At 71.1% G+C, this 55,844-nt stretch carries 50 protein-coding genes and 1 rRNA gene (1 of these 51 running past the window's edge); 22 read left to right on the top strand and 29 right to left on the bottom strand.

Features of this window, described 5'->3' with window-relative positions:
* The 3 genes from rrf to ACFXJ8_RS36795 all read left to right on the top strand — a co-directional run.
* Window positions 1-88: ribosomal RNA gene (gene rrf, locus ACFXJ8_RS36785) — 5S ribosomal RNA — on the top strand; the annotation flags it as partial.
* A 340-nt stretch (window positions 89-428) separates the two neighbouring features.
* Window positions 429-1,313 carry a TIGR03619 family F420-dependent LLM class oxidoreductase gene (locus tag ACFXJ8_RS36790; RefSeq protein WP_379649020.1) on the top strand — a complete coding sequence of 295 codons (885 nt, stop codon included), beginning with the start codon at window positions 429-431 and terminating at the stop codon, window positions 1,311-1,313.
* 485 nt (window positions 1,314-1,798) lie between these two features.
* The gene (locus tag ACFXJ8_RS36795; protein ID WP_379649021.1) at window positions 1,799-2,023 is read left to right on the top strand and encodes a hypothetical protein; all 225 of its coding nucleotides are present in this window, start codon (window positions 1,799-1,801) and stop codon (window positions 2,021-2,023) included.
* 41 nt (window positions 2,024-2,064) lie between these two features.
* Here the strand turns inward: ACFXJ8_RS36795 and ACFXJ8_RS36800 are convergent, their stop codons facing one another.
* Genes ACFXJ8_RS36800 through murQ form a run of 3 tightly spaced genes read right to left on the bottom strand, consistent with a single transcriptional unit; the run spans window position 2,065 to window position 5,949 of the window.
* Complete coding sequence (locus tag ACFXJ8_RS36800; RefSeq protein ID WP_379649023.1) at window positions 2,065-3,972, bottom strand: S9 family peptidase; 1,908 nt, start codon at window positions 3,970-3,972, stop codon at window positions 2,065-2,067.
* Window positions 3,969-5,057 (bottom strand): serine hydrolase domain-containing protein, encoded by a 1,089-nt coding sequence (locus ACFXJ8_RS36805; protein WP_379649025.1) that lies wholly within the window; start codon window positions 5,055-5,057, stop codon window positions 3,969-3,971. Before ACFXJ8_RS36805 ends, ACFXJ8_RS36800 begins: the two co-directional genes overlap by 4 nt.
* Entirely contained in the window at window positions 5,047-5,949 is a 903-nt protein-coding gene (murQ, locus tag ACFXJ8_RS36810; protein WP_379649027.1) for an N-acetylmuramic acid 6-phosphate etherase, read from the bottom strand. Before murQ ends, ACFXJ8_RS36805 begins: the two co-directional genes overlap by 11 nt.
* Before the next feature lie 48 nt (window positions 5,950-5,997).
* Between murQ and ACFXJ8_RS36815 the strand changes: the two genes are divergently transcribed.
* Entirely contained in the window at window positions 5,998-7,077 is a 1,080-nt protein-coding gene (locus ACFXJ8_RS36815) for an exo-beta-N-acetylmuramidase NamZ domain-containing protein (RefSeq protein WP_379649029.1), read from the top strand.
* 2 nt (window positions 7,078-7,079) lie between these two features.
* Here ACFXJ8_RS36815 and ACFXJ8_RS36820 read toward each other — a convergent pair whose 3' ends face one another.
* From ACFXJ8_RS36820 to ACFXJ8_RS36860, 9 genes are all read right to left on the bottom strand, one after another.
* Window positions 7,080-7,895: a GNAT family N-acetyltransferase gene (locus ACFXJ8_RS36820; protein WP_379649031.1), complete on the bottom strand. Its 816-nt coding sequence runs from the start codon at window positions 7,893-7,895 to the stop codon at window positions 7,080-7,082.
* The gene (locus ACFXJ8_RS36825; RefSeq protein WP_379649033.1) at window positions 7,895-8,905 is read right to left on the bottom strand and encodes an ABC transporter ATP-binding protein; all 1,011 of its coding nucleotides are present in this window, start codon (window positions 8,903-8,905) and stop codon (window positions 7,895-7,897) included. Before ACFXJ8_RS36825 ends, ACFXJ8_RS36820 begins: the two co-directional genes overlap by 1 nt.
* On the bottom strand, window positions 8,902-9,888 hold the full coding sequence (locus ACFXJ8_RS36830) for an ABC transporter ATP-binding protein (RefSeq protein ID WP_379649035.1): 987 nt from the start codon (window positions 9,886-9,888) through the stop codon (window positions 8,902-8,904). The genes ACFXJ8_RS36825 and ACFXJ8_RS36830 overlap by 4 nt, the downstream gene beginning before the upstream one ends.
* A 6-nt stretch (window positions 9,889-9,894) precedes the next feature.
* Window positions 9,895-10,794, bottom strand: coding sequence for an ABC transporter permease (locus ACFXJ8_RS36835; RefSeq protein ID WP_379649037.1), 900 nt, complete (start codon window positions 10,792-10,794; stop codon window positions 9,895-9,897).
* Window positions 10,791-11,798 carry an ABC transporter permease gene (locus ACFXJ8_RS36840; protein WP_379649039.1) on the bottom strand — a complete coding sequence of 336 codons (1,008 nt, stop codon included), beginning with the start codon at window positions 11,796-11,798 and terminating at the stop codon, window positions 10,791-10,793. The genes ACFXJ8_RS36835 and ACFXJ8_RS36840 overlap by 4 nt, the downstream gene beginning before the upstream one ends.
* Window positions 11,799-11,801: 3 nt before the next feature.
* Window positions 11,802-13,631: an ABC transporter substrate-binding protein gene (locus ACFXJ8_RS36845; RefSeq protein ID WP_379649041.1), complete on the bottom strand. Its 1,830-nt coding sequence runs from the start codon at window positions 13,629-13,631 to the stop codon at window positions 11,802-11,804.
* 216 nt (window positions 13,632-13,847) lie between these two features.
* Window positions 13,848-15,161, bottom strand: coding sequence for an ABC transporter substrate-binding protein (locus ACFXJ8_RS36850; protein ID WP_379649043.1), 1,314 nt, complete (start codon window positions 15,159-15,161; stop codon window positions 13,848-13,850).
* Window positions 15,162-15,172: 11 nt separating this feature from the next.
* Window positions 15,173-16,036, bottom strand: coding sequence for a carbohydrate ABC transporter permease (locus ACFXJ8_RS36855; protein WP_379649045.1), 864 nt, complete (start codon window positions 16,034-16,036; stop codon window positions 15,173-15,175).
* Entirely contained in the window at window positions 16,033-16,926 is an 894-nt protein-coding gene (locus ACFXJ8_RS36860; RefSeq protein ID WP_379649050.1) for a carbohydrate ABC transporter permease, read from the bottom strand. Before ACFXJ8_RS36860 ends, ACFXJ8_RS36855 begins: the two co-directional genes overlap by 4 nt.
* A 105-nt stretch (window positions 16,927-17,031) precedes the next feature.
* Between ACFXJ8_RS36860 and ACFXJ8_RS36865 the strand changes: the two genes are divergently transcribed.
* Window positions 17,032-17,946, top strand: a complete 915-nt coding sequence (locus ACFXJ8_RS36865) for a carbohydrate kinase family protein (protein ID WP_379649052.1) — start codon at window positions 17,032-17,034, stop codon at window positions 17,944-17,946.
* Window positions 17,943-19,247 (top strand): alpha-glucosidase/alpha-galactosidase, encoded by a 1,305-nt coding sequence (locus ACFXJ8_RS36870; RefSeq protein ID WP_379649054.1) that lies wholly within the window; start codon window positions 17,943-17,945, stop codon window positions 19,245-19,247. The genes ACFXJ8_RS36865 and ACFXJ8_RS36870 overlap by 4 nt, the downstream gene beginning before the upstream one ends.
* A gap of 93 nt (window positions 19,248-19,340) precedes the next feature.
* On the opposite strand, the gene ACFXJ8_RS36875 is transcribed toward ACFXJ8_RS36870, so the two are convergent.
* Window positions 19,341-20,129 carry a DeoR/GlpR family DNA-binding transcription regulator gene (locus tag ACFXJ8_RS36875; RefSeq protein ID WP_379649056.1) on the bottom strand — a complete coding sequence of 263 codons (789 nt, stop codon included), beginning with the start codon at window positions 20,127-20,129 and terminating at the stop codon, window positions 19,341-19,343.
* A gap of 114 nt (window positions 20,130-20,243) precedes the next feature.
* Window positions 20,244-21,545 (bottom strand): alpha-glucosidase/alpha-galactosidase, encoded by a 1,302-nt coding sequence (locus ACFXJ8_RS36880; RefSeq protein WP_379649058.1) that lies wholly within the window; start codon window positions 21,543-21,545, stop codon window positions 20,244-20,246.
* Between the two features lie 215 nt (window positions 21,546-21,760).
* On the opposite strand from ACFXJ8_RS36880, the gene ACFXJ8_RS36885 reads away from it, so the two are divergent.
* A complete protein-coding gene (locus tag ACFXJ8_RS36885; RefSeq protein WP_379649060.1) occupies window positions 21,761-22,612 on the top strand; it encodes an endo alpha-1,4 polygalactosaminidase in 852 nt (283 codons plus the stop codon).
* 298 nt (window positions 22,613-22,910) lie between these two features.
* Here the strand turns inward: ACFXJ8_RS36885 and ACFXJ8_RS36890 are convergent, their stop codons facing one another.
* From ACFXJ8_RS36890 to ACFXJ8_RS36905, 4 genes are all read right to left on the bottom strand, one after another.
* The gene (locus ACFXJ8_RS36890; RefSeq protein ID WP_379649062.1) at window positions 22,911-24,623 is read right to left on the bottom strand and encodes an ABC transporter ATP-binding protein; all 1,713 of its coding nucleotides are present in this window, start codon (window positions 24,621-24,623) and stop codon (window positions 22,911-22,913) included.
* Window positions 24,620-26,425 (bottom strand): ABC transporter ATP-binding protein, encoded by a 1,806-nt coding sequence (locus ACFXJ8_RS36895; RefSeq protein ID WP_379649064.1) that lies wholly within the window; start codon window positions 26,423-26,425, stop codon window positions 24,620-24,622. Before ACFXJ8_RS36895 ends, ACFXJ8_RS36890 begins: the two co-directional genes overlap by 4 nt.
* Window positions 26,426-26,530: 105 nt before the next feature.
* Window positions 26,531-27,289 carry an aminotransferase class IV gene (locus tag ACFXJ8_RS36900; protein ID WP_379649066.1) on the bottom strand — a complete coding sequence of 253 codons (759 nt, stop codon included), beginning with the start codon at window positions 27,287-27,289 and terminating at the stop codon, window positions 26,531-26,533.
* Window positions 27,290-27,500: 211 nt separating this feature from the next.
* A complete protein-coding gene (locus ACFXJ8_RS36905; RefSeq protein ID WP_379649068.1) occupies window positions 27,501-28,691 on the bottom strand; it encodes a M20 family metallopeptidase in 1,191 nt (396 codons plus the stop codon).
* 53 nt (window positions 28,692-28,744) lie between these two features.
* Between ACFXJ8_RS36905 and ACFXJ8_RS36910 the strand changes: the two genes are divergently transcribed.
* Both ACFXJ8_RS36910 and ACFXJ8_RS36915 read left to right on the top strand, forming a co-directional pair.
* Window positions 28,745-29,533 carry an HAD-IIA family hydrolase gene (locus ACFXJ8_RS36910; protein ID WP_379649069.1) on the top strand — a complete coding sequence of 263 codons (789 nt, stop codon included), beginning with the start codon at window positions 28,745-28,747 and terminating at the stop codon, window positions 29,531-29,533.
* 43 nt (window positions 29,534-29,576) lie between these two features.
* Window positions 29,577-30,197: a hypothetical protein gene (locus tag ACFXJ8_RS36915; protein WP_379649071.1), complete on the top strand. Its 621-nt coding sequence runs from the start codon at window positions 29,577-29,579 to the stop codon at window positions 30,195-30,197.
* Here the strand turns inward: ACFXJ8_RS36915 and ACFXJ8_RS36920 are convergent.
* Window positions 30,151-30,627, bottom strand: coding sequence for an NUDIX domain-containing protein (locus tag ACFXJ8_RS36920; RefSeq protein ID WP_379649073.1), 477 nt, complete (start codon window positions 30,625-30,627; stop codon window positions 30,151-30,153). The genes ACFXJ8_RS36915 and ACFXJ8_RS36920 overlap by 47 nt on opposite strands.
* Before the next feature lie 65 nt (window positions 30,628-30,692).
* On the opposite strand from ACFXJ8_RS36920, the gene ACFXJ8_RS36925 reads away from it, so the two are divergent.
* Genes ACFXJ8_RS36925 through ACFXJ8_RS36935 form a run of 3 tightly spaced genes read left to right on the top strand, consistent with a single transcriptional unit; the run spans window position 30,693 to window position 34,147 of the window.
* A complete protein-coding gene (locus tag ACFXJ8_RS36925) occupies window positions 30,693-31,622 on the top strand; it encodes an acyl-ACP desaturase (protein WP_379649130.1) in 930 nt (309 codons plus the stop codon).
* A 7-nt stretch (window positions 31,623-31,629) separates the two neighbouring features.
* Window positions 31,630-33,552: an ABC1 kinase family protein gene (locus ACFXJ8_RS36930; RefSeq protein WP_379649075.1), complete on the top strand. Its 1,923-nt coding sequence runs from the start codon at window positions 31,630-31,632 to the stop codon at window positions 33,550-33,552.
* Window positions 33,553-33,592: 40 nt separating this feature from the next.
* Window positions 33,593-34,147 (top strand): GyrI-like domain-containing protein, encoded by a 555-nt coding sequence (locus ACFXJ8_RS36935; RefSeq protein WP_379649077.1) that lies wholly within the window; start codon window positions 33,593-33,595, stop codon window positions 34,145-34,147.
* Here the strand turns inward: ACFXJ8_RS36935 and arfB are convergent.
* Complete coding sequence (arfB, locus tag ACFXJ8_RS36940; RefSeq protein WP_379649079.1) at window positions 34,144-34,551, bottom strand: alternative ribosome rescue aminoacyl-tRNA hydrolase ArfB; 408 nt, start codon at window positions 34,549-34,551, stop codon at window positions 34,144-34,146. The two genes, ACFXJ8_RS36935 and arfB, sit on opposite strands and share 4 nt — an antisense overlap.
* A 123-nt stretch (window positions 34,552-34,674) precedes the next feature.
* On the opposite strand from arfB, the gene ACFXJ8_RS36945 reads away from it, so the two are divergent.
* The 6 genes from ACFXJ8_RS36945 to ACFXJ8_RS36970 all read left to right on the top strand — a co-directional run bounded on the left by ACFXJ8_RS36945 (window position 34,675) and on the right by ACFXJ8_RS36970 (window position 42,877).
* Complete coding sequence (locus ACFXJ8_RS36945; protein ID WP_379649081.1) at window positions 34,675-35,499, top strand: hypothetical protein; 825 nt, start codon at window positions 34,675-34,677, stop codon at window positions 35,497-35,499.
* Between the two features lie 8 nt (window positions 35,500-35,507).
* On the top strand, window positions 35,508-37,268 hold the full coding sequence (locus tag ACFXJ8_RS36950) for an HSP90 family protein (protein ID WP_379649083.1): 1,761 nt from the start codon (window positions 35,508-35,510) through the stop codon (window positions 37,266-37,268).
* A gap of 5 nt (window positions 37,269-37,273) precedes the next feature.
* Window positions 37,274-39,799 (top strand): hypothetical protein, encoded by a 2,526-nt coding sequence (locus ACFXJ8_RS36955; RefSeq protein WP_379649084.1) that lies wholly within the window; start codon window positions 37,274-37,276, stop codon window positions 39,797-39,799.
* A gap of 62 nt (window positions 39,800-39,861) precedes the next feature.
* Window positions 39,862-41,355 (top strand): alkaline phosphatase D family protein, encoded by a 1,494-nt coding sequence (locus tag ACFXJ8_RS36960; protein ID WP_379649085.1) that lies wholly within the window; start codon window positions 39,862-39,864, stop codon window positions 41,353-41,355.
* 152 nt (window positions 41,356-41,507) lie between these two features.
* Window positions 41,508-42,122, top strand: coding sequence for a TetR/AcrR family transcriptional regulator (locus tag ACFXJ8_RS36965; protein ID WP_379649086.1), 615 nt, complete (start codon window positions 41,508-41,510; stop codon window positions 42,120-42,122).
* The gene (locus ACFXJ8_RS36970) at window positions 42,116-42,877 is read left to right on the top strand and encodes an alpha/beta fold hydrolase (RefSeq protein ID WP_379649087.1); all 762 of its coding nucleotides are present in this window, start codon (window positions 42,116-42,118) and stop codon (window positions 42,875-42,877) included. The genes ACFXJ8_RS36965 and ACFXJ8_RS36970 overlap by 7 nt, the downstream gene beginning before the upstream one ends.
* 66 nt (window positions 42,878-42,943) lie before the next feature.
* Here ACFXJ8_RS36970 and ACFXJ8_RS36975 read toward each other — a convergent pair whose 3' ends face one another.
* From ACFXJ8_RS36975 to ACFXJ8_RS36985, 3 genes are all read right to left on the bottom strand, one after another.
* Window positions 42,944-43,708: an ABC transporter permease gene (locus ACFXJ8_RS36975; protein ID WP_379649089.1), complete on the bottom strand. Its 765-nt coding sequence runs from the start codon at window positions 43,706-43,708 to the stop codon at window positions 42,944-42,946.
* Window positions 43,709-43,798: 90 nt separating this feature from the next.
* A complete protein-coding gene (locus tag ACFXJ8_RS36980; RefSeq protein WP_379649090.1) occupies window positions 43,799-45,328 on the bottom strand; it encodes an ABC transporter permease subunit in 1,530 nt (509 codons plus the stop codon).
* Window positions 45,325-46,242 carry an ATP-binding cassette domain-containing protein gene (locus tag ACFXJ8_RS36985; RefSeq protein WP_379649092.1) on the bottom strand — a complete coding sequence of 306 codons (918 nt, stop codon included), beginning with the start codon at window positions 46,240-46,242 and terminating at the stop codon, window positions 45,325-45,327. The genes ACFXJ8_RS36980 and ACFXJ8_RS36985 overlap by 4 nt, the downstream gene beginning before the upstream one ends.
* An 87-nt stretch (window positions 46,243-46,329) precedes the next feature.
* Between ACFXJ8_RS36985 and ACFXJ8_RS36990 the strand changes: the two genes are divergently transcribed.
* From ACFXJ8_RS36990 to ACFXJ8_RS37000, 3 genes are all read left to right on the top strand, one after another.
* Window positions 46,330-47,550: a sensor histidine kinase gene (locus ACFXJ8_RS36990; RefSeq protein WP_379649094.1), complete on the top strand. Its 1,221-nt coding sequence runs from the start codon at window positions 46,330-46,332 to the stop codon at window positions 47,548-47,550.
* A complete protein-coding gene (locus ACFXJ8_RS36995) occupies window positions 47,547-48,227 on the top strand; it encodes a response regulator transcription factor (protein WP_379649096.1) in 681 nt (226 codons plus the stop codon). Before ACFXJ8_RS36990 ends, ACFXJ8_RS36995 begins: the two co-directional genes overlap by 4 nt.
* A gap of 64 nt (window positions 48,228-48,291) precedes the next feature.
* Entirely contained in the window at window positions 48,292-48,858 is a 567-nt protein-coding gene (locus ACFXJ8_RS37000) for an HAD family hydrolase (RefSeq protein WP_379649098.1), read from the top strand.
* A 13-nt stretch (window positions 48,859-48,871) separates the two neighbouring features.
* Here the strand turns inward: ACFXJ8_RS37000 and ACFXJ8_RS37005 are convergent, their stop codons facing one another.
* Window positions 48,872-50,284, bottom strand: coding sequence for an FG-GAP-like repeat-containing protein (locus tag ACFXJ8_RS37005; RefSeq protein ID WP_379649100.1), 1,413 nt, complete (start codon window positions 50,282-50,284; stop codon window positions 48,872-48,874).
* 66 nt (window positions 50,285-50,350) lie between these two features.
* On the opposite strand from ACFXJ8_RS37005, the gene ACFXJ8_RS37010 reads away from it, so the two are divergent.
* The gene (locus tag ACFXJ8_RS37010) at window positions 50,351-51,580 is read left to right on the top strand and encodes a cytochrome P450 (protein ID WP_379649102.1); all 1,230 of its coding nucleotides are present in this window, start codon (window positions 50,351-50,353) and stop codon (window positions 51,578-51,580) included.
* Here the strand turns inward: ACFXJ8_RS37010 and ACFXJ8_RS37015 are convergent.
* The 5 genes in view from ACFXJ8_RS37015 to ACFXJ8_RS37035 are tightly spaced (at most 39 nt apart) and all read right to left on the bottom strand, a layout consistent with a single transcriptional unit that may run on beyond the window.
* A complete protein-coding gene (locus ACFXJ8_RS37015; protein ID WP_379649104.1) occupies window positions 51,562-52,959 on the bottom strand; it encodes an MFS transporter in 1,398 nt (465 codons plus the stop codon). The two genes, ACFXJ8_RS37010 and ACFXJ8_RS37015, sit on opposite strands and share 19 nt — an antisense overlap.
* Window positions 52,960-52,998: 39 nt before the next feature.
* Window positions 52,999-53,598 carry a TetR/AcrR family transcriptional regulator gene (locus tag ACFXJ8_RS37020; RefSeq protein ID WP_379649106.1) on the bottom strand — a complete coding sequence of 200 codons (600 nt, stop codon included), beginning with the start codon at window positions 53,596-53,598 and terminating at the stop codon, window positions 52,999-53,001.
* A 9-nt stretch (window positions 53,599-53,607) separates the two neighbouring features.
* Window positions 53,608-54,246: a heme oxygenase (biliverdin-producing) gene (locus ACFXJ8_RS37025; protein ID WP_379649107.1), complete on the bottom strand. Its 639-nt coding sequence runs from the start codon at window positions 54,244-54,246 to the stop codon at window positions 53,608-53,610.
* A gap of 9 nt (window positions 54,247-54,255) precedes the next feature.
* Window positions 54,256-55,326, bottom strand: coding sequence for an acyltransferase (locus ACFXJ8_RS37030; protein ID WP_379649109.1), 1,071 nt, complete (start codon window positions 55,324-55,326; stop codon window positions 54,256-54,258).
* Window positions 55,319-55,844, bottom strand: the 3' portion of a protein-coding gene (locus tag ACFXJ8_RS37035) for an alpha/beta hydrolase (RefSeq protein ID WP_379649111.1). It continues 203 nt past the right edge of the window; only the last 526 of its 729 coding nucleotides appear in the window; its start codon lies beyond the right edge, outside the window; its stop codon occupies window positions 55,319-55,321. The genes ACFXJ8_RS37030 and ACFXJ8_RS37035 overlap by 8 nt, the downstream gene beginning before the upstream one ends.

The raw sequence follows: 55,844 nt of genomic DNA on the forward strand, positions 1-55,844 counted from the left end.
CGGTTACATTCCGAACCCGGAAGTTAAGCTCTACAGCGCCGATGGTACTGCACTCGGGAGGGTGTGGGAGAGTAGGTCGCCGCCGCGCAATTCTTGATCGTTAGGCCCTGTCCGGGAGGTTTCTCCTGGGCGGGGCCTTTCGGTGTTTTCAAGCATGTATGTGCTCGGGCGTGTTTCTGAGGGCTTCACCGACCGGCGGTGGGGCCCTTTATGTGTTTCTCGGGCGGCGGTGGGGCTGTCGACCGACCGGCTGCCGCGCGAGTTCCGCGCTACCACCCGTGGCCGGGGCCTGTCGGTGACCTGGGCCGCGCCCCGAGCACCAGCCGTGGATCTTTCGGCCGGGGCCGGCGGAGGCCCTCAACGAGCACATCACCGGATCGGCCTGGCCGCACGCCGAAGAGCGGCTCGAGAACCTAGGCTGACGGGGTATGAGGATCGGTTTTGCTGTCCCCGTGTCCGGGCCGTGGGCCACTCGTGACAACCTGCGGCGCATCGCCACCCGCGCGGAGCAGCTCGGCTACCACGAGTTGTGGACGTTCCAGCGGGTCCTCTATCCCGAGGGCCATGCCATGGGCCCGACCTACCGGAGCGTCCACGACCCCATCGTCACCCTGTCCTACCTCGCCGGCGTCACCGAGTCGATCAGGCTGGGAGTGGCCGTGGTCAACGCGTTCGAGCCGCCCGTTCTCGTGGCCAAGCAGGTGGCGACGCTGCAGGAGGTCTCGGGTGGGCGGGTGTCGTTCGGACTGGGGCTCGGATGGCTGCCCGAGGAGTTCGAGGCCATGGGCGTCGACTTCGCCAAGCGTGGACGCAGAGGCGAGGAGTTCGTCGAAGTTCTGCGGAAGTGCTGGACCGACGACGTCATCCGGCATGACGGGGAGTTCTATCGGATCCCCGCCTCGCACCTGGATCCCAAGCCGTCGCCTATCCCGCCGATCCTGCTGGGTGGCGGAGCGGAGGTGGCGTTGCGGCGGGCAGGCCGACTCGCCGACGGGTGGGTGAGCGCCAGCCGGGAGGATCTGAACGGCATATCGGACAAAATCTACACCGTAAAGGCGGCCGCCAGGGAGGCGGGTCGCGACCCCGAGGCCTTGCGGTTCATCTGCCGAGGCGTCACCAGGGTGACCGATGATCAGGACGGCCCGGCGTTGAGCGGGCCGTACGAGAAGATCAGGCAGGACGTGGCGGACCTGGCGGCGCGGGGAGTGACGGAGGTGTTCCACGACCTGAACTTCGACCCGGCGATCGTGACCGCCGCGCCCGAGGAGGCGATGCGCAGGGCGGAAGAGGCGCTGGAGGCCCTGGCACCCTGACGCGGGCCGGGCACCGGCCCCCTGGCTGCCCATGGGTCCTGACCCAGGCCGATGAGTGAGTAGTCCCCGCTGTATGGCTGACGATGGTCAAGACTGGCCGTTGGTTCCGCTCCGGCAAGCAGCGGGAGGCTTGTCACCGGGCGGGTCGGCGGTTGGGCTGCGGTCTGCGTCGCTCGACGTGCCATCGGGCGGGTCGGCGGTTGGGCTGCGGCGCATGACCATCGGGCGGTCAGGGGTTGGGCTGCGGTCTGCGTCGCTCGGCTTGTCACCGGGCGGGTCGGCGGTTGGGCTGCGATCAGCGTCGCTCGACGCGCCGTCGGGCGGGTCGGCAGTGGGGCAGCGGCGCCTGACGTGCCATCGGGCGGTCAGGGTTGGGCTGCGGCAGGCGGTGCCCGGCGTGTCACCGGACGGGCCTGGGGGTTGCACGCGATCTGAGCAGCGGTCGGCGCGCCACCGGGTGATGGCGATGCCGCGAGCCCGCCGCCGTGGGCGACGGTGGCGCGGAGGCCTCGCGGCACGTTCTCGGCCTCCAGTTGGCCAGAGCGGCGACGAATGTCGTCGCCGTTCAGCGGGGCACCGGGGCAGGCGCCGTACTGGCGCTGGGGGGCTTGTTCGTCACGGCGACGCTGGTGCTCACCGTGCGGGCCCACGTCCGCCGAGCGGCGCTGGTACGGCGCATGCGGGAGCTCACCGGTGAGGAGAAGGCCTGACCTGATGCTCTGGGAGAGCACCAGGTCACCTCCGGACACGTCTAGGCGGTCAGGTGGCGCTCCCACCAGTCGAGGATGGCCTCGAAGCGGGCGACGCGGTGGGACGGCAGCCCCGAGCGCGACATCTCGTGTCCCTCACCGGGGAACAGCAGCATCTCCGTCTCCACCCCGCGCAGCTTCAGCGCCACGAACAACCGCTGCGCCTGCTCGACGGGGCAGCGCCAGTCGTGCTCCGAGTGGATGATCAGGAACGGCAGGTCGATTCTGGACGCGTGGGTCAGCGGGCTGAGCTCCGCCCATCCGGCGGGGTCGTCGCCGTAGAGGTCGCGCGCGAACGACCAGCCGATGTCGCTGGAGCCGTGGAAGCTGTCGATCGCGTTGACCGCGCGTTCGCTGATCGCCGCCTTGAACCGGTCGCCGTGGTGGGCGGCCAGCCAGGTGGTCATGTAGCCGCCGTGGGAGCCGCCGAGCACGCCGACGCGTCCGGTGTCGAGCCCGCCGGTGGCGAGGGCGGCGTCGAGGAGGGCGAGCAGGTCGATGGCCGAGACGTTGCCGACGTCGCCGATGACGGCCTTGCCGTGGGCCTCGCCGTAGCCGGAGGAGCCGCGCGGGTTGCCCATGACGACCGCGTATCCGGCGGCGGCGTAGACCTGGGCCTCGTCGAAGACGCGCCAGCCGTACTGGGTGAAGGGGCCGCCGTGGATCATCAGCAGCACCGGGTGGGGACCCTCGCCGGTGGGGCGGACGAGCCAGCCGTGGACGGGGTAGCCGTCGGGCGCGGTGGTGGTGATCTCTTCGAGGGGGAGCGGGGTGAGGGCGGCGAAGGCGGTGAGCGTGCTCTCCTTGCCGTCGCGGAGGGCGACGAGCTCGCCTGAGGTGGTCTGGTCGGCGACGGTGGCGACGACGACGCCCGCGGCGTGCGCGGGCGCGTAGACCTCGCGCGCGCCGGAGATCAGGATCTCGGGCGCCGACCCGTCGTACGGCACGAGCAGCAGGTCGGAGGCACCGCGGTTCTCGGCGGGGAACAGCACGCCGTCGTCGGTGGTGACGATGACGCCGTTGTTGGCCAGGTGGTACGGCTCGGCCGCGGTGAGGCGGCGCGGCGGGGCGGAGCCGTCGGCGGGCACGGACCACACGCCGCGGTTTTCGGCGACGAGCGTGCGGCCGGTCGGGCCGGGGGCGGCGGCGTGGAAGCAGACGGTGGCGCCGTCGGGGGTGAAGCGGGGCTGGCCGACGGAGAGCGTGGTGTCGGTGATCCGGCGCAGGCCGGTGCCGTCGGGCGCGGCGAGCCAGAGGTCGCTGTAGTGGGTGGCGTCGCGGGTGTCGTGGCGGGCCGCGGTGAAGGCCAGCAGCGTGCCGTCGGGGCTCCAGGCGGGGTCGTCGTGGTCGAAGTCGCCCTCGGTCACCTGGACGGCGGGCGCCACGGAGGTGCGGGAGGCGAACGGGTCGGTGACGAAGACGTGGGACCGGCGGTCGCTGTAGAAGCCGAGGTTGTCCAGGCGGTATTTCAGGGTGGTGATGCGGCGGGGCCGTTCCTTGTCGGGCTTGGTGTCGCCGTACCTGCCCTCCTCGGGCACGCGGGAGACGAACGCGAGCCGTCGCGAGTCGGGGCTCCATGCGGGTTTGCCCGCGCCGAGCGGCTGGTCGGTCACCTTCCACGGCTCGCCGCCCGTGGTGGGCATGACGTGCAGCTGGGGGCGGGCGCCCGGTTCGGCGCGGGTGAAGGCGAGCCAGCGGCCGTCGGGGGAGTAGGTGGGTTCGCCGTCCTTGCGTCCGCCGGTGAGCTGCCGGGGTTCGGTGGCGCCGTCGGTGGGGACCAGCCAGAGTTCGCCGCGGTACTCGTCGGCGTCGAGGTCGGGCCGGGTCACGGCGACGACCGCGTGGGTGCCGTCTGGGGACACGGTCGGGGTACCGAGCGTGTGCAAAAGGGAGATATCTGCGGGTTTCATGGTCGAGACACTATCCGTAGGGCCTCGGCGGCGACGGCGTTGCGGAGCTCTCTGATGCCGGGACGGCCGCGCACGGGGTGGACGGCGTTGGTGAGCAGGACGACGGTGAGCTTGTGGGCCTGGTCGACGATCAGGGAGGTGCCGGTGAATCCGGAGTGTCCGTAGGCGTCGGCGAGGGGGCCGACGATGCCGGGATCGCCGATGCGCACACCGAGGCCGTGGCGGAAGGCGGCGCCCTCGACGGGGTGCTCGCGGGTCATCTGGTCGGTGAGGGGGAGGCGGCCGAGGCGGAGGGCCTCGCCGAAGCGGACGAGGTCGTCGGCGGTGGAGAAGACTCCCGCGTGGCCGGCGACGCCGCCGAGGGAGTGGGCGGTCTCGTCGTGCACCTCACCGATGGCCCGGTGACATTCGGTCTTGGCGATCCGGGCGAGGTCGGTAGCGCCGCGGGCGAGGTCGGTGGAGCCGCGGGCGGGGTCGCTGGAGGTGCGGGCCGGGTCGGTTGCCGAGAGCGGAGGGCCGAGGCGGCGGTAGCCGGTGTCGGGCAGGCCGAGCGGCGTGGTGACGAGGTCGCGCACGAGGGTGTCCAGCGGAGCGCCGCCCGCGACCTCGGCGATCCGGCCGACGGTGATCATGCCGACGTCGGTGTACAGGTACGGCCCGCCCACGGGTGAGGTGATGGGCGTGGCCAGGATGGTGTCGAGGCGGTCGGCGGGCGGCACGTCGTCGACGCGGTGGGTCGGCTGGAGCCCGGCGGTGTGGGTGAGCAGGTGGCGCAGCGTGATGTGGGTACGGTCGCCGTAGTGGTCGGGAAGCCAGGTGGCGACGGGCGCGTCCAGGTCGAGGCGGCCCCGCGACACCAGCGAGAGGACCACGGCGGTGGTGAAGAGCTTGCTGACCGAGGCGAGGTCGAAGACGGAGTCCCTGCGGGCGGGCGGTCTGGTGGTGGCGAGGGTTCCGTCGGGGTCGGTGTAGCGGACGAGTTCGCCCGCGGCGGCCGCGTCGGCGACCTGGCCGTCCACGGCGATCACCGCGACGGCGGCGGGGATGACGGAGGGCGTGGCGGCGGCCAGGATGTCAGCGAGCATGCCGTACCTCTCCCAGGCGGGAGCCGTGTGACTCCAGCAGCGCCCGCGCCTCGTCGGCGTCGACGCCGTGCTCGATCATCACCACGGCGATCTTGGCCTGGCCGCCCGCGGCCTCCAGCGTCTGCCTGGCGGTCTCGACGGGGGCGCCGGTGATGTCGCTGACCATGCGGACGGCGCGGCCGGCGAGCTTGGTGTTCATGGCGGACATCTCGATCATGTTGTTTCCGTAGGTGCGGCCGAGCTTGATCATCGAGATGGTGGAGATCATGTTGAGCACCAGCTTCTGCGCGGTGCCCGCTTTGAGCCTGGTGGAGCCGGTCACCACCTCGGGTCCCACGACGACCTCGATGGCGTGCTCGGCGGCGGCCGACAGCGGCGTCTGGTGGTTGCACGACAGCGCCACGGTCAGGGCTTCCCGCCGTCCGGCCTCCGACAGCGCGCCGAGCACGAACGGCGCGGTGCCGCTGGCCGAGATGCCCACGACGGAGTCAAGCGCGCCGACCTCGAGCTCGGCGAGGGCCTGCGCGCCGGCGGGGAAGTCGTCCTCCGCCCCTTCCACCGACCGGGTCAGCGCGGGCGGGCCGCCGGCGATGACGCCCTGCACGAGCGAGGGTTCGGTGCCGAAGGTGGGCGGGCACTCCGAGGCGTCGAGGACGGCGAGGCGGCCTGAGGTGCCCGCGCCGACGTACAGCAGCCTGCCTCCGGCCTGCATGCGGGCGGCGATCGCGTCGATGGCGGTGCTGATGGCGGGCAGGGCCGCGCCGACCGCGGCGGGCACGGTGGTGTCCGCCTGGTTCATCAACTGGGCGATCTCCGAGGTCGGCAGCCGGTCGATCTGGCTGTAGCGCGGATCGCTCTGCTCCGTGGACAGGTCGGGGAGTGGATCAATCATGACGCTAATTTCCACCTTTGGCATCTCATATGCAAATAAGCTTCAGCTATGTCTTACGTACGCACCGGAGCCGAACGGCTGGCCGCGGATCCCGGCCTGGTCGACGGCGACCGGCTTGGCCTGATCACCAACCAGACCGGAGTGCTCCGCGATCTGACCCCCACACCGACGGTTCTGCGGAACCTGACCGCGCTCTTCAGCCCCGAGCACGGCATGCGCGGCACCGCCCAGGCCGGGTTCAGCGAGGGGCCGGGACAGGAGTACGGTCTGCCCGTCTTCGACACCTACACCAAGACGGGGGCCGACCTGGACGAGCTGGTGGCGGCCTCCGGCGTGGACACGCTGGTGTTCAACCTGTTCGACGTGGGAGCCCGCTTCTACACCTACGTCTGGACGATGAAGGACCTGATGGAGTCGGCCAGGCGGCTCGGCGTCGGCTTCGTCGTGCTGGACCGGCCCAACCCGATCGGCGGGACCGTGGCGGAGGGGCCGCTGCTGGACCTGGCCTTCGCCAGCCCCGTGGGCGGCGCGCCGATCCCCGCCAGGCACGGGCTGACGGTGGGGGAGCTGGCGCTCCTGCTCGACCCCGAGGCGCGGGTCATCACGATGGAGGGCTGGCACAGAGACCTGCCGTTCGCCGAGACGGGACTGCCGTGGGTGATGCCGTCGGTGAACATGCCCACCCTGGACACCGCGCTCGTCTATCCGGGCACCGGGCTCATCGAGGGCACGAACCTGTCGGAGGGGCGTGGCACCACCAGGCCCTTCGAGATCGTCGGCGCGCCGTACCTGGACGACAGGTTCGCGCCCGCGCTCAACGATCTCGGCCTGCCGGGTGTGCGCTTCCGCGACCTGTGGTTCACCCCGACGTTCAGCAAGCACGCGGGCCAGGCCGTACGCGGGGTGCAGCTGCACGTCACCGACCCGCGGGCCTTCCGGCCGGTCTTCACCGCCGTGTCCATGATCCACGTGGCCCGTACGCAGCACCCCGAGGAGTTCGCGACCAACCAGTTCGTCGACCACCTGTGGGGGTCGGACACGCTGGCGCGCTGCCTGGAGGCGGGGCAGGACCCGCGCGGGCTGTGCCCTGAGCCCACCCGCCCCCAGGGTGAGCTGCTCTACCGGTGATCTCAACGCAGATCGCGCTGGTAGAGCCAGAAGACCCGTTCGGTTCGCGCGCCCACGGCGCGCGAGTAGAAGCGGAGCGGGCCCACCCAGCCGATCTGCGCCTCGGTCAGCCCCGCGGCGTGCTGGTCGGCCAGGCAGCGGCGCAGCAGCACGCCGCCCAGGCCGAGACCGCGCGCCGCGGGCGCGGTGCCCATCGGGCCGAACCACGTGGGCCTGGCGCCCCAGGCGGCGAAGGCGACGATCTCGCCGTCCAGCGTGGCGTAGTGGAGGCCGGTGGCGTTGGCCGCCTCCCACGCCCACCTGTCGTTCCACTCCCGCTCGACGAACGTGGCGACGTGCGAGCGGTCCTCGTCCGGGCCGCTGGCGTGCAGTTCCACGCCTGGCCGTAGCGGCTCCTCGGCCTCGGGGACGGGGAGCCTGGCGGTCATGTTCCACGCGACGTGGTAGCGCTCGTAGCCGGCGCTCTCGGCCAGGCACGCGGCGGCGGTGTAGCGCACGTCGATGCCGGGCCAGGCGTAGGCCGGCGGGTTGCCGGCGAAGCGGGCCTGCGTCGCCCCCTCGGCACGCAGCCACTCCTCCGCGGCGGCCACCAGCTCGCGTCCGCGCCCCCGGCCCTGGGCCTCAGGGTGTACGGCCAGCAGGTCGAGGTGCCCGATCGCCGGATCGCGCTCCGACAGCGAGGCCATGACGAAGCCCCCGTCGGTCGTCAGCGTCGTCCACCTGCGGGTGGTGGGCGGCGACATGAGCCTGTCGACCAGCGCGGCGGCCTCGGCGGCGTCGTAGGTGAGCGCCGCGCGCGCGATCTCGTGCAGGCCCATCAGCCGCGCTCCACGTGGGTGGCCACGACGCTGCGCCGCTGGGGGTGGAAGCAGGCGTGCCGCTGCGGGACGCCCTCGCTGAGGCCCAGCGTGGGACGGCCGGTCTCGCACTCGTCGGTCCTGAACGGGCAGCGCCTGGCGAACAGGCAGCCGGCGTCCTGGTGGCTCTCGTCCAGCGACTCCGTCGGCACCACCGGCTCCTGGCCGGGCACCTCCAGGCCGTGCAGCACGGGGATGGCCGACAGCAGCGACTGGGTGTAGGGGTGGACCGGGTCGGCGATGATCGTGTCGACCGGGCCGCGCTCGATGACCTGGCCGCGGTAGATGACATACAGCTCGCCGTCGTCGCCGATGTAGCGGGCGGTGGCCACGTCGTGGGTGATGAACAGCACGCTCACGCCGAGGCTCTCGCGCAGGTCCTTCAGCAGCGCCAGGATGCCGAGCCGCAGCGACACGTCGATCATGGAGGTGGCCTCGTCGGCGACGAGCATCTCGGGGTCGACGGTGAGGGCGCGGGCGATGACCACGCGCTGGCGCATGCCGCCCGACAGCTGGTGCGGGTAGCGGCCGAGCACGGTGGCCGGGTCGAGGCCGACCATCGACAGGACCTCGTTGGCCCGCGCGTCGATCCACGACTTGGGCCTGCCGGTCTGCTTGGCGCGCAGTTCGAGCGGGGCCTGGAGCGTCTGGTGGATGGTCCTGGTCGGGTTCAGCGCCGAGTAGGGGTCCTGGTGGATCATCTGGATCTTGCGGAAGTGCGGCTGCCTGGCCTTCGGCTTGAGCGAGGACAGCTCGACGCCGTCGACGCTGATCTCGCCGTCGTCGTAGCTCTCCAGGCCCGCGATGATCCGGCCCAGCGTCGTCTTGCCGCAGCCCGACTCGCCGATGAAGGAGGCCGCGCCGCCCTTGGGGATCTCGAAGTCGACGCCGCGCAGGGCCTGCACGGTGCGTCCCGACAGGACGTTGCCGCGCTGCTTGAAGGTCTTGGTGATGCCCTTGCCGCTGATCATGCGTGCTCCTTGACCTTGACCGCGTGGCAGGCGATGATCCGGTCCCCGTGCGGGACGGCCTCGGGGTCGACGGTGTCGCAGACGTCCATGCGCTGGGGGCAGCGCTCGCGGAACACGCAGCCCTCCTTCGGCACGGTGGCCAGCGTGGGCGGCCTGCCCGGCAGCGCCTGGGCCTGGTCGATGTCGCCGGTCAGGCGCGGGATGGCCCTGATCAGGCCGCGCGTGTAGGGGTGCTGGGGGGCGGCGAGGATCTCGCGGGTGGGGCCCTGCTCGACGATGCGCCCGCCGTACATGACCGCGAGCCGGTCGGCGACCTCGGCGACGACGCCGATGTCGTGGGTGATGACCATGGTGGTCAGCCCGCGCTCGGCGTGGACCTCGCGGATGATCCGCAGGATCGTCGCCTGGGTGATCATGTCGAGCGCGGTGGTGGGCTCGTCCAGGACGACCAGGTGGGCGTTGAGCACCAACGCCAGCATGATGCCGACGCGCTGGCGCATGCCGCCCGACAGCTCGTGCTGGTGGGAGTCGAGCACGCGCGCGCCGTCCAGGCCCATGCGGCCAAGCAGCTCCTTGGCGTCCCTCACCAGGCCGCGCAGGTCCTCCACGCCGTGGGAGCGGCCGAGGTCGAGCAGCTGCTTGCCGACGGTCTTGAGCGGGTTGAGTGAGTTCTGCGCGGCCTGGAAGACGTAGCCGATGTGGGCGCCGCGCGCCTTGCGCAGCCGTTCGCCCGAGAATTCGACCACGTTGCCCAGGTCGTCGATCTCGACGCTGCCCGCGCTGATCCGCCCGGGCGGCTGCACCGCGTTGAGCAGTGAGAAGGCCAGCGTGGACTTGCCGGAGCCCGACTCGCCGACGATGCCGGTGATCGTGCCGGCGGGCAGCGCCATGCTGACGTTCCTGACGGCGGGCAGCTCGCCCGCGGGGGTCTTGTAGACGACCGTGAGGCCGTCGATGCGCACACCCGGCGCCTGTTTCGCCACTTCCTACTACTCCTCGCGCAGCCGGGGGTTGAAGATCTCGTCCATCGCGTCCACCACGAGCACGATCCCGAGCGTGAGCAGCAGGATCGCCAGCAGCGGCGCCAGCAGATAGCCGAGCGCGGTCGGGGTGATCATGGCGCCCGCCTGGAAGACGGCGAGGTTGAGCATCACGCCCCAGTTGTCGGACTCGTACGGCAGCACGCCCAGGAAGAACAGGCCGACCTGCGCGTAGACGGCGCCGGTCACCGCGATGAGCATGTTCATCGCGATGTAGGGGGCCATGCTCGGCAGCAGCTCCTTGCCGACGATGTGCCTGGTGGAAAGGCCGAGGCCGCGCGCCGCCTCGATGAAGCCGCGCTCGCGCAGGGACAGGGTCTGCGCGCGTACGGCACGCGCCACGCCGCCCCAGCCGAGCAGGCCGAGCACCAGCCCCATCTGGATCGGGTTGCCGAACTTCCACACCGTCGCCAGCACCAGCAGCAGCGGCAGGCCGGGGATGGTGAGCTTCATGTCGGTGATCCGCATGAGCACCGTGTCCCAGCGGCCCCGCTTGAAGCCGGAGTAGAGCCCGAGCGCGGTGCCGAAGACCACCGTGATGAGAGCGGTCACCGCGGCGCTGAGCAGCACGTAGCGCGAGCCGGTGATGACCAGCGCGAGCACGTCCCTGCCCTGCGGGTCGGTGCCGAACCAGTGCTGCCAGCTCGGCGGCTGGGTGATGGCGTCGGGGTTGTCCGGCAGCGGGTTCGGGAAGAACATCGGCCCGAAGATCCCCATGAACGCGAAGCCGAGGATGATGATGACCCCGGCCATGCGGCTGGGCTTGCGCTTCATCACGCGCCAGACGCCGTACCAGAAGTTGCGGCGCATGGTCGCCGTGGTGCTGCTCTCCAAAACGATGCTGCTCATCGGTCCCCCTCCCCGCTCCGGACCCGCGGGTCGATCACGGTGTAGAACAGGTCGGCCACGATGTTGGCCACGATGACCGCCACGGTGATCAGCAGGAACGCACCGCCCATGAGGGCGTAGTCGCGCAGGGTGATGCTGTCGATGAGCAGCAGACCGAGCCCCGGATAGTTGAAGATCTTCTCGATGAAGACGGCGCCGCCCAGCAGCAGCCCCAGCGAGAGTGCGAGGATCGTGAACAGCGGCAGGATCGCATTACGTGCGATGTAGCGGAAAATGATCGACCGCTTCATCCCGCGCAGCTCCGCGGCCAGAATGAAGTCGTCGCCGAGCACCGTCACCACGCTGGACTTCATGGCCAGGATCCAGCCGCCGTAGGCCGACAGCGCGTAGGTCAGGACGGGCAGCACGGCGTGCTCGGCCAGCGAGCCGAGATATCCGGCGTTGAAGCCCGGCTCGAACAGGATGTCCACCGGCCCGTCATGGGGCAGAATCGGGATCAGCGTCGCGAAGATCACGACCAGCAGCATGGCCAGGATGTACTGGGGGATGCCGTGCAGCAGCGAGCCGGAGATGGCCAGTACGTCACCGAGCTTGCCGGTGCGCTTGATCGCGGCGTAGACGCCGAGGATCACGCCGACGAGGAAGCTGAGCAGGGTGCCGAGCAGGACCGGTAGAACGGTCCACTTGGTCTTTTCGGCGAGCACGTCGAGAACGGGGCGGCCCGGATGGGTGACTGAGACACCGAGGTCGAACCTGACCAGCCCGCTCATGTAGGAGACGTACTGATCCCATATCGAGCCCGACGGCAGGAAGCCGTACAGCACCTTGGTGGCCTGCAGCGCCGCCTCCGGCGACATGCCGCCCTCGACCAGCTTCTCGTAACGGGCGGCGACCGGGTCGCCGGGGATGTTGTTGACGATGAAGAAACTGATCGTGGCGACCACGAGGATCATGACGAGCCCGCGGGCCAGGTGGCCCGCGAGTCGCCGAGCGATGACCGTCATGTGTTACTGCTTCTTCTTGACCAGACCCTGCTGGATCCAGACACCAGAGGGAAGGACGCCGGAGCCGAGCCGCAGGACCTCGTCGTCGTGCGGCCAGCCGGTGAAGCGGCTGTTGTTGACGAACTGGTTGTTGATGTAGTCCCACAGCTGGATGACCGGAAGATCCTGGTTGGCGGCCGTGGCCAGCTGCGCCATGATCGGCTTGGCCTCCTCGGGGCCCACCGAGTTCAGCTTGCCGGTCAGCTCACCAGGGTTGACCTTGGCGCCGTCGACCTCGGTCTCCTCGGGGCTGCCCATCCAGTTGCCGGCCTCGCCAGGGGCGGAGTGCTTGACCTTGCCGCCGACGTTGGCCCAGCCGTTGGAGGCGCCGTACAGGCGCTGGAAGATGTCGTACGGCGCGGGGCCAAGCGCCATCAGCCAGAAGCCGACGTCGTACTTACCGGCCGCCAGCTCCTCCAGGTAGACCGGGTAGTCGGCGGTGGTGACCACCTCGGCATCGATGCCGGCCTTGATGAGCTGGCTCTTGATGTTCTCCTGGGCCGACAGCCAGTCGGAGAAGCCGGCCGGCGCGTGCATGGAGACCTTCCACGGCGTGCCGTCGGCCAGCGTCCACTTGCCGTCCTTCTTGGTCAGGCCGGCGGCCTTGAACTCCTCCTCGGCCTTGGCCGGGTCGACCTTGTACTGCTCCAGCTTGGGCAGCGTCTCGGGGATCCAGGCGCCGGCGGCCTTCTGGTGGATGCCGGTGATGGTGGTCGCCGCGGTGCCGCCCTCGGGCGAGGCGACCTTGGTGACCTGCTCGCGGTCGATCAGGTGGGCCAGACCCCTGCGCACGTGCACGTTGTCGTAGGGCTTCTTGCTCTGGTTGAAGGCCATGCTCACGGCCACGGGGGAGTAGCCCTTGATGACCTCGCTGCCCGGCGCGGCCTTGATCCGGTTCATCACGTCGGTCGGAGCGGCGACGAAGCCGGAGTGGTCGAGCTTGCCCTGGGTGAGGTAGTTCCAGATCTGCTCGTTACCGGTGTAGTTGAGGAACTTCACCTGCTCGGGCGCCACGTTGGCGGCGTTGAAGAAGTGCTTGTTCCTGACCAGCAGCGCCTCGCCGGGGTTGACCCGCGCCAGCACGAACGGCCCGCCCGCGACGTCCGTCGGCGGGGCGAAGGCGATCACCTTCTGGCCGAGCGCGGTGATCTCCTCGCGGGCCTTCTCCGCCTCGGGGCCGTCGCCGCGGGCGGTCTTGATCGTGTCCCAGATGGTGGCGGGCACCGCGGCGCTCCACACGTGGGCGGGCAGCACCGTGGTGTCGAGCACGCCGCGCGCGAACTTGGGGCTGGGGTTCTCGGGGTCCTGCGTGATCTTGATGGTCTTGTCGTCGACGACCGTGACCTCGGCCGCCGCGCCGGCCGCGCCGGGGGTGAGGGCGAAGGCCGTGCTGCCCTGGGTGTAGGCGAGGGCGATGGAGAGCTTCACGTCCTCGGCGGTAACCGGCTTGCCGTCGGACCACTTGGCGTTCGGCTGCAGCTTGAGCGTGATGGAGGAGTTGTCCGGGGCGATCTCCCAACTGGCCGCCATGCCGGGCAGGGCCTTGTTGGGGTCGGTCAGGTGGTTGACGACCCACCCGATCTTCATCGTGGTGTAACCCGGGAAGGCGTTGCCCTTGGGGTTGTAAGGGTTGGCAGGGGCGCTCGCGTCGATGCCAGGCCTGTTCACGTCGATCGTGGTGAAGAGGCCGCCGCCGGCGCTCCCACCACCGCCCGCGGACTTGTTGTCGGTGCTGCTGCAGGCCGTCGCCGTGGCGAGGCCGAGCAGCGCCACTACGGCTGCTAGTCGCTTCATGTACCGCTCCGTGGGGGGCTTATCGATGGGTCCGGTATAGATCGGGGATTGTCCGGACCCTATGGTCAGCCCGCGGATGCGTCAATAATCTCCAGAGGTTGTGAGGTGAATGTAACTTTCCTTCATCGCACGCCACACTGGAAAAAGGCCGTCACAGGGGGGTCGGGTCGCACGGCGCGCAGGGGCGCGCCGGGACGTCCGTAGTGTATCCGCTGGTCAGCGGGTTCCAAAGAGAGCGTTGACCTGTGTGTTGGCGGCGGTGAGCGCGGTGGTGGCGTCCTTCTGGCCCAGCCACACCTCCTCCAGCGCCGTCTGCACGATCTGGCCGATCTCGTCGCCGTGGTCGCTGACCGGCAGCAGGAACGTGCCATCCTTGGCGTCGGCGATGGAGGTGAAGGCCGACACGTCACGGCCCGCCTTCTCGTGCGCCTTCATCGCCCGCTCGGCCGAGGAGGTGATGGCGGGGAAGACCACGGCGGCATCGCCCACGATGTCCTGGCAGCCGGTCGAGCCGAGGAACTTCACCCACTTCCAGGCCGCCTCCTGATGCTTGGTCCCGGCGTAGATGACGTCGGCCAGGCCGTTGAAGGCGGACTTGCGCCCCTGCGGGCCCTCCGGCAGCGGGGCGAAGGCGAACTTCCCCTCCGCCAGATAGGTGTTGATCATCCAGGAGCCGGTGATGCCCAGCGCGGCCTTGCCCGACTCGAGCACCGCGTCGGGGCCCAGCGAGCTGGTCTTGTCGTAGGGGACGGTGTAGCCCTTGTCGGCCAGGCGCTTGAACCACTCGGCGGTCTCGGCGAGCTTCGGGTCGTCGTAGAAGTACTTGGTGCCGAACGGGTTCCTGTCGATGAAGCGGAAGCCGTTGGAGACGGCCAGGTCGCCCCAGCCGTTCTGGCCGAGCGCGCCGTCGCGCAGCTCGGGGACGTAGCCGTGGACGGCCACCTTGGCCTTGTCGAAGCCGGGCTCGTCGCCGCGCCTGCCCGCCGCGTCGACGGTGAGCCTGGCGATCGCCTTCTCGAAGCTGCCGCCGTCGGCCGGGTTCCAGGTGAGGTCCCTGAGGTCGACGCCCGCCTTCTCGGCCTGCTCGACGTTGTAGACGACGGCCATCGTGTCCCAGTCCTTGGGCAGGCCGTACCGCTTGCCGTCCTTGACCCACAGCTCGGCCAGACCCGCGCGATACTGCGACAGATCCACCTTGTCGGCCTTGACCAGCGGCTCGATGTCGAGCAGCTGGCCGTTCTTGACGAACTGCGGGTAGTAGGAGGCCTGCATGGTGATCACGTCGGGGGCCTCGCCCGAGACCATCTGGGTGGTGAGGCTCTGCCAGTACTGGTCCCACGCGCTCTGCTGGATCTTGATCGTGATGCCCGGATTGGCCTTCTGGAAGGCGTCCGCGCACTTCTGGTAGGCGCCCTGCTGGACGTCGTCCCACAGGCCGTAGGTGAGTGTGACGTTCCCGCCGCCGTCCTGGGCGGAGGTGCCGCACGCGGCCGTCATCAGCAGTACGGCCAGCGCCGCCGCTCTTCTCATCGGGAGACCTCCTATTTGAGTCCGCTGAACTGGATGGAGTCCACGAGGCGGCGGCCGAAGAAGACCAGCAGCAACAGGACGGGGATCACCGACAGCGCCGATCCGGCCATCAGGCCGGTCCAGTCGGGTGCGGTGTTGGGCGACTGCTTGAGGAAGATGCCGAGCGCGGCGGTCAGCACGCGCGTCTCCTCGCCCGGCGCGATCAGCAGCGGCCACAGGTAGTCGTTCCACGCCCAGACCGCGGTGGTCAGGGCGAGGGTGAGCAGCGGCCCCCTGGTCATGGGCAGCACGACCCGCCAGAACAGGGTCCACTTGCCCGCGCCGTCGATCGTCGCGGCCTGCTCCACCTCGCGGGGGAAGCCCAGGAAGAACTGCCGCAGGAAGAAGACTGCGAACGGCGTCATCAGCAGGCTGGGCGCGACCAGGCCCTGGATGGTGTTGAGCCAGCCGAGCTGCTTGACCACCGCGAAGCTGGGCAGCAGCGTGAAGATCGGCGGCACCATCAGCGCCGCCACGAACAGGCCGAACAGCGCGTCCCTGAAGGGGAAGCGGAGCCTGGCGAAGGCGTAGCCGGCCATCGCGCAGAACAAGGTCTGCACCAGCGTGATCAGGCCGGTGTAGACGAGGGAGTTGCGCAGGTACAGGAAGAAGTCGAGGTTGGCGCCCGACCCGCCGGCGGCCCTGGTCTCTTCGCGGGTGGCCAGGCCGAGCACGCGCTCGAAGTTGATCAGCGTCGGGTGCTCGGGCAGCAGCCCGACGTTGTCGGTGGCCAGCTCCCTGCCGGGCGTGATGGCGGTGCGCAGCATCCAGTAGAAGGGAAAGAGCGTGATCAGGATGGCCAGGGCGAGGCAGGCCCAGGCGAGGATTCTTCTCATGCCAGGTCCGAGGTCGAGGCGCGGAGCATGCGCATCTGGACGAAGGTCAGCACGCCGAGGATGAGCACCAGCGTGAGCGCCATCGCCGAGGCGTAGCCCATCTTGAAGTGGGTGAAGGCCTGCTCGTAGATGTAGTAGTAGACGACCCTGGTGGCGTTGACCGGGCCGCCCTTGGTGGTCACGGCGACGGTGTCGAACAACTGGAACGACCCGATCAGCGACACCACCAGCACGAACGCCAGGATCGGCCGCATCAGCGGCAGCGTGACCCTGAAGAAGGTGCGCAGCTCACCGGCGCCGTCGAGGGCGGCGGCCTCGTAGATCTGCTTGGGCACCAGGCACATCCCCGCATACAGCAGCAGCGCCGTGTAGCCGGTCGAGGTCCATGCGTTGATCATGGCGACGCTCGGCATGGCCAGGTCGGGCGCGGTCAGGAAGCCCTGGTTGTCCAGGCCCATGCCGGTCAGCACGTGGTTGAAGAAGCCGAGGTTGGCATCCAGCAGCCACATCCAGAGCAGGCCGACGGTCACGTTCGGCACCAGCCACGGCACCACCAGCAGCGAGCGCAGTACGACCGAGCGGGTCAGCCGGTGCATGAGCGCGGCCAGCAGCAGACCGCCGACCATCTGGATTGTGATCGTCAGGACCACGTAGTAGCCGGTGACCTTGAGCGAGTTCCAGAACAGCGGGTCGTGAAGGAGCGTCACGTAGTTGTCGGCGCCCACGAAGGCGGGCTCCGACAGCAGGTTCCAGTCCGTCATCGAGTACCAGGCGCCGAGCAGGGCCGGATACACGTAGAAGACGCCGAAGCCGACCAGCGCGGGAGCGAGGAAGAGCAGGGCTACCCGTCTGTCGTCGCGCACTCGGTTCGGCAGCGAGAGTGTGGACACGGGGCCAACTCTCGGGAACTTGCGAAAACTTGTCAATACCTTCGCTCCAGCCTTCGTTTTGAAAGACTTGACAAGTCAGCGAAGGCGCTGAGAACGTTCCTGCCCATGGCCACAACAGACTTCGACCTGCTCGTCGTGGGGGACGCCAACCCCGATGTGATCGTGTCGGGGACGCCGTCCACGCTCGCCTTCGGGCAGCGCGAGCAGCTGGTCGAGACGGGGGAGCTGGTGCTCGGCGGATCGGGCGCGATCACCGCGTGCGGCGCCGCCAGGCTCGGCCTGCGCACCGCCTTCGCCGGCAGGGTCGGCGCCGACGCGGCAGGCGAATTCGTCCTCGACGCGCTCGCCAGGCGCGGAGTGGACGTCTCCGCCTGCGTCGTCGAGCCCGCCAGGCCCACCGCGCTGACCGTGGTGCTCGTGCGCGGAGCCGACAGGGCGATCCTGACCTCGCCTGGCTGCCTGCCGGACCCGTGGGAGGTCCCGGCCTCGCTGGTCGCCAGGGCCGCCCACGTGCACGTCTCCTCCTTCTTCCTGCAGCCGGGGCTCGATGTCGCCGGCCTGTTCGGTACGGCACGCGACCTCGGCGCCGGCACCTCCCTCGACACCAACGACGACCCGGCGGGTGGGTGGAAGGGGCTGGAGGAGATCATCGGCCTGACCGACGTCCTGCTCCCCAACGACGCCGAGGCCCTGGCCATCGCTGGGCTCGGCGGGCAGGACGTGGCCGAGGCCGCCCGCGCGCTGGCCGCAGGCGGAACGCTGCCGGTGGTCAAGAGGGGCGCGGCCGGCGCCCTCGCCTGGACGCCCGAGGGCCCCGTGCACGTTTCGGCGGTCCCGAATCCCTCGTTCGTGGACGCCGTGGGCGCGGGCGACAGCTTCAACGCCGGCTTCCTGGCCGCCAGGCTCAACGGGCTGCCGCTGGAGGCATGCCTGCGCCTGGCCGTCAGGGCGGGCACCCTTTCCACCCGAGCCGCGGGGGGCACAGCGGCGCAACCGACCTGGGAGGAAGCCACCTCATGAGAAACCCCAAGATCGTGTTCGTGGGCGCGGGCAGCGTCGTCTTCACGCAGGGGCTGCTCGCCGACCTCCTGCGCTATCCGGAGCTGTCCTCGCTCCACCTGTCGCTGCACGACATCGACCCCGAGCGCCTCCAGGTCGCCGAGGCCGTCGCCCACCGCATCGCCGCGGCCCGAGGCGCCAAGCCGCGCATCACCGCCACCCTCGACCGGCGTGCCGCCCTCGACGGCGCCGACTTCGTGATCAACATGATCCAGGTCGGCGGGCACGACTCCACCGTCACCGACTTCGAGATCCCCGCCCGCTACGGCCTGCGCCAGACCATCGCCGACACCATCGGCGTCGGCGGCGTCTTCCGCGCGCTGCGCACCTTCCCCGTGCTCGACGCCCTGGCCGCCGACATGGCCGCCGCCTGCCCCGACGCGCTGCTGATGAACTACACCAACCCGATGGCCATGAACGTGTGGTACCTGGCGGGCAGGGTGCGCAACGTCGTGGGCCTGTGCCACTCGGTCTACTGGACGATGCGGGGGCTGGCCGACCTGGTCGGCGTGCCGTACGAGGAGGTCGCCTACCAGGCGGCGGGCGTCAACCACCAGGCCTGGGTGCTGCGCTTCGAGCGCGACGGCGACAACCTCTACGACCGGCTCGACGCCCGCATCGACACCGACGCCGAGCTGCGGCGCAGGGTCAGGGTGGAGATGTACCGGCGCCTGGGCCACTACCCGACGGAGACCAGCGAGCACTCGGCCGAGTACGTGCCGTGGCTACTGCGCCACGCCGCCGAGATCGACAGGCTGCGCATCCCCGTCGGCGAGTACCTGCGCGTCAGCGAGGAGAACGTGCGCGAGTACAAGCGCACCCGCGACGCCGTACGGCACGGCGCCGAGCTGGAGATCGCCGGCACCGACGAGTACGCGCCGCAGATCATCCACAGCATGGTCACCGGCACGCCGCGCGTCGTCTACGGCAACGTCGTCAACGACGGGCTGATCTCCAACCTGCCCGGCGGTTGCGTGGTCGAGGTGCCGTGCGCGGTCGACGCCACCGGCGTGCGGCCCACCCGCGTGGGCGCGCTGCCGCCGCAGCTCGCGGCGCTCAACCGGGCCTACGTCAACGTCAACGAGCTGACCGTCCGCGCCGCCGAGGAGGGCAGGCCCGAGCACGTACGGCACGCCGTCATGGTGGACCCGAACGCCTCGGCCACCCTGTCGCTGGACGACATCTGGCGCATGTGCGACGACCTGACCGTCGCCCACGGCGACCTGCTGCCGGAGTCGCTGCGCGTCACCCTGGCGAGCTGACCGGCCGGTCCACTCAGGTCGCGCTCGCGTGGCCGGGCCGGAGCTAGCCGGCCAGCTCAACCCGCAGGCCGCGCTCACGCAGCCGGGCTGGAGTTAGCCGGCCAGCTCCACCCGTAGGCCGCGCTCGCGCAGCCGGGCCACCACGGCAGGGTCGGCCGACTCGCCGGTGATCAGCAGGTCGACACCGGACAGCGGGCAGATCGGGGCCAGCTCGATCCTGCCGAGCTTGGTCGAGTCGGCCACCATGATCCGCCTGCCGGCCGCCCGCAGCATCCGCTGCTTCATCTCGGCGTCCGGCAGGTTGACGTTGGTGAAGCCGCTGTCGACGTGGACGCCGCCACAGCCGAGGAACACCGTGCTCGCCCTGATGCCGTCGAGCAGCCTGCCCCCCATCGGGTCGACGAGCGAATGCTGCTGGCGGCGCAGGCTGCCGCCGGTGACGACGACGGAGAAGCGGGGGATGGCCGGCTCCAGCTCCAGCGCGGTGCGCAGACCGTTGGTGAAGACCGTCACCTCGGCCAGGTCGGCCCTGGCCACCAGCTCCCTGGCCACGTAGGCGGTGGTGGTGCCGGCGCCCATCAGCACGCTCTCGCCCGAGCTGATCAGGCGGGCGGCGGCCTTGGCGATGAGGCCCTTCTCCACCGCGGCGGCGCCGAGCGACATCTCGAACGACGCCTCGGTGAGCGCGGTGCCCGCGGCGACCGCGCCGCCGCGGACCCTGCGCACCTTGCCCTGCTCCTCCAGCGCGTCGAGGTCGGCGCGGACCGTCACGCCGGAGACGCCGAACGCCTCGGCCAGCTCGTTGACCCTGGCGAAGTCCTGCTCCCTCAGCAGGCCGAGCATGCGCTCGCGGCGCACCTCGGTCGGCATCGACTCCTTCACCGGCGCTCCTTCGTCGGCCCGGCCCGCTTCACCGTCTTCGTCGGCCCGGCCCGTGTCACCGGCTTCGTCGGCGCGGCCCGCGTCACTGGCGCACCCCTGTCGAGCTGGACTGCTTCACCGGCGCACCGCCTCGGGCAGCAGGTCGCCGTGGGCGGCCAGCAGCTCCTCGCACAGCGCCTCGATGGCCGGCAGGGGGAGCGTCGCGGCGGTGTTCGGGTCGAGCATCGCCGCGTGCAGGACGTGCCGGCGGTCGCCGTCGAGCACCGCCCGCACGGTCAGCTCGACGACGTTGAGGAAGGTGCGGTTGAGCGCGGCCAGCTGGATCGGCAGCTCGCCCACCCGCTGGGGATGGATGCCCGCCGCGTTGACAACCGCGGGCACCTCCACCAACGCCTCCTCCGGCAGGTTGCCGATCAGACCGTCGTTGCGGACGTTGACGTGGACGAGTTTCTCTCGCCCCGTCAGCATCGCCAGCAGTGCCGAGGCCGCCGGCTCCTGGTGCTGCCACCTGATCAGCAGCGGCCTGCCCGCCGCCAGCGCCCGCCTGGTCTCCTCGTAGACGTGCAGGGACATGCCCGCCCTGCGCAGGTACTCCTCGACCGGCACGCCGAGCCTGGACGTCTCCTCCGCATGGCGCATGATCCACGGGACGTACTCGGCGGCATGCTCGCTCGACTCGGTGGGAAAGAAGCCGAAACGGTGGTACATCTCCACCCGGACGTGGCTCTTCAGCTCGGGATCAGCCGCCAGCGCCGCGTCGAGATCAGGGTAGAGGGAACGGCCGTCGGCGTCGGCGAAGACGAGCACGAACGACTGGTGGTTGACGCCCGCGCTGCGCAGCGTCAGCTCGTCGAGATCGCGGCCGACGAGATCGGCCAGGTAGGCGTGGGTGTCGCAGACCGCGTGACAGACCCCGGCGAACCTGTCGAAGCCCGTCGCCTCGTGCATCGCCCATCCGGTCATCGCCATCGGGTCGGTGTGGCTGAGCAGCCAGGCGTCGGGGCACAGCTCGGCCAGCTCCCGGCCCAGCTCGACCGCGGCGGGGATGGTGCGCAGGCCCCTGAAGATGCCGCCGATGCCGATGGTGTCGCCGATCGTCTGGCGCAGGCCGTAGCGGTGGGGGATCTGGAAGTCGCGCAGCGTCGCCTCGAAGCCGCCAACCTCGATCGTGGCGACCACGTGGTCGGCGCCGTCGAGCGCGCGCCGCCTGTCGGTGTGGCCTATGACGCGCGCCCCCGCGCCCGCCTCCGTGTTCAGCGCCCTGGCCAGGGCCTCGGCGGTGGCGAGCCTGGCCGGGTCGTCGTCGTGCAGGACGATGTCGAGGCCGCCGTGCAGCGGCTCGGACAGGAAGAGGTCCGACAGGATCCTGCGCGTCAGCTCGACGTCGCCGGCCCCGACGAAGACGATCCGCGACATCCGCACCTCCAACCTGGGCGACCAGTATTCCACGACCGCGTCTTGCGCGAAGCTGTTGAAATATCAGGTCGGCTGCGCAACTCTAGACACGTGCTGGCGTGGGTACCCCGGCCTCTCCGGGCCACGCCACCGCTCGCGAGCCACGGGCCTGGCCGCGAGCCGGAGTGCGGAACAGCATGCCTGGCGCCCTTGCCGATCATCAAGCGAGGAGAAGCATGCGAGCCTTACAGACCCTTGCCGTCACCCTGCTCACCTGGGCGGCCCTCATCGTCGCCCCCGCGCCGGCCCAGGCCGCCGCGCCGGCCGTACCGCCGCCGACCCCCTGCCCCGGCTGCTGGAAGCCCGCGCTGAACACCAGCTGGCAGTGGCAGCTGTCGTCGGTGCCCGCCGAGCCGTTCCTCAACGTCACCATGTACGACATCGACGGCTTCAACGCGAGCGCCGCGACCGTCCGCCGCCTGCACGAGACCAAGGCGGGCCGCAAGGTCGTCTGCTACGTCAGCGCCGGATCGTACGAGGACTGGCGGCCCGACGCCGCCGACTTCCCCGCCTCCGTCCTCGGCGCCAACCTCGACGAGTGGCCGGGCGAGCGCTGGCTGGACATCAGGCAGTACGGCGGGCCGCTCGGGCAGATCATGCGGGCCCGCATGGACATGTGCAAGTCCAAGGGCTTCGACGCGATCGAGTTCGACAACGTCGACGGGTACACCAACGAGACGGGCTTCCCGCTGACGGCCGCCCACCAGTTCGCCTACAACGCGTGGCTGGCCAACGAGGCCCACACGCGCGGGCTGTCGGTGGGCCTGAAGAACGACCTCGAGCAGATCCCGCAGCTGCTGCCGTACTTCGACTGGGCGCTGAACGAGCAGTGCTGGCAGTACAGCGAGTGCACCACGGCGCAGAACGGCGACTACGGCTACGACCAGTTCGTGAGCGCGGGCAAGGCGGTGTTCACCGTGGAGTACGAGCTGAGCCCGTCCCGGTTCTGCTCCAAGTCCAACGCGCGCAACTTCAACTCGCTGCGCAAGAACTACGAGCTGGACGCCTACCGGGTGGCCTGCCGCTGACCCACCCCGGCCGGGGCCGACGACGCCGTAGCAGCGCGGTGCCGCGAGCTCCGGCCCGCGGGAAGCAGGCCGGAGGCGTTGGCGAGAGCGTCACGGCGCCTGTCGCCGCCCCTGAGCCGTCGGTGATCGGCTCGGCGCGGCACCACACGGTCGATCCGCCGGGGCGTCCCAGGACGGCGTCCAGCACGGTCGCGGGAAGTCGGTCCTCCATCCGCGCCACGGTAGGCGAGGACGTCGCCCGCGTGCATTCCCTTTCCCGCACGGGAGGCGGGCCCGCACAGGCCCGCCTCCCGTTGGGTCAGGCGCTCACTCGCCAGCCTGACGCGGCGTCACGGGCCTTCCAAAGGGCCGTGTAGAGGCCGCCGGCGGCCAGCAGGTCCTGGTGGGTGCCGTGCTCGGCGACCCGGCCGCCGTCCAGGACCACGATCTGGTCGGCGTGCCGTACCGTGTTCAGCCGGTGGGCGACCATCAGCACGGTACGGCGCTGCGCCAGCGCGCGCACGGCGGCCACCACCGCGGCCTCGTTCTCCGCGTCGAGCGCCGAGGTGGCCTCGTCCAGCAGCACGATCGGCGCGTCCTTCAGCAGCGCCCTGGCGATCGACACGCGCTGGCGCTCGCCGCCCGACAGCGCGGCGCCTCGTTCGCCGACCTGGCCGGACCAGCCGCCGGGCAGCCGCTCGGCGATCTCGTCGCAGCGGGCGAGCGCGGCCGCCCGCCGTACCTCCTCCTGGCTCGCCTCGGGGCGGCTGAGCCTGATGTTGTCCTCCAGGGTGCCCTCGAACAGGTAGACGTCCTGGGAGACGAGCGCGACCTGCGCCATCAGGTCGGTGAACGTCAGCTCGCGCACGTCCGCGCCCGCCACGCGCACGCTGCCTGACGAGACGTCGAAGAAGCGGGCGACCAGGTGCAGGATCGTGGTCTTGCCCGCGCCCGAGGGGCCGACGAGCGCCGTGACGGTGCCGGGGGAGACGGTCAGGCTGACGTCCTCGAGCAGCGGTGTGTCGTTGTAGGAGAACGACACGCGCTCCAGCTCGATCGAGGGTTCGCCGAGCGGCGCCGACCGCGCGGGCTGGGGGAGCGGGGGTGTGGCGAGGACCTGTTCGAGGCGGTCCAGGGAGTTGGCGCTCATCCGCAGGACCGCGCTGATCGCGGCGGCGTCCCGCATCGGCTCGACGTAGCGGGAGGCCAGCACCATCGCGGTGACCAGGGCCGCCGCGTCGAGGTCGGTCGCGATGGCCGCCGCGGCCACCAGCAGGGCGGCGAACGCGCCCTGGATGGACAGCCCGAGCACCGTCAGCGCGGGCAGCGCGGTCGTGATGCGCCGCGAGGTGGCGCGGCGGTGCTCGTCGACCGCCGCGGTGAGCAGCTCCAGGCCTTTCCCGGTACGGCCGGCGGCGCGCAGCACGGGCTGGGTCTGGGCGAACTCGACGGTTCGCGCGCCGAGGTCGGCGGTGGCGGCGTCGATGTCGTGGTCGGCGGCGGTGATCCTGTCGCCCATCCATCGAGCGGCCAGCCAGATGAGCGGGGCGACGGCCAGCGCGGCCAGCCCCATCCGCCAGTCGGTCACCGCCAGCACGGCGATCGTCACCGCGGGGGCGACGGTCGCTCCGGCGAGGGGTTCGAGCAGATGGGCGGGGGTCTGCAGGATGTTCATGACACCCGCTCCGGCCAGGCGGCCGAAGGGGCCGACGCGGGCCGGGCGGAACCAGCCGAGCGGCAGCCGTACGACGTGGTCGCCGAGCCGGTCGAGCAGCATGCCGCACAGGCCGTAGCCGGCGCGGCGCGCCTTGATCATCGCGGCGTGGTGGGTGAGGCCGTAGAGCGCGGTGAGCGCGAGGAGGGCCAGCAGTGGGGCGGTGGCGTCCGCGCCGGTGAACAGCGCCCGCAGGGTCGGCAGCAGCAGGCCGAGCAGGGCGCCCATGAGGGCGGCGGAGACGGTCATCAGCGCGACGGCCAGGCGCAGGTCGCGGGCCTGGCCTGGGTCGGCCAGGGCGATCAGGCGGCGGATCACGCGGCGACCGCCTGCTCCTGGGCGGCCCACAGCCGGGCGTAGAGCCCGCCGGCGGCCAGCAGGTCGTCGTGGGTGCCGCGCTCGGCGACGCGACCGCCGTCCAGCACGACGATCTGGTCGGCGAACTGGACGGTGTGCAGCCGGTGCGCGATGACCAGCAGCGTCCTGCCGCGCATGAGGTGCGACAGCGCCTCCTGCACCGCCAGCTCGGACTCCGGGTCGGCGAACGCGGTGGCCTCGTCGAGGACGAGCACGGGGGTGTCGGCGATCAGGGCGCGGGCGATCGAGACGCGCTGGGCCTCACCGCCAGAGAATGCGGCGTCCTCGCCGACCACCGAGTCGTAGCCGCGCGGCAGCTCCATGACGCGGTCGTGGACGCGGGCGGCGCGGGCGGCGGCCTGCACCTCCTCGTCGGAGGCGCCGGGCCTGGCCAGGGCGATGTTGTCGCGCACGCTGGCGCGCAGCAGGCGCACGTCCTGCAGGACGAAGCCGATCCGCCGGTAGAGCTCGGCGTCGGGCAGTTCGCCGAGGTCGACGCCGCCGATGCTGATCGTGCCGCGCGCGCCCTCGTGCAGGCGGGCCAGCAGGGCGGCCAGCGTCGACTTGCCGGCGCCCGAGGGGCCGACGAGCGCGGTCACGGTGCCGGGGGTGAGGGTGAGGTCGATGCCGCGCAGGACCTCCTGCTCGCCGTACCCGAAGCGGACGTCGGCGAAGACGATCTCGTTGCCACGGGGAACCGCCCCGGGAGGAGGCTCGGTTCTGGCGGGCGCGTCGAGGACGCCGCCGATCTCGTCGAGGGCGGTGCGGGCGAACTGGATGTCCTGCGCGGCGTAGCCGAGCGCGAGCAGCGGCGCGGCCAGTCCGGGCGCCAGCAGCAGGTACGGCACGACATCGGCGGGCGCGAGCACGCCCAGCCAGATCAGCACCCCGCCACCGGCCAGCGCCGTGGCCATCGCGACGGGAGCGGAGTAGGCGACGGTGCCCGCCACCATGGGCCGGTCGACCGAGCGCGACCAGCCGTCGAGGTAGCTGCTGAAGGCGCCGGTCGCGGCCCGCCAGCGCCCGTGCTGGCCGTCGGTCCTGCCGAACACCTTGACCACCGCGATGCCCTGGACGAACTCCACCGCCGCGGCGCTCAGCCGGGCGACGGCCTCGTGGTAGCCGGCCATGCCCGCGTTGGCGATGTCGGTGACCTTCTTGTAGAACACCGACCCGACCAGGACGGGCAGCAGGACGATCCCCGTCATGGCCGGGCTCACCCACAGCATGTACGCCAGGGAGAGCGTGGGCACCAGCAGCGCGCCGAGCGCGTCCATCAGGCTCTGGGCGACCACCCGGTGCAGGGAGGCCACGTCGTCGGTGACGGCCTTGCGCACGCGGCCTGAACCGCGTCCGCCGAACCAGTCGAGCGGCAGCCGGGTCAGGTGTTCGGCCATCCGCACGCGCAGGTCGCGCTGCATGTCGTTGTCGGCCACGTTCGTCAGGACCGTGACTCCGACCGTGCACACCGCCCTGACCAGCAGGGCGGTCGCCGTCACCGCCGCCACCCACCACGCCCCCGTGGGCGAGCCGCCCGCGAGCAGGTGGCGGGCGAACTCGGCGATCGCGACCGGCGGGGCCACGGTGGTGATCGCGACGATCACCTGCAGGGCCGCGGCCCAGGCGAGCTTGCGGCGGATGGGGCGCAGGAACCGCGCGAACAGCAGGTAGGAGGAACCAGGTTGTAAGGCCATCGGGGGGAAATCGCCTTCCAGGTCATCGAGTCGGTTGGCGCGGATGCGCGCCCCCCTCTTGATGCTCACCTTGATCCACTTTCAATCCGCTCCCGCCCGTTTCGTTAGCAGGGCGGGACGACACCGCGTCATCTGCCGCGAACCGACAGGCGCCGCGCCCGGGGCCGCGTGGTTTTAGATCGGGTCCCAGGGCAGGCCCTCGTAGAGGCCGAGCAGGCGGGCGGCGAAGGCGTCGTCGAGCTTCAGCGCGTCCTGCTCCAGCCGGCCGACCATGACCACGCCGCGGGAGTTGGTGAGGAAGACCGCCTCGCAGGAACCCAGATCGGCCACCCTGACCGGGCGGCGCTCCTGCGGGATGCCCGCCGCTCGCAGCGCCCGCTCCATCAGCTGCATGGTGATGCCGCTGAGCATCGGCGCGTCCGGCCAGATGACCGCGCTGCCGTCGAAGCAGCCCAGGTTCGTGATCAGGCCCTCGGAGATCAGCCCGTCGGCGGTGGTGAGCAGGCCCTCGTCGTAGCCCTCGGCGGCGACCAGGCGGCCGAAGTACGCCTGCGGGAAGCCGCCCATGTGCTTGATGTGCGGCAGGAAGCGCTGGTAGACGACGGGTTTGACGCTCTGCGGCACGGTGGCCACGTCCACGGGCGGGCGCGCGGTGACGAACACGTGCGGGCGGTCGCCGTCGTCGAGCACGTGGACCCGGACGCTGGCGTCGGCCAGGCCGGCGAGCGCGGTCCTGATCGAGCCGACGACGAGGCCGGTGTCGAGGTCGGTGCCGTAGAGCTCGCGGGTGGCCGCGCTCAGGCGGGTCAGGTGCAGGTCGAGGCCGCGTGTGCGCCGGTCGCGTACCTGCATGGCGGTGAAGTGGCCGTAGCGGGCGAACATGGGCAGGTTGGCATCGGGCCCGGCGACCCGGCCGTCGATGACGGTGATCACACGCGCCAGACTACGTCGCCACGTGATCCAGGCCACAGTGGTGGTGTGACACGCAGACCACGGTGACCGCGAGACCGCCCTGCGGAGCGGTGGACGATCGAGGGGGCGATGTGACGGCGGCCCGCCCCGCACGCAGGAGTTGCGTGATGGACGGGCCTCCGCCCCGTGACCGCGGTGGGCTTCTCGGGGGCCTGCCGTACCAAAGAGAGGGTCAGGCTGAGAGCTTGCCCAGCGCCAGTGACGCGTAGAGAGCCGCGCCGTCCGGCAGGACGGCGTCGTCGAACTGCGCCTCAGGGGAGTGGTTGTACGGCGCGCCGGCCGGGTCGCGGTCGGGCGGGCACGCGCCGAGGAAGACGAACGCGCCCGGCACGTCCTCCAGCACGTAGGAGAAGTCCTCAGACCCGGTGACCGGCTGCGGGGCCACGAAGAAACGTCCGGGCCCGAACAGCCCGTCGATCGTCTCGCCCGCGTACGACGCCTCGTCGTGGGTGTTGACCGTGACCGGGTAGCCCATGCCGAAGGAGGCCTCCACCCGCAGCCCGTGGGCCGCGCCGATGCCCTCGACGAGCTGGACGGCGCGCTGCTTGATGCGGGCCCTGTTGTCCTTGCTGAAGGTTCTGATCGTGGCCGAGAAGCGGGCATCGTCGGGGATGACGTTGTCGACGGTGCCGGCGTGGAAGCTGCCGACGGTCACCACGACCGGGTCGAACACGTCGAAGGCCCTGGTCACGAGCGTCTGCAGGGCGGTCACCATTTCGCAGGCGGCTGGAATGGGGTCCTGGGCGCGCTGCGGGGTGGAGCCGTGGCCGCCCCTGCCGATCACGTGGACGTTCAGCGTGTCGGCCGCGGCCATGATGGGCCCGCCGCGCGAGGAGAAGACGCCAGGCGGCAGCATCGCGGAGACCACGTGCATGCCGTACGCGGCGACGGCCCGCGAGCCCGCCGCGTCGAGGACGCCCTCGTCGATCATGTACTTGGCGCCTTCGTAGCCCTCCTCGCCCGGCTGGAACATGAACACCACGTCCCCTGCCAGCTCCTCGCGCCGGGCGGCCAGCAGGTGCGCGGCCCCCGCCAGCATCGAGGTGTGCAGGTCGTGGCCGCAGGCGTGCATCCTGCCCTCGTGGGCGGAGATGTACGGCAGGCTGTTGCGCTCGGCGACGGGCAGCGCGTCCATGTCGCCCCTGAGCAGGACCGCGGGGCCCGGCTTTCCGCCGCGCAGCACCGCGGTGACCGAGCTGAGCGACTCGCCCGTGCTGATCTCCAGCGGCAGGCCGTCGAGCGCGGCGAGCACCTTTTCCTGCGTGATGGGCAGGTGGAGACCGATCTCGGGGGTGGTGTGCAGGGAGTGGCGGAGCTGGATGAGCTCGTCGCGCATGTCCTGGGCTGATTCGAGGAGCGACATGGAGAACATTCTTCACATGATTGACATCGGCCGGACAAGCGGTCATTTGTAGGATGGGGCAGGTGACTGAGCGTAAGCCCATCCAGAGCTGGCTGTCCGACATGGACGGCGTCCTCGTGCACGAGGGCCATCCCGTCCCCGGCGCCGACGTGTTCATCAAGCGCCTGCGCGATTCGGGCAAGAGCTTCCGGGTGCTCACGAACAACTCCATCTACACCCCGAGGGACCTCGCGGTACGGCTGCGCGTGGGGGGCCTGGAGGTGCCGGAGGAGTCGATCTTCACCTCGGCGATGGCGACGGCGCGTTTTCTCGACGACCAGCGGCCAGGCGGTTCCGCCTATGTGATCGGCGAGGCCGGGCTGACGACCGCGCTGCACGAGACCGGCTACGTGCTGACCGATCACGAACCCGAGTACGTGGTGCTCGGCGAGACGCGCACCTACAGCTTCACGCAGATCACCAAGGCGATCCGGCTGATCGACAGCGGCGCCCGCTTTATCGCGACAAATCCGGACCCGGTGGGGCCGTCGAACGAGGGCTCGCTCCCGGCGTGCGGCGCCGTGGCCGCGATGATCACCAAGGCCACGGGTGTCGAGCCGTACTTCGTCGGCAAGCCCAACCCCATGATGATGCGCCACGCGATGAACGCCATCGAGGGCCACAGCGAGACCACCGCGATGATCGGCGACCGCATGGACACCGACATCGTCTGCGGCATGGAGGCGGGCCTCTACACGATCCTGGTGCTGAGCGGCGTGGTGCAGCGCGAGCAGATCGAGCGCTTCCCCTACCGTCCCTCGCTGGTCGTGGAGTCGGTGGCCGATCTCGTCGAGCTGGTCTGATTCCTGCCGCATCCTGTCAGGTACGGCTGGCAGGCTGGCGGTCATGCACCACATCTACCTGGAGCTCGGTCCCAAGAAGGTCTTCGCCTGCTCGCTCGACTGGCCCGGCTGGTGCCGCGTCGACAAGAGCGAGGAACTGGCCATCGACCGGCTCACCGACTACGCCCCGCGCTACCGGGTGATCGCCGAGCGCGCGGGCCTGGACTTCGCCCCCGGTGAGCCTGTCGTGGTCGAGCGGGTCAAGGGCAGCAGCACCACCGACTTCGGCGCGCCCGCCGCCGAGCCCGCCGCCGACTCCGCACCTGTCGACCCCGCGACGGCCGCCCGCGACGTGGCGCTGCTCCGGGCGGCCTGGGCGCTGTTCGACGAGACGGCCGCCGTCACCCCTGAGGAACTGCGCAAGGGGCCGCGCGGCGGCGGGCGCGACCGCTCCAAGATGGTCGCCCACGTGACCGAGGCCGAGCGCTCCTACGCCCGTCAGCTCGGCGTGCGGTACCCGCCGTACCGGTCGGTCGCCGACCGCGACGCCATGCGGGCGGAACTGGCGGCCGTCCTGCTGGCGGGCGGCTCCGGCGCCTGGTCCACCCGGTACGCCTGCCGCCGTATCGTCTGGCACGTCATCGATCACCTCTGGGAGATGGAGGACCGCAGGTCAGCGGGATGAGGCGGGGCAGCGCGGTGATGTGCACGGCGAGGTAGTCGCCGAGGGCCTCGGGGACCAGCCGCCGCGAGGTGATCTCGGCGGGGTCGAGCGGCAGCCGTTCGACGTCGTAGACCCCGCTTTCGGGGTCCTCCGCCTCGGGGCCGTGGCGCAGCGCGGGATCCATGGAGACCAGGCGGCAGCCGTACACGTGCTGGGTCTTGACCGCGCCCTGGTAAGCGTAGGTGAGCGTGGTCAGCGGGGTGATCGCGGAGACGACCGCGCCGAGCTCCTCCAGCAGCTCTCTGCGCAGCGTGTGCTCCAGGCTGGCGTCCTGCGGCTCGACGTGACCGCCGGGGACCGACCAGTAAAGCTCCCTGCCGGGGACTGTGCGCCGGAAGACGACCAGCCGCTCCTCCTCATCAAGCAGGACACCTCGGACACTGGGTCGCATAATCACCCTCCATATTCTTGGGGTAGCCTAACTTACGGTTGCGTAGCTTGAAGGAGATGAGCTTTATGGTGATGAGTCAGACGGAGCTCCTGCACGAGCTTGAGCCGGTGGTGGCGGGCGAGCTCGACCGCCACCTCAAGGTGGCCAAGGAGTGGTTCCCCCACGAGTACGTGCCGTGGAGCGAGGGCCGTAACTTCGACGGCATCTTCGGGGGCGATGCCTGGCAGCCGACCGACTCGACGATTCCCGAGGCGGCGCGCGTCTCGCTGATCGTCAACCTCCTCACCGAGGACAACCTGCCCAGCTACCACCACGAGATCGCCACCACCTTCGGCCGCGACGGCGCGTGGGGCACCTGGGTCGGCCGCTGGACCGCCGAGGAGGGCAGGCACGCCGTCGCCATCCGCGACTACCTGACCGTCTCGCGCGCCGTCGACCCCGTCGCGCTGGAACGTGCCCGCATGGTCCACATGGAGGGCGGCTTCCAGAGCGAGTACTCGACCATGCTGCAGCAGCTGGCCTACGTCTCCTTCCAGGAGCTGGCCACCCGCATCTCGCACCGCAACACCGGCAGGGCCGCCGGCGACCCCAACTGCGAGCGGCTGCTCGCCAAGATCGCCGCCGACGAGAACCTCCACATGCTCTTCTACCGCAACCTGCTCAAGGCGGCCTTCGAGCTCGACCCCAACCAGACGATGCGCGCCATCACCGACGTCGTGACGACGTTCCAGATGCCGGGCACCACCATCGAGGGCTTCACCCGCAAGGCGATGATCATCGCCAACGAGGGCATCTACGACCTCAGGCTGCACCTCGACGACGTGCTCATGCCCGTGCTGCGCCAGTGGGCGGTCTTCGACCAGACCAACCTGGACGGCGACGGCGCCAAGGCCCGCGACGAGCTGGCCGCCTTCCTGGAGAAGACCGAGACGACGGCCGCCAGGTTCGTCGAGCGCAGGGCGGAGCGAAGGGCGCGCGCCGAAGCCATGCGATGATTTCGCGGTGGCTTTCCTCCTGGCCGTTCCCCTCGCGGTGATGCTGCTGCTGCTCGCGACCGCGGCGCAGCGGCTGCTCGGCGTCAGGTTCGGGCCGTTACGCACGGCGCTGGCCGTGTTCCTGGCTCTGTCGCTGGCCCCGGTGTTCATCGAGCCCGTCCTGCAGCCGTTCAGAACCCTCGATTTCAACGAGGATCCAAGCGTCGGCCCGCTGTGGATCCTGATCCTGGTGTCGATGTGCGTCGTGCTGATCCCCATGGTCATCCTGGTGATCGCCGAGGCGCTCGTCCCGCCGGGATCCATCCCTGGGCCGATCGAGCTGGTCAGGTCGCTGCGCGGGCGCGTCTCACGCGCCCGCCGCTACTCCCAGATCACCAGGATCGCCTTCAGGCACGGCCTGGGGCCGTACCTGCGGGGCAGGGGCGACGGCCCTGGCGACAGCGGCGGCAGGGTACGGCTGGCCCGCTCGCTGCGCGAGGCGCTCGACGACGGCGGCGTCACCTTCGTCAAGCTCGGGCAGGTGCTGTCCACCAGGCGTGACCTGCTGCCTGCCGAGTTCGTGGAGGAGCTCGGCCGGCTGCAGGACCACGTCAAGCCCGCGCCGTGGGAGGAGATCGCCCAGGTCGTCGACGTCGACGCGTTCGCCTCCTTCGACCGCACACCGCTGGCCGCCGCCTCGATCGCCCAGGTCCACGCCGCCCGTCTGCACAGCGGCGAGGAGGTCGTCGTCAAGGTGCAGCGCCCGGGGATCGAGCCCGTCGTCGCCAAGGACCTCGATATCGTCGCCAGGCTGGCCGTGACACTGGAAAGCAGGACGAAGTGGGGCAGGTCGCTCGGCCTCAGGGAGCTGGCCGAGGGCTTCGCCGTGGCGCTGCGCGAGGAGCTCGACTTCCGCGTCGAGGCGGGCAACATGGCGGCCGTGGCGGCCGCGGGCGCGACCTCCGTGACCTACCCGACCCCTCACCTGCCGCTGTGCACCGACCGGGTGCTGGTGATGCAGCGCCTGTCGGGCAAGCCGCTGGCGACGGCCCCGGCCGCCGAGGGCCCCGCGCTGGCCCGCACGCTGCTCGACTGCCTGCTGCGGCAGATCCTGCTCGACGGCGTCTTCCACGCCGACCCGCACCCCGGCAACATCATGCTGCTGTCCGACGGCGCGGTCGGCCTGCTCGACTTCGGCTCCGTCGGACGGCTCGACGCCTCGCTGCGCTCCTCCCTGCAGCGCTTCCTGCTCGCCATGGACCGGCAGGACCCGCTCGGCGTCACCGACGCGCTCCTCGAGGTCGTGCCCAGGCCCGAGGACATCGACGAGGCGGCGCTCGAACGCGCGCTCGGCCAGTTCATGGCCAGGCACCTGCGCCCCGGCACGGACAGCGTCGCGATGTTCACCGACCTGTTCAGGATCGTCTCCGAGTACGGCCTGTCGATCCCGCCCGAGGTCGCGGCCGTCTTCCGCGCGCTGGCCACCCTCGAAGGCACACTGGTACGGCTCTCGCCCGGGTTCAACCTCATCGGCGAGGCGAGGGCGTTCGCCGCACGCTACCTGGCCGAGCAGGTCAAGCCGGAGACCGTGAAGGAGGCCGTGGCGCAGGAGGTCACCGCGCTGCTGCCGATGCTGCGGCGCCTGCCCAGGCGGGTGGAGCGGATCGCCAGCGCGGCCGAGCACGGCAGGTTCTCGATGAACGTGCGGCTGCTCGGTGACGAACGCGACCGCACGTTCGTCACCCACCTGCTGCACCAGGCGCTGCTGACCGTGCTGGGGGCGACGGCAGGGCTGATGGCGGTGATCCTGCTCGGCATCGAGGGCGGCCCGATGGTCGTCACCGGGCAGATGTCGCTGTTCCAGCTGATCGGCTACAACCTGCTGGTCATCAGCTCCGTGCTGGTGCTGCGCGTGCTCATCGTGATCTTCCGCAGGAAACCGCCGTCATAGGTTTTGACTCTCCCCTCGTGGGAGAGACCAGCCTGTCGGTGTGAAGACGATTCATCGAGACCTGTTCGCGGCCAAGGCCGCTGCTTGCCTCATCGAGGCGCCCGCGCTGCCGTACCTGATGGCCGACGGCGTGGGTGACCCGTCGGGCGAGACCTACCGCGACACGGTGGCCGCGCTGTACGGCGTGGCCTACGCGGTGCGCAAGGAACTCAAGCCGTCGCTGACGTACTCGGTCGCGCCGTTGGAGGGCCTGTGGGACGGCTCGCCCGACGACCGGGCGAGCCTGCGCTGGACGGCGATGATCCTCCAGCCGGTCCAGGCCACCGCGCAGATGGTGGCCGCCGCCTGCGCGGCCAAGGGCGTCACCGGGGTACGGCTGGACACGCTCGCCGAGGGGCGATGCGCGCAGATCCTGCACGTCGGGCCCTATCGCGACGAACCGGCCACCGTGGAGAAGCTGATGGCCTTCGTCGCCGAGCGGGGTCTGGTGGTGTCGGGCAGGCACCACGAGATCTACCTGTCGGTGCCCGGCCGTACCCCGGAGGAGAAGATGAAGACGCTCATCAGGTACCCCGTGTCCGAGCAGGGACGCTAGAGGCCGCGGCGCAGTTGCTTCAGGTCCGAGCGGTGCTTCTTGGTCGACAGGCGGCGCTCGACCGCGCCCCTGCTCGGCTTGGTCGCCCGGCGCCGCTTGGGCGGCGGCGCGATGGCCTCGCGGACGCGCTGGGCGAGCCGGTGCGCCGCGGCCTCGCGGTTGCGCAGCTGGGAGCGGTACTCCGACGCCGCCACCGTGATCACCGGCGACGGCAGCCGCTCCAGCGCGCGGGCCTTCAGCGCGGGCGGGATCGCCGTGCTCGCGGACACGTCGAACAGCAGCTCGACCCGGCTGTCGGTGGTGTTCACCCCCTGACCGCCCGGTCCTGACGAACGCGAGAAGCGCCACACGAGCTCGTCACCGGGAATGGCGATCGAGTCGTTGACGATCAATGGGCCGGTCATCGGAACACCTCCTTCACCCGGAAACCGTACCTGGGTGACATATGCCCACAGCAACCAGATTTTCCCCGCAACCCTTCCGCAAGCCGGGCGTGGCACCATGTCCCGGAACAGTGGGGAGTGATCATGGCGGGGATCGTGGGTGTGCACGGCATCGGCAAGTACGACTACTACGTGCGGGCCGGCCGGTCGGCGGAAGGCGCGGCCGAGGCGATGCGGGTCAAGTGGGACCGCTATCTCGGCGCCGGGCTGGGCGGCCCGCCCTGCGCCTACTTCGCCGAGGTGGCCTACTACGCCCACCACCTCAACGACCAGGGCCGCAACGGCCAGGGGACGGCCAAGCCGGTCGAGTCGATGGCGGCCGGCGAGCAGCAGGTGTTCGTCGCCTGGGCCGAACAGCTCGGCCTGGGCGAGACGTTCACGGGGGCGCTCAAGGCGTTCACCGGCTGGCTGCTGACCAGGCTCGACACCAGGGCCGCGGCCTTCGCCGCGCTGTTCTGCCCCGAGGTCGCCGCCTACCTCACCGACACGGTCAGGCGCGAGCGGTGCCAGGAGGAGGTGGCCGAGGTGATCAGGCGGCGCGCGCCCAGGGTGGTGGTCGCCCACTCGCTGGGCAGCGTCGTCGCCTACGAGACGCTGCACGCCCATCCGGACATCGAGGTGGACCTGCTGGTCACCCTGGGCAGCCCGCTCGGCATGCGCAACGTGGTGTTCGAGCACCTGCTGCCCGCCCCGGTCGACGGCCGGGGCGAGCGGCCGAAGGGCGTGCGGCGCTGGGTCAACATCGCCGACAAGGACGACATCGCGGCCATCCCGCCCGCGCTGCGCGACTGCTTCACCGGAGTCGACGTCGAGGCGCTGGTCAACCTGGACTGGCTCGACTTCCACACCGCGGAGAAGTATCTGGGCTGTAGTGCGATAAATCAGTATCTGCGGCCATACCTGGCATAGTGTCCGGGGTGGAAAACGCCTTTCAAGTGGACCTGCGTGGCGTCGTCGATCTGCTGAGCCGTCACCTGTACTCCAGTCCTCGCGTCTACGTGCGCGAACTGCTGCAGAACGCGGCCGACGCCATCACCGCCCGCGCGGAAGGCGACGGCCGGGTCGCGATCGAGGTCGCCGACGGACAGGTGCGCGTCCACGACAACGGCGTCGGCCTCACCGAGGACGAGGTGCACACCCTGCTGGCCACCATCGGCCGCTCGTCCAAGCGCGACGAGCTGGGATTCGCCAGGCACGAGTTCCTCGGGCAGTTCGGCATCGGCCTGCTGTCGGGATTCCTGGTGGCCGACGAGATCCACGTCGAGACCAGGTCCGTCACCGGCGCCCCCACCGTGAGCTGGACCGGCAGGTCCGACGGCACCTACCGGGTGGCGCGGGCCGAGGCCGAGCGGCCCGAGCCCGGCACGACGGTCACGCTGAAGGCCCGCAGGGACGCCGCCGAGTGGACCGACCCGCGCACCGTCACCGAACTGGCCGCCCTGTACGGCTCGCTGCTGCCGATCGCGGTCACCGTCAACGGCGTCGCGACGACGGCCGATCCGCCCTGGCTGTCCCCGCACGACTCGCCCGACGCGCGCAGGACGGCCCTGCTGGAGTACGGCAGGCGGCTGTTCGGCTTCACCCCCTTCGACGTCATCGACCTCGACGTCCCCGAGGCCGCCCTGTCCGGCGTCGCGTTCGTGCTGCCCAGCCCCGCCAACCCGACCGCGCGCGCCACCCACCGCGTCTACCTCAAGCGCATGCTGCTCACCGAGCGCGCCGAGGGCGTGCTGCCCGAATGGGCGTTCTTCGCCCGCTGCGTCCTCGACGCGGGCGAGCTGCGCCCCACCGCCAGCCGCGAGGCCCTCTACGAGGACGACCTGCTGGAGCACACCCGCGACCAGCTCGGCCGCCAGCTGCGCGAATGGCTCGTCAGGCTGGCCGAGACCGACCCCGCCCGCCTGCGCGCCTTCCTGCGCCTGCACCACCTCGGCGTCAAGGCGCTGGCCCTGCACGACGACGACATGCTGCGCCTGGTCGACAGGTGGCTGGAGTTCGAGACCAGCGACGGCCCGATGACGCTCGCCCAGTTCAGGACGCGCCACCCGCGGGGCCGCTTCACCTCCAGCGTCGACGAGTTCCGCCAGTTGTCGGCCGTGTCAGGCGCGCAGGGCGTCGGCCTGGTCAACGGCGGCTACGTCTACGACGGCGACATCCTGGCGCGGCTGCAGCGGATCGACCCCGACATCCGCCTCGACCGCCTGGACCCGGGCGAGCTGGCCACCCACCTCGGCCCCGTCGATCCCGGCGCCGACCTGGCCGCCAGGCCCTTCCTGGCGGCGGCCGCCCGCGTGCTCGACCCGCTCGGCTGCGAGGCGGTGCTGCGCGACTTCGACCCCGCCTCCCTGCCCGCCCTCTACCTGACCAGCAGGGCCGCCGAGCACCAGGCCGAGCTGCGCGAGGCCAAGGAGAGCGCCGACGACCTGTGGGCCGACGTGCTCGGCGCGATGGAGAAGAGCGTCGCCGCCGACCGTCCCCGCCTGGTGCTCAACCACCGCAACCCGCTCGTGCGCCGCGTCGTCCTGCTCAAGGACCTGTCGCTGGCCGCCACCGCCGTGGAGGCGCTGTACGGCATGGCGCTGCTGCACGGGCACCACCCCCTGCGCGCCGCCGACACCGCGGCGCTGAACCGTTCGTTCCTCGGCCTGCTCGACTGGGCCGTCCTGGGCAAGGAGTGACCCCCATGGCCGACATCGAGGAGATGCTGGACCAGGCCCGGCAGATGCCGTACGGCGAGGCCAGGTCCGTGCTGCTCGAACAGGCGCTCAAGGCCGCGGGCCACGATCCCGAGCTGGCCTTCGAGGTACGGCTGGAGCTGACCGAGGCCTACCAGTACGGCGCCGAGCCCGCCAAGTCGTTCGCCACCTTCTCCCGCAGCGTCGCCGAGTACGACGCCGACCCCGGGCGCTGGTCGGACTGGCAGACCTACAGCCTGCTGTGGCAGTTCAAGTGGATCGTCAGCGACATGCGGCGCTTCCCCGAGATCCCGCTCCAGCGGGCCTACGACGCGCTGGCGGAGATGGAGCGCCGCTACGTCGAGGCGGGTTACGGCCTGCACGCCGTCCACACCCAGCGCACCTACGTCGCCGAGCACATCGGCGACGGGGCCGCGGCCGACGAATGGTTCCACCTGTGGCAGACCACCCCTCGTGACGACATGTCCGACTGTGAGGGCTGCGATCCCAGCGGCAAGGTGTGGCACCTGTCGTGGATGGGCCGCGACGAGGAGGCCATCGAGCTGGCCGCCCCCGTCGTCGCCGGGCAGCTGACCTGCCACGTCCAGCCGCAGGGCATTCTCAGCAACCTGCTGCTGCCGTACGTGCGGACGGGGCGGCTCGACGAGGCCGCCGCCGCGCACCTGCGCGCCTACCGGCTGGTCCAGGGTGACGCCAACTACGTCGACGACTTCGGCGACCACATGGAGTTCTGCGCCCTCACCGGCAACGAGACCCGCGGCCTGGAGATCCTGCAGCGCGAGCTGCCGCTGCTGGAGCGCTCGCCCACGCCGAGCGACCGTATGCACTTCGCCGGGTGCGCGGCGCTGCTGCTGCGCCGCCTGGAGGACCTCGGCCATGGCGGGCTGACCGTGCGCAGGAACGGCACGGACGTGCCCGTCGGCCGCCTGCGTGAGGAACTCGAGGCCGACGCCCGCGCCCTGGCCGCTCGCTTCGACGCCCGCAACGGCACCGGCGAGCAGAGCCGCAGGCTGGAGGTGCGGCTGGCGGCCGAGCCGCTGGTGGAGCACCTGCCGCTGACCCCGCACGCGCGCAGGGTCGTGATCCCCTCCGCCCCGGTGGCCGCACCGCCCGCCACCGCGACCACCGCCGAGCTGCTCGACCTGGCTGAGGAGGCGTGGCAGCGCAGCGACCACGACGCCGCCTTCGCCGCGTGGGAGCGCTACGACGAGGTCGGCGGCGAGCCGGACGGGCGGCGCGCCGACGGGCTCGGCTTCGCCGCGGCCGTCCAGGGCGACGTGGAGCAGGCGCGCGAGCTCTGGAGCCACGCGGCCGACCTGCACGCGCTGGCGGGCGACGAGGGGCGACGGCAGGCCACGCTCGGCAGGCTCGGGATGGTCACGCCGGACGGCCTGCCGCTGGTGGAGGAGTCGCACAGATGGCTGTCGGTCAACGGCGACGAGCGGCAGCGGGGGGCCTCGATGTCGCGGCTCGCCCAGATGTACGCCGCCGCGGGCCGCGTCGACGAGGCCGTCGCGCTGCTCGACGGGTCGAAGGACGGCGCTCACCTCTCGCTGCTGGCCAACCTCCTCGTCCACGACGACCCTGAGCGCGCCGTCGAGACCGCGCGCGCGGCCCGGCAGGCGCTGCGGGCGGACGGCGACGTGCTCGTCCTGGCCAAGACCGCGCTGCTGCACGGCCAGCTCATCCAACGGCACGGCGGCAACCTGGACGAGCTGCTCGGCGCGTTCGGCGAGGTGCTGGCCGTCGCACCGCGCTCGCAGGCCGAGCTGCGCGCCGTCGCGCACGCCTCCAGGGGCGAGGTGCTGGTCGCGGTGGACCGCGAGATCGAGGCGACCGACGACCTGATCGAGGCCGTCGCGATGTTCACCGCGCTCGGCCAGGCGGACAGGGCCGCCCTCGCCAGGGTCGACCTGGCCGCCGCCTATCTGGCGGGGGAGCGGCCCATGGACGCGGCCATCGCCGCCGAGGAGGCGCTGGCCGTCCTCGACCCCGACGACCTGACCAACACCACGGCTCTCATGTGGACCCGTGCCAACGCGCTGCGCCTGATGGGCGATACGTCAGCCGCGCTCGCCGACTTCACCGCGCTCGTCCCCATGTACGCGAGCCCGATCCAGTCGGCCAGGGCGGCCGAGTCCGCGGCGAACATCCTTGACGAGCTGGACCGCGACCAGGAGGCGGCGCAGACCTTCGCCGCCGCGGCCGCCCACTACGCGGCCTCCGGCAGCACCGACGACCAGGCCAGGGTGACCCGCCGGCACGCCATGTCGCTGCACTGGGCGGGCCAGAGCGACGCCGCCGCCGAGGTTCTGGCCGGGGCGAGAACGCTGACGCGGGATCCGTTCCAGCTCGCCGTGCTCTCCTACGACGAGGCGCGCGTCCTCGACGCGCTGGGCAGGAAGGACGAGGCGCTCCAGCGCAACCGCGAGGCCGTCGACCTGTTCACCGAGCTCGGCGAAGAACAGGCGGCCGCATCGGCGAAGGAGTTGCTCACCTGGCTGGAGGAGTGATGTTCACCTCCGCTTGACGCGGCGGTCACGACCGGGTCAGCGGAGCAGGACATACCTGGGGCGTGGAACGCAGAACCTTCCTCGCCGCGACAGCCGCCTCCTTCCTCCTTCCGCCCTCCCGAGCCCTCGCCGGTGACCCGTTCACGCTCGGCGTCGCCTCGGGAGACCCCACCACCGACGGTTTCGTGCTGTGGACGCGGCTCGCGCTCGACCCCCTCAGCGGGGACGGGCGCGGCGGCATGCCCTCCCGCTCCCTCGACGTCGACTGGCAGATCGCGGCCGACGAGCGCTTCTCCACGATCGTCCAGTCCGGTACGGCGACCGCCAGGGCCGCCGACGCGCACAGCGTCCACGTCGAGGCGCGCGGGCTGCAGCCGGGGCGGGAGTACTTCTACCGGTTCAGGACCGAAGGCAAGGTGTCGCGCGCCGGCCGTACCAGGACCACCCCGACCGGCGCGCAGCCGCTCACCTTCGCCGTGGCCGCCTGCGCCCACTACGAGCACGGCTACTACACCGCCTACCGCCGCCTGGCCGAGCAGGAGCCCGACCTGGTCGTGCACCTGGGCGACTACCTGTACGAGTACGGCCCCAGCGGCTACACCGCGCTCGCCGGCAGGGTCCGCACCCACACGCCGGGCAAGTGCGAGACGCTGGCCGACTACCGGCTGCGGCACGCGCAGTACAAGAGCGACCGCGACCTGCAGAAGGCGCACGCCGTCGCGCCGTGGCTGGTCGCCTTCGACGACCACGAGATCGAGAACAACTGGGCCGGACCCGTCTCCAGCACCGGCGCCGCCGGCTTCGCCAGGCGCAGGACGATGGCCTTTCGCGCCTACTACGAGAACATGCCGCTGCGCCGCGCCAGCGTCCAGGGCGCGGTGCTGCGCGTCAACCGGCGCGTCTCGTGGGGCACGCTGGCCCGCTTCCACCTGCTGGACACCCGCCAGTTCAGGGACGACCAGGCCTGCCTCGACGGGGTGCGCGCCTCGTGCGACGAGCGGTTGTCGGCCCGCCGTACGCTCCTGGGCGAGCAGCAGCGGCGCTGGCTGTCGGAGGGGCTGCGCGCCTCGACCACGCGGTGGAACCTGCTCGGCCAGCAGATCATCATGGCGCAGCGCGACTACAAGGCCGGGCCGGGTCGCGAGGTCAACCTCGACTCCTGGGACGGCTACGCGCCCGAACGCGCCCGGCTGCTCGGCTGGATGCGGGAGACGTCCAACCCCGTCGTGCTGACCGGCGACGCGCACATGCACCACGCGGCCGAGCTCAGGCTCGACTTCGACGACCCCTCCTCGCCGGTGGTCGCCCGCGAGCTGGTCACCTCGTCCATCGCCAGCGACGGCGACGGCTACCGCGACAAGGCGTGGATCGCCGACGCGCTGGCGGAGAACCCGCACATCTCCTACATCGACCAGCGGCGCGGTTACATCGCCGCCAGGCTCACCGCGTCGGAGCTGTCGGTCGACTTCCGCACGCTCGACTACATCTCCCGCAAGGGCGCCACGGCCAGAACCACCACGTCCCTCACCATCCCCGCCGCCCCGCTCGCCCGCTGATCCCGCTCGCCGGCCGCCCCACGACCGGTCGGGAGCCTGGTCGCCCCTCCTCCGGTCCGCGTCGCCGGTGGGCCATCCACGGGTCGTCGCGTCGACCCGAGTAGAGGGCTATGGTGTGAACAAAAAACCAATCTGTTCATATGGAGTTACCTATGCCACCGGCGTTCTCCGAGGAGGAGCGGTCACGGATCACCGAGCAGCTGATCGACACGGCCACCCGCCTCTTCTCCGCTCAGGGCCTGCGCAAGACGTCCTTGGAAGAGTTGACCGCGCCCGCGGGCATCGCCAAGTCATCGCTGTATGCGTTCTTCGACTCCAAGGAGGACCTGTACCTCGAGGCGATGCTGCGGCAGAACGAGCAGGTGCGACGGCGAGTGATCGACGAAGGGCTCAACCGCGGCACCGACACCCGCGACGCGCTGCGGCGCTTCCTGCGCGCCACCGTCGCCGAACTCGACGGCAACCCGCTCTACCGGCGGTTGATGTCCCACCCCCAGGAGATGGCAGCGGTCGCGGCCAAGCTCACCCCCGAGCGCATGGCCGCCGCCGAGCGCGGCCCGATGGCCGACCTGACCCGATTCCTCAGCACCCGCGTTCTCGGCACCCACGTTCTCGGCACCCACGGGGAAGGCGACCCCGAGGTCCTGCTCGGCGTGCTGCGCGCGGTCCTGCTGACCCCCCTGCACGCCGAGCACCTGGGCGCCGTCTACCCGGCCGTGATGGACCGCCTGATCGACGCGGTCACCGAAGGGATCACCTCATGCTGAACGGGCTGCCGTATCTGTCGGCCGGTGCGGGACCGGCTCTGATCGTCCTGCTCCACACCCCTCAGGCGGCCAGCCCGACCGGCCTGGCACGCTGGTCCACGATGCGGTTGGTGCGTCCCTTCACCAAGCACTTCACCGTCTACGTCGTCACCCGCCCACCCGGCCTGCCACCGGCCACGACGATGGCCGACCTCGCCGCCGTCCACGCGCAGGCGATCGCCGCCACCTTCGAGGGCCCGGTGAAGATGCTGGCCATCTCCACCGGCGGCGCCATCGCCCTCCAGCTCGCCGCCGACCATCCCGACCTGGTCGATCGCCTGGTTCTCGCCGGTACGGCCGGCACGCTGGGCCCGATCGGCAGGCGAGCCCAGCGCGCCTACATCAAACGCGCACGCCAAGGCAGACGACCGAGCCCCGCGCTGGCCGAGATCGTCACCGAATCGCCGATCGGCCGGCGACTACTCAAGGGCCTGCTGTGGCTATCGGATGGTGGCCACCAGGACTACACCGACGCCATCACCGTGCTCAACGCCGAGGACGGTTTCGACCTGCGTGGACGGCTCCACGACATCAAGGCTGCCACGTTGCTGATCCAGGGCGACAAGGACGTCGTCTACCCGCTGGAGCTGGCCCGGCAGACGGTCGAGGGCATCCCCGATGCCCGGCTTCTCGTCTACCCGGGCCGCAGCCATGATCGCACCTTCACCGACAGGCGCTTCGCCCCCGACGCCCTGGCCTTCCTGACCGGCAGGTGATGCCTCCGCCCGGTGGAGACCTCGCGGCGCCGTACCGCCGCCACCCGACGCCAGGATCCGCTGCCGTTATGCGTCGCGTGCCCGCAACAGCAGCCCGCCGCCCAGGAGAGCCGCGGTGGCCCATGCGGCGAGGACGCCCAGGCCGGCCCACGGGCTGAGGGGCAGGGCGGCGAGGTCGGTGGTGGCTTGGACGGCGAGCCCGGCGTTCATCGGGGAGAGCTGCCACAGGAGCCGCTGCCAGTCCTCGTCGGAGATCATCAGGATGAGCGCGGGAAAGAGGTAGAGCAGGCCGAGCACGACCCCGATGGCGGTGGCGGAGTCCCGTACGGCGGTGGCGACCCCCAGGCTGAACAGGGCGATCAGCGCCAGGTAGAGAACCGAGCCGACGGCGGCGCGCAGCATGGGGCCGCTGGTGAGGATCAGCATGTCGGCGGTGAACCCGTTGCCCAGCAGGATGCGCCGCGCGGCCAGCGCCGAGGCGAGCACGGCGACGCTCCCGACGATCAATGTCAGGCCGACCAGGATGATCGCCTTGGCGGCCAGGACACTGGTCCGGCGCGGCATGGCCGTCAGGGTGAGGCGGATCATGCCGGTGCCGTACTCGCCGCTGATCACCACAACGGCCAGGATGGCGACGACCGCCTGGCTCACCTGGACCCCGAAGAAACTGATCTTGGCGGGGTCGTAGCCGCAGCCTGCCGCGGCACAGGACACCACGGCGGAGGCCGCGACGCTGACGGCGACGGTCAGCACCACGATCGTGAGCAGCAGCCGGCCGGTGCCGGGCAGGGTGCGGAGTTTCGTCCACTCCGCATGCAGGTGCTCTCTCATGCGGCCCTCCCACGGTGGTGGGCGACGTGCGGGTGATGCTGTCTCATGCGGTCCTCCCGCGGTGCTGGCAGACGTGCGGGTGCTGGTTCCTCATGCGTCCCTCCGGCGGAGCTGGAAGGCGGCCAAGCCGAGGGCGAGCGCGGCATAGCCGGCCAGTACGGCCAGGCCGGCCCACGGCGGCAGCGGGTAGAAGCCGGCGATGGGCGCGTAGTGGCCGAGCACGTGCGCGTACTCCGGGATGCTCTGCTGGATGGCGAAGCCGGCCGCAGGGGTGACGCGCAGCAGCCACTGCCCGGCGCTGTCGGGCAGGACCGAGGTGGTCGCGAGGACATGCGGGACCACGATCATCACGATAGCGGTGATGACCGCTGCCACGCTGCGCCGCAGCAGCGTGCCGAGGGCGAGGGCGAGCACGGCGGCCAGCGCGAACAGCGCCGCCATGCCGACCATGATGCGCACCTCGGTGAGCGTGGACACCGGGAGGACGGCGTTGCCGTTGGCGCGCAGAATCCGCCCGCCCACCGTGAACGTGATCGCGGTGGCGGGCAGGGCGGCGGCGAAGGTGATCAGGCCGAGCGCCAGGGCCTTGGCCGCCAGGGCCCGGCCGCGACGCGGGCCGGCCAGCAGGCTGGTGCGGATCAGGCCGTGCCGGTACTCGGCGGTGATGAACATGACCGCCACCACGATCACCAGGATCAGCCCGGTCAGCGCGCTGCTGAGGGGGCGTTCGGCGGTCGGGCCCTCCACGGTCGGCGCGATGTCACCGACGCCGGTGACGGAGAAGGTGCCGCCGGACCGGCTGGCGCGGCCCGGGTGGTGCTCGGCCCCGTCAGGGCCCACAGTGACGCCGAGGTCGTCGTCGCGCCACGCGCCGGACGCGTTGCCATGCAGCTTGACCTGGTCGAACTCGCCGGTGGCTTCGGCGAAGCGGGCCGCCGTGATGGACCCGCCGAGATCTCCCTGGGTGACCGTCAGGTCGCCGGGGGAGGTGGCGAACAGCCCGATCTGGACGGTCTGCGGTAGTCCGGCGAGGCTTGCGGTGCCGACCTGGGTCCAGTTCGTGCCGTCGGCGGACTCGTACCCGGTGAGGGTGTCGCCGGAGCGGGTCAGCCGCAGCCAGCGCGGCGACTGCTTGGCGACGCCGCCCGGCCGACCGGCCACGTCGTGGGTGAAGTTGTGCTGCATCCGCACCCCGTGCTCGCCGGTCATCATCACCGCCGCATAGGCAGAGCCCTGCTTGGTGCTCTCCTTGATCATGATTCCGGCCTTCGCCCATGGCACGAGCCCGGGCACCTCGTTCCGCACCCCTGGCGTCACGTCGGGCTTACGGATCCTGCCGGTCAGGGAGGTGAGGCGGGCGGTGATGCTGCCGTCCCCGGCCAGCGGCCGGTGCACGAAGAAGAACTTGTCGTCCACCGCTTCGCCGTCCGGCCCGGTCAGCGGCGGTGGGCAGGCGACCTCGACCGGACCGGCGCTGCACGAGGCGTGGTTGCCGGACGCGGACAGCAGCCCGAGCAGCACGGTGACCAGCGCCGCCGCCAACATGCTGATCACCCAGCCGCGTACCGTCCTGAACTTGGTCAGCTCGGCGCGCAGCAGCCGCCCGAAACCCCCGCTCATCGCGCGGCTCCCCGGTATTCGACCGCGTCGCCGGTGAGGTCCAGGTAGGCCTGCTCCAGCGTCACCCGGTGCGTCGCCACTTCGGAGAACGGCACCGCGTTCGCGTTGAGGACGGCCACGACGCGCTCGGACGGCAGCCCTGAGACGACGACCGTGTCGCGATCGGTCACGGCCATGGTGGCGCCGGCAGAGCCCAGCACCGACATCGCCTCGGATCGCGCCGCCGTCCGCAGGGTGACCCGGCCGCGGGAGGCGGTCGTGATCAGGTCGGCCACGCTGGTGTCGGCGATGACCCGGCCCTTGCCCACCACCACGAGATGGTCGGCGGTGTCCTCGAGTTCGCTCATCAGATGGCTGGACACCAGCACGGCCCGCCCCTCGCCCGCCAGCGACCGCAGCAGGCCGCGCATCCACACGATGCCCTCCGGGTCCAGGCCGTTGACCGGCTCGTCCAGCATGAGCACGGGCGGGTCCCCGAGCAGCGCGGCCGCGATGCCGAGCCGCTGCCGCATGCCCAGCGAGAATCCACCCGCCCTGCGCCGGGCCACGGACCGCATCCCGACCAGGTGGAGCACCTCGTCCACCCGCCTGCCGTCCATGCCCTGGGAGTGGGCCAACCACATCAGGTGGTTACGTGCCGTACGACTCGGTTGCAGCGCGCCGGCGTCCAGCAGCGCGCCGACGTGGGTGAGCGGGTCGCGCAGGCTCGGGTACGGCTGCCCGCCGATCAGCGCGTGGCCCTCGTCGGCCGCGTCCAGGCCGAGGATCACCCGCATCGTCGTGGACTTGCCCGCCCCGTTGGGCCCCACGAACCCGGTGACCTTTCCTGGCAGCACGGTGAACGACATGCCGTCCAGCGCCGTGATCTGGCCGAACCGCTTGCGCAGCCCGTTGACTTCGATGGTTGCTCGCATGCGATCGGTTGTACGGACCCGGCCCTAACACGGGCCGAACGGAGGCTGTCACATCGTTGTTAGGTCCGGCACGGCATCCTGGAGCCCATGCGAAAGTGGCGACGCCCGGCGCGCACCGTACGACTGCGCTTCACCGTCCTGTACGGTGCCATGTTCCTGCTGTCCGGCGTCGGAATGCTGGTCATCACCAACCTCGTGGGCCTCGGAGGGACGCGGGTCAGCCAGTCCGCGCCCCCCGGGACCCTGGCGGCGGACCCGACCACGCTCGCCGCCGCCACCGATCGCATCGCATGGCTTCAGGCCCAGCTGGCGGACACGCACGCGGCGCAGTCGCGCCAACTGCTGATCGGCTCGGCGGTGGCACTCGCGATCATGGGTGTGATGTCGGTCGTGCTGGGCCGGGTCGTCGCGGGCCGGGTGCTGCGCCCGCTGCGGACGATCACCGCGGCCACCCGCCGGATCTCCGCCGACAACCTGCACGAGCGGCTGGCCGTGCAGGGCCCGGCCGACGAGGTCAAAGATCTCGCCGACACCATCGACGAGTTGCTGGAACGGCTGGAGAGCTCGTTCGCCGCGCAACGCCGGTTCGTGGCCAACGCCTCCCACGAGCTCCGCACTCCGCTGACCACCATGCGCGCGTCCCTGGACGTGGCCGTGGCCAAACCGGAGCCCGTACCACCGCAGACCGTCGCGCTCGCCGACCGGCTGCGCACCGAGCTCGACCAGGTCGACCGGCTCCTCGAAGGTTTCCTCATGCTCGCCCGCACCCAGCACGGCGCCCTGGCCGACCGCGCGACGCTCTCGCTCCGCGCTCTGGCGACCGCGGCCCTGGACGATCGGGCCGCCGGCATCACCGCCAAAAACCTCACCGTCCACTCCTGGCGCACCGCCGACTCCCCGGGCGACGCCGACTCCGGCACCGCTGACGACGGCGTGTGGACGCAGGGAAGCAGGGCGCTCCTCACCCGCATGATCGACAACGTGATCGACAACGCCATCACCCACAACCACCATGGCGGCTGGATCCGCCTCGCCATCACCGCCGACGCCACGACGGCTCGGCTCGTCGTCGAGACCGGCGGGCACGTTCTCGATCAGGAGCAGGTCGATCGGCTGGCCCAGCCCTTCCACCGACTTGGTGCCGACCGCACTCACTCCGGCACCGGGTCCGGGCTCGGCCTGTCGATCGTCGCGGCCGTCGCCGCCGCGCACGGCGGCCGCCTCGACCTGCGGGCCCGACCGGAAGGCGGCCTCCACGTCGCCATCTCGCTGCCCCTGGCGGCCGTACCGGCGGAGGCCGCGGCGTGAGAGTGCTCGTGGTCGAGGACGCCCGCGCCCTGGCCGCCGTACTCGTCGAAGGGTTGAGCGATCAGGGCATGGCCGTGGACGTAGCCCATGACGGCCTGGAGGCCGCCGCCAAGCTCGACCTCAACGCCTACGACGTGGTCGTCCTCGACCGCGACCTGCCGGGCATCCACGGCGACACGCTCTGCCAGATGATCACCGAACGCGACGACCGTGTCATGGTCCTGATGCTGACCGCCGCCGACTCGCCCGTCGACCGCGTGACCGGCCTGACCCTGGGGGCCGACGACTACCTGGCCAAGCCCTTCCACTTCCCCGAGCTGGTGCTGCGCATCCGCGCCCTGGCCCGCCGCCAGCCCTCCGCCCGGCCCCGCACGCTGCGCGCGGCGGGCATCGAGCTCGACCCGCTGCGCCGGATCGCCACCCGCGACGGCCGCCACCTGGATCTGTCGGTCAAGGAGTTCGCCCTGCTCGAAGCCCTCCTGCGCGCCGCCCCTGCCTTCCTCAGCGCCGAGGACCTGCTCGAACAGGTGTGGGACGAGCATGCCAACCCCCTGACCAACACCGTCACGGTCACCATCGGCCGGCTCCGCCGCAAACTCGGCGAGCCTCCGGCCATCACCACCACGCCCGGGGTGGGGTACCGGATCACGACCCCCGATCTGCGCGGAGAACCATGATCTGATCACTGGGCACGGGCGTGGGCCGCGCGTGGTCGAAGATCGTGGGTTAGCGTCAGTTGTCATGACCTGGGTGCTGTTCGACTACGGAAACGTTCTGTCCCTCCCACAGCCGAAGGCCGATGTCGAGACCATGGCGGCCGCCGCCGGAACCGACCTGGACTCCTTCGAGCACGGCTACTGGAAACACCGCCTGGAGTTCGACAAGGGCACGCTCACCCCGCGCGAGTACTGGTCGCTGGCGCTGGGCCGCGACGTCGGCGACGAAGAGGTCGCCAGGCTGGTCGAGCTCGACATCGCCAGCTGGACGCACCCCAACCGCGCCACGCTGGCCGTCATGGACCGGCTGCCGCGCGTCGCGCTGCTGTCCAACGCGCCCGACTGCATCGCCGAGGGGATCGACGGGCTGCCGTGGATGACCCCGGTTGAACCCCGCTTCTACAGCGGCAGGATGGGCCTGTCCAAGCCCGACCCCGAGATCTATCTCGCCGTCCTCGACGGGCTGGGCGCCGCGCCGGGCGAGGTGACGTTCGTCGACGACAGGCTGGTGAACGTCGAGGCCGCAGAGCGGGTCGGCCTCGTCGGCGTGCACTTCCGCGAGGCGGCCGACCTGGCGTACCTGGTGAACTGACCGACAAAGCCGGTCAGCCGAAGGCGTAGCCGTACAGGCCCGGCCCGCTGCCGAGCTTGCGGGCCTTGCCGGGCCGCAGCCCGGGGAACGGCCCCGGGCGGCGGGAGCCGGGCACGAAGGTGACCACGCCCACGCCGGGCGCCGCCACGACCAGCCCGTCGACGGGCCGGGCCGCCGACAGCGCCCGGTAGCGGCCGGTCGAGGGCAGCGCGGTCATGGCGGCGCCGAAGTCACGGCCCCTGCCCCTGATCAGCAGGTCGCCGTGCCTGGTCAGGCCGCCCCTCCTGGCACTGGCCAGCACCTGCACGGCGTTCTCGCCCGGCACGCCGACCGCCAGCTCGGCGTCGCCGTCGCCATTGAAGTCGCCCGCCGCCAGCGCCGCGCCGAACCTGTCGTAGTAGCGCGGGCTCCCCTTCAGCAGGCGTTGCGTCCACGCCTCCCACCGGCCGGTGCCGTAGCGGACGTGGACCATGCCGTCTCCGTAGTCCATGGCGCGCTGGTTGGCGCTCAGGCCCTCGCCCGGCACGCCGATCGCCAGGTCGTCGCGCCCGTCGGCGTCGAAGTCGGCGGCGGCCAGCGAGCCGCCGAAGGCGTCCCACTTCTCCGCGCCGCCCTTCACACCGGGCGAGGACTGGGTGTACTGGACGGCCCCGCGGCCGCGCGGGTTCACGACGGTCACCGAGCCCTGGCCGTCCAGGCGGACGGTGTCGGCGGGAGCGCCGATCGCGATCTCGTCCTTGCCGTCGCCGTCGAAGTCGCCGGTGGTCAGCGCCGCGCCGAACTGGTCGGTGACCAGGCTCCGCTGGCGCAGGCTCCGCTGCGTGATCCGGTACGGCTGGCGGCCCTCGAAGCCGTGGACGACGACCGCGCCGCCGGCGCCCATGGCGGGCGCCCCGATGACCAGCTCGTCGGAGTCGTCGCCGTCGAGGTCGCCGGCCGCCAGCGCCGCGCCGTACCGGTCGGAACCCCGCCCGGTGGCCGACAGCTGCCGTCCGGGGACGAGCCCGCGCGGCGAGCCGTGGAAGAGCTGGACGGCGCCGTTGCCGTCGGCGCCGGGGACGGGCGTGCCGAAGAACTCCTCCGAGACGCCGACCGCGAGATCGGCGCAACCGTCGCCGTCGAAGTCGCCGACCGCGAGGGCCGAGCCGAAGGAGTCGCCGAGCTCCGGGTCACCTGGCACGCCGGGCGTCGCCTGGGAGAGCCTCGCCTGCCGGCCCGAGCCGTACCTGATCGTGACCGCGCCCGCGCGGGAGCGTCCTTCCACGCTCTCGTACGGCGCCGCGATGGCCAGATCGGGCAGGCCGTCGCCGTCGAAGTCCGACGGGTGCGCGCCGCAGGAGGTCACCGAGGCGGCGGCCTCCGCGGGGCCATGAAGGAAGGGGAGAGTGAGGCAGGCGGCGAGCAGGACGGGGCGCGAGACGGTCATGCCCGGATGGTCCCCAGGCCCGCCGAACCTGGCCTGAACACCACGGGAACGTGCCAGGATAGGCGGGTGGACATCGACCTCGCGGACCTGGACTTCTGGCGCAAACCGCTCAAGGAGCGGCAGGAGGCGTTCGCCAGGCTCCGCCAGATGGAGCACCCGGTCTTCTTCCCGGAGAAGAAGGTGCCGCTGCTGCGTTCGGGCACCGGGTTCTACGCCCTCGTCAGGCACGCCGACGTCGTCGAGGCCAGCCGTAACGCCAAGGTCTTCTCCAGCGAGCCCGCCGTCACCAACCCCGAGCCGCCCGGCTGGGTCAAGCACGTGTTCGGCGAGTCGATGGTCAACATGGACGACCCCCGCCACGCCAGGCTCAGGCGCATCGTCTCGCGCGCCTTCAGTCCCAGGATGCTGCAGAACCTGCAGGCCGACATCGACCAGGCGTGCCAGCGGATCGTCGACGACGTGATCGCCAAGGGGTCCGGCGACTTCGTCACGCAGGTCGCCGCCCGCCTGCCCATCCACGTCATCTGCGACATGATGGGCATCCCCGAAGAGTTCAGGGCGAAGGTCCACGAGCACGTCGACGCCTCGACCGCCTACAGCGGCGTACGGCCGAGCGTGCTGCAGAGCGCCCGCCTGGCCGGCAAGAACGTGGTGGCGCTGCTGGCCCTGCAGCGCATGGTCATCCAGCTCGGCCACCAGCGCGTCGCCGACCCCGGCAAGGACCTGGTCTCGGCGCTGGTCACGGCCAACCCCGACGGGGAGAAGCTGACCGACAAGGAACTGGGCTCGTTCTTCGCGCTGCTGCTGGTGGCGGGCAACGAGACGGCGCGCAACACGATGGCCCACGGCATCAAGCTGCTCACCGACCACCCCGGCCAGCGCGAGCTGCTGATGAGCGACTTCGACCGGTACGTGGGCGGCGCGATCGAGGAGATGGTCAGGCACGTCTCGCCGATCATCCAGTTCCGCAGGACCGTGACGGAAGACTACGCACTGCGCGGTCTGGAGCTGAAGAAGGGCGACAGGGTCGTGCTGTTCTACGGCTCGGCCAACCGCGACGAGGAGGTCTTCCCCGACGCCGACGCCTTCGACATCACCCGCGACACCAAGCCGCACGTCGGCTTCGGCGGCCCTGGCCCGCACTTCTGCCTCGGGGCCAACCTGGCCAGGCAGGAGATGCGGACGATGTTCCGCGAGCTGCTGACCAGGCTGCCCGGCATCAGGTCGGTGGGCGAGCCCGAGCTGCTGGTATCCAACTTCGACAACAGCGTCAGGAGTCAGTCCTTCACGTTCTGAGGGCTCTGCGGGGCCAGCACGTTCGTCCTGATCGTGACGAAGGTGATCAGCGCGGCGACCGCCATCATGCCCGCGCTGATCAGCATCGCTCTGGTGAATCCGGCGGCGTAGCGCTCGGGGTCGCTGAGCGCGTCGCCCGCCAGGCCGACGAACGGCGGGACCGCCGCCACCGCCAGCAGGCTGCCGGTCCTGGCGACGGCGTTGTTGATGCCGCTGGCCGTACCCGCGTAGCGGTCGTCGGCCGTGGCCAGCACGGTCGCCGTCAGCGGCGCGACGGCCGCCGACAGCCCCAGGCCGAAGACCGAGACGGCGGGCAGCACGTGCAGCCAGTAGCTGGAGCCCGCGCCGATCGTCGCCATCAGCAGGAACCCGGCTCCCGCCACGAGGATGCCGATCGTCATCGGCAGCCGCGGACCGTACCTCCTGGCCACCTCGCCCGCGCGCGCCGACAGCAGCAGCATCAGGATCGTCACCGGCAGCAGCGCCGAGCCCGCGGCGACGGCGCCGAAGCCCGCGACCGTCATCAGCTGCAGCGTGAGCAGGAAGAAGACCACGCCCATCGCGGCGTACATGATCAGCGTGACCACGTTCACCGCGCTGAACACGGTGTTCCTGAACAGTCCCATCGGCACCAGCGCGTCAGGTGACCTGCGGATCTCCAGCGCCACGAACGCGACGCCCAGCACCAGGCCGCCCACCAGGGGCAGCGGCTGCCCGCTCTCGGTCAGCCCGTAGGTGATGCCGGCCAGCGCCAGCGCCGCCAGGACCGAGCCGGCCACGTCGAACCGGCCCGCGGCGCGCTCGTCCCTCGACTCGGGGACGTGCCTGAGCGTGATGAGGACGACGAGCGCGGCGAACGGCAGGTTGACCAGGAACGCCCAGCGCCAGCCCGCGTTCTCCACCAGCCAGCCGCCCAGCAGCGGGCCGATGGCGGCGGCCACGCCGCTCACTCCCGACCACGCGCCCACCGCCCTCGGCCGGTCCTCGCGGGCGAAGCTGGCCTGGATGATCGCCAGCGAGCCGGGCGTGAGCAGCGCGCCGCCGATGCCCTGCAGGGCGCGGGCCAGGATCAGCAGTTCGATGTTGGGTGCGAGCCCGCACAGCGCGGAGGCCAGCGCGAACCACACGGTGCCGATGAGGAAGATCTTGCGGCGGCCGTAGCGGTCGCCGAGCGAGCCGCCGAGCAGGATCAGGCCCGCCAGGGTGAGGGTGTAGGCGTTGATCGTCCACTGCAGGCCGGCCATGTCCGCCTTCAGCTCGGCCCGCAGCGCCGGCATGGCGACGTTGACGATCGTGCTGTCGAGCATGGCCAGGCCCGAGCCGAGCACGGTCGCTGCCAGGATCCACTTGCCCCGTGCGGAGGTGAGCTGGACGTCCATGACGACAATCTTGGCGCAGGCCCCCAGGGGGAGCTGTGATCAGGGGGTGCTGTTCAGCGCACGCAGGACGAAACCGGACACGATCTGCTCGGCCGCCTCCACGCTCACCCGGCCGCTGATCAGCGGCTCCCGCTCGGCGCCGATCACCGCGAGGATCATGCGGGCCGTCGCCGGCACGTCCTGCACCTGGAAGTCGCCGGAGGCCGCCCCGCTGTCGAGGATCTCCACCAGGATCCGCTGCATCGGCGCCACATGCTCGGCCAGCTGCTGGTAGGCGTCCGGGCCGAGGGTGGCGCTCAACCCGGCCGCCCCAGGGTGCGGGTGGGCGAGCAGCCCGGCCAGTTGCAGCCGCACGAACGCCCGCAACCGCTCGGCAGGGGTGGCGGAGGGCGGCAGCTCCCTGGCGTACGCCTCGATGAAGTAGTGGGTCACCCGCTCGGTGAAGGCCAGCAGCAGCGCGGCCTTGTCCGGGTAGTAGTTGTAGAGCACGGTGCGGGTGATGCCCGCCTCGTGCGCCACGTCCGTCATCGAGATCGCGTCGATGCCCTGGACCCGCGACAGCCGCGAGACCGCCTGCAGGATCCGATCCTGCGTCTGGGCACGGTGCTCGCCGATCGTGGCGGCGGAGATCCTGGGCATGAGCCCATGTTAGGCCGCGGGCCTGACCGCGTGCAGCAGCTCGGCCAGGACCTCGGTGTTCAGCTGGTAGGCCAGGCGCACCTCACGGATGATCCGCTGCTGCTCGGCCTCGTCGACGGTCAGGGCGTCGAGCCTGGCGCGGTAGTCGTTCTTGAAGCGGGGCAGCGAGCCGACCTCGTCGAAGATGTAGAAGTCGACGCCGCCGCCCTTGCCGTAGCCGTAGATCTTCTGCAGCTCCATCCTGATGAACTGGCCGCCGGACAGGTCGCCCATGTAACGCGTGTAATGGTGGGCGATGTAGCCGCCCGGCCAGTCGGCGACCTGCTCGATGCGGGCCACCAGGGTCCTGGTCGCCTTGGAGGGCTCGATCCGCTCGCGCCAGGCGGGGCCGTAGACGGTGGCCAGGTCGCGTTCGAGGGCCGCTTCCCGGTAGAGGGACGGGAAGACGAACCGCCCCGCCACCGGGTGGTCGGCCAGGCGCCTGGCCGCCCCGTCGAGGGCCAGGTAGGCGAAGTAGTGCTGGGCGACCATCTCGCCGTACTCTTCGGCGCTGAGCCGCCCAGCCATGAGTTCCTTGAGGTAGCTCTCGTCCTCGGCCGACTCGTGGTCGCCCCAGGTGGCGTTGCGCAGCGTCTCGGAGAAGGTCATGACACAGTGTCACCAAAATCGGCGGCCCACGTCAAGCCGATGACGACACCATGTCATTAAAGCCAGAACCAAGCCTACGACAGGCAGCCACGCCAGCCGTTCGAGCACCCACGCGGGTGTGTCAGGCCGGCCGTACAGGTCGAAGGCGAGCACGGTCAGCGCCAGCGCCGTCTGGTGCCACAGGAAGATCGACATGGCGCTCAGGTTGGCCAGCACCACCGGGGCCCACAGCCGCGGCCTGCGCATCAGCCTGCTGAGCGGTTCGTGGAGGAGCAGCGCGAGGCCCGCCTGCGCGAGGCCGAAGCACACCGCGGCCAGCGACGGCGGGCTGAGGTTGGAGACGGACTGGCCCGTGACGCCGACCATGGGCGCCGGGTAGCCGCCCCACACCACCAGCGCGAGGGCCGCCGCGCCACCGCCTGCCAGCAGCCAGGGTCCGTGCCTGCGCGGGCGCAGGTCGCCGCGCGCCCACAGGATGCCCAGCAGGTACGGCACCAGCCACGCCGCCACGAGGTTCACCCAGCCGAGCACGCCGGGAGCGCCGAGCCCGAACCGCAGTAGGTCCACGACCGCCACGACCCCGACCGCGACCACCACGGTTGTGAACCCCGCCTTGACCAGCCATGGGGTGAGCGCGGTCAGCGCCGCGAACACGCCGAGGAACCACAACGGGCCGAGCGCGGACTTGGCCAGCGCGTACACCGACGTGATCGGCTGGCCGTTCAGCACCGAGACCAGCGTGCCGACTGCCACCCACGCCAGCAGCAGCGGCACCACCGGCATCGCCAGGCGCACCAGCCGTTCGGCGACCCACGAGCGGTACGGCTCCCGCACCCCGCGCGCGGCCGCGTACCCGCCGACGAGGAAGAACACCGCCAGCAGCTGGAGCACCCACGAGACGGGCGCCAGCTGCGGCAGGTACGCCAGCGGCGAGGAGATGACCAGGTGCGGGTTCCGCTCCCACGCGCTGACCAGCCAGTGGCCCAGCACCACCCCCGCGATCGCCACCGCCCGCAGCGCGTCGACGCCCCTGTCGCGGCCCGCGGGAGTGGCGGCTTCGATCCTTTGCACGTCAAGCACCGCGCACCTCCTCGCCGCGGCCGAGCGCGATGAGGGCGAGGTTGCGCAGGGAGGCGGTGCCCGCGTCGAAGTAGTCGCTGTGCCCGCCCGGCCCGGTCGCGAAGATCCGGGCGCCGAACGCCGGGTCCATGGGATCCGTGCCGAACCCGACGGGGCCGATCTTCAGGTGGGGCACGTTCGAGATCCAGTCGCCCGCACCTCGTCCGGCCCACACGCGCGTCCCCACGGCGGCTGCCGTACGGGCGCCGCCCAGGCCGGGGCTGCCGAAGACGGCGAGGTCGGCGACGGGCAGTCCCGGTGCGGCACGGGCGCACACGACCGAGCCGTAGCTGTGGCACAGCAGCGCCACCGGCACCCCCGGCAGGCTCAGCACCCGCGCGCGCAACTCCCGCGCCCCGTCCGCCGCCGCCCCGTCGGTGAGGGCCGACGGGCTCCACGTGGGAGGACTGTCGTAGCCGAGCCACGCGACGACCGCCAGCCGCGTGCCAGGCTCGATCCTGCGCGCCTCGGCCAGCAGC

It is taken from the genome of Nonomuraea sp. NPDC059194, assembly GCF_042754765.1.
Classification (GTDB): Bacteria; Actinomycetota; Actinomycetes; order Streptosporangiales; family Streptosporangiaceae; genus Nonomuraea.

Excerpts from the sequence above, each read along its gene's own strand:
- ACFXJ8_RS36790 (WP_379649020.1), top strand. The coding sequence starts at position 429 with ATGAGGATCGGTTTTGCTGTCCCCGTGTCCGGGCCGTGGGCCACTCGT.
- ACFXJ8_RS36800 (WP_379649023.1), bottom strand. The coding sequence starts at position 3,972 with ATGAAACCCGCAGATATCTCCCTTTTGCACACGCTCGGTACCCCGACC.
- ACFXJ8_RS36805 (WP_379649025.1), bottom strand. The coding sequence starts at position 5,057 with ATGCTCGCTGACATCCTGGCCGCCGCCACGCCCTCCGTCATCCCCGCC.
- murQ (WP_379649027.1), bottom strand. The coding sequence starts at position 5,949 with ATGATTGATCCACTCCCCGACCTGTCCACGGAGCAGAGCGATCCGCGC.
- ACFXJ8_RS36815 (WP_379649029.1), top strand. The coding sequence starts at position 5,998 with ATGTCTTACGTACGCACCGGAGCCGAACGGCTGGCCGCGGATCCCGGC.
- ACFXJ8_RS36820 (WP_379649031.1), bottom strand. The coding sequence starts at position 7,895 with ATGGGCCTGCACGAGATCGCGCGCGCGGCGCTCACCTACGACGCCGCC.
- ACFXJ8_RS36825 (WP_379649033.1), bottom strand. The coding sequence starts at position 8,905 with ATGATCAGCGGCAAGGGCATCACCAAGACCTTCAAGCAGCGCGGCAAC.
- ACFXJ8_RS36835 (WP_379649037.1), bottom strand. The coding sequence starts at position 10,794 with ATGAGCAGCATCGTTTTGGAGAGCAGCACCACGGCGACCATGCGCCGC.
- ACFXJ8_RS36840 (WP_379649039.1), bottom strand. The coding sequence starts at position 11,798 with ATGACGGTCATCGCTCGGCGACTCGCGGGCCACCTGGCCCGCGGGCTC.
- ACFXJ8_RS36845 (WP_379649041.1), bottom strand. The coding sequence starts at position 13,631 with ATGAAGCGACTAGCAGCCGTAGTGGCGCTGCTCGGCCTCGCCACGGCG.
- ACFXJ8_RS36850 (WP_379649043.1), bottom strand. The coding sequence starts at position 15,161 with ATGAGAAGAGCGGCGGCGCTGGCCGTACTGCTGATGACGGCCGCGTGC.
- ACFXJ8_RS36855 (WP_379649045.1), bottom strand. The coding sequence starts at position 16,036 with ATGAGAAGAATCCTCGCCTGGGCCTGCCTCGCCCTGGCCATCCTGATC.
- ACFXJ8_RS36865 (WP_379649052.1), top strand. The coding sequence starts at position 17,032 with ATGGCCACAACAGACTTCGACCTGCTCGTCGTGGGGGACGCCAACCCC.
- ACFXJ8_RS36870 (WP_379649054.1), top strand. The coding sequence starts at position 17,943 with ATGAGAAACCCCAAGATCGTGTTCGTGGGCGCGGGCAGCGTCGTCTTC.
- ACFXJ8_RS36880 (WP_379649058.1), bottom strand. The coding sequence starts at position 21,545 with ATGTCGCGGATCGTCTTCGTCGGGGCCGGCGACGTCGAGCTGACGCGC.
- ACFXJ8_RS36885 (WP_379649060.1), top strand. The coding sequence starts at position 21,761 with ATGCGAGCCTTACAGACCCTTGCCGTCACCCTGCTCACCTGGGCGGCC.
- ACFXJ8_RS36905 (WP_379649068.1), bottom strand. The coding sequence starts at position 28,691 with ATGTCGCTCCTCGAATCAGCCCAGGACATGCGCGACGAGCTCATCCAG.
- ACFXJ8_RS36910 (WP_379649069.1), top strand. The coding sequence starts at position 28,745 with ATGGGGCAGGTGACTGAGCGTAAGCCCATCCAGAGCTGGCTGTCCGAC.
- ACFXJ8_RS36915 (WP_379649071.1), top strand. The coding sequence starts at position 29,577 with ATGCACCACATCTACCTGGAGCTCGGTCCCAAGAAGGTCTTCGCCTGC.
- ACFXJ8_RS36920 (WP_379649073.1), bottom strand. The coding sequence starts at position 30,627 with ATGCGACCCAGTGTCCGAGGTGTCCTGCTTGATGAGGAGGAGCGGCTG.
- ACFXJ8_RS36925 (WP_379649130.1), top strand. The coding sequence starts at position 30,693 with ATGGTGATGAGTCAGACGGAGCTCCTGCACGAGCTTGAGCCGGTGGTG.
- arfB (WP_379649079.1), bottom strand. The coding sequence starts at position 34,551 with ATGACCGGCCCATTGATCGTCAACGACTCGATCGCCATTCCCGGTGAC.
- ACFXJ8_RS36945 (WP_379649081.1), top strand. The coding sequence starts at position 34,675 with ATGGCGGGGATCGTGGGTGTGCACGGCATCGGCAAGTACGACTACTAC.
- ACFXJ8_RS36955 (WP_379649084.1), top strand. The coding sequence starts at position 37,274 with ATGGCCGACATCGAGGAGATGCTGGACCAGGCCCGGCAGATGCCGTAC.
- ACFXJ8_RS36965 (WP_379649086.1), top strand. The coding sequence starts at position 41,508 with ATGCCACCGGCGTTCTCCGAGGAGGAGCGGTCACGGATCACCGAGCAG.
- ACFXJ8_RS36970 (WP_379649087.1), top strand. The coding sequence starts at position 42,116 with ATGCTGAACGGGCTGCCGTATCTGTCGGCCGGTGCGGGACCGGCTCTG.
- ACFXJ8_RS36975 (WP_379649089.1), bottom strand. The coding sequence starts at position 43,708 with ATGAGAGAGCACCTGCATGCGGAGTGGACGAAACTCCGCACCCTGCCC.
- ACFXJ8_RS36980 (WP_379649090.1), bottom strand. The coding sequence starts at position 45,328 with ATGAGCGGGGGTTTCGGGCGGCTGCTGCGCGCCGAGCTGACCAAGTTC.
- ACFXJ8_RS36985 (WP_379649092.1), bottom strand. The coding sequence starts at position 46,242 with ATGCGAGCAACCATCGAAGTCAACGGGCTGCGCAAGCGGTTCGGCCAG.
- ACFXJ8_RS36990 (WP_379649094.1), top strand. The coding sequence starts at position 46,330 with ATGCGAAAGTGGCGACGCCCGGCGCGCACCGTACGACTGCGCTTCACC.
- ACFXJ8_RS37000 (WP_379649098.1), top strand. The coding sequence starts at position 48,292 with ATGACCTGGGTGCTGTTCGACTACGGAAACGTTCTGTCCCTCCCACAG.
- ACFXJ8_RS37005 (WP_379649100.1), bottom strand. The coding sequence starts at position 50,284 with ATGACCGTCTCGCGCCCCGTCCTGCTCGCCGCCTGCCTCACTCTCCCC.
- ACFXJ8_RS37015 (WP_379649104.1), bottom strand. The coding sequence starts at position 52,959 with ATGGACGTCCAGCTCACCTCCGCACGGGGCAAGTGGATCCTGGCAGCG.
- ACFXJ8_RS37020 (WP_379649106.1), bottom strand. The coding sequence starts at position 53,598 with ATGCCCAGGATCTCCGCCGCCACGATCGGCGAGCACCGTGCCCAGACG.
- ACFXJ8_RS37025 (WP_379649107.1), bottom strand. The coding sequence starts at position 54,246 with ATGACCTTCTCCGAGACGCTGCGCAACGCCACCTGGGGCGACCACGAG.